We start from the raw sequence: 41,648 nt of genomic DNA, 5'->3' as shown, positions 1-41,648 counted from the left end.
CAGTGAAACGATGCATCGCCGATGGTAGTGTGGGGTTTCCCCATGTGAGAGTAGGTCATCGTCAAGATTAAATTCCGAAACCCCAATTGCGAAAGCAGTTGGGGTTTTGTTTTGGGCGCTCGAAAATTCCAGCGCTTTCAGCAACATTAAATAAGCTGCCGTTGAGGGAATTCGATACAAAGTGTTTCTGCATTTTTGCTATGGTGCAGCACATTTTCACAAGGATTGATCTTTATCCGCAGGATGCGGCGTCGACCTTTTCCAACGAGATGCTGTAGAAATGCCTGAACCAATACCTATCAAAGATCACGAAAAAGAAAACCGTTTGGTCAACAAACGTTCGTTTGCCTGCGCATTGCTGGTAATTGGGATCACGTGCGCCTTGGTGGGGCGTATGTATTTTTTGCAAGTCGTGCAGTACGACTATCACTCCACAATTTCGGAAAACAACCGGGTCCATGTACTGCCCATCACACCGACTCGCGGCTTGATCTATGACCGTAATGGTGTAGTCCTGGCCGACAACCGCCCGAGTTACAACTTGACCATCACCCGTGAGCGCACAGCCGACCTCAAGGGTGAACTGGACGAAATCGTCAATCTGCTGCATCTGCCAGCCGAAGACCGTGCGGTGTTTGATAAGGCGCTCAAGCAGGCCCGCCACCCGTTTGTTCCCGTCACGTTGTTCTACGAGTTGACCGAAGAGCAGATCGCCGTTTTGGCCGTCAACGAGTTCCGTCTACCTGGGGTGGACGTGGAACCACAATTCGTTCGCCACTACCCCCTGGGCGCGCACTTCGCCCATTCCATTGGCTACGTCGGTCGTATTAACGAAAAGGAATCCAAGACCCTTGATTCGGTGGAGTACCGCGGTACCCAATCTATCGGCAAAACCGGAATCGAGCGTTTTTACGAGTCTGAACTGCATGGCCATGTCGGTTATGAAGAGGTAGAGACCAACGCACAGGGCCGTGTGCTGCGCGTGCTCAAGCACACCGATCCGATCCCTGGCAAAAACATCGTCCTGAGCCTCGACGTCAAGCTACAGGAAGCTGCCGAAGAGGCCTTGGGTGACCGTCGTGGTTCGGTGGTCGCCCTGGACCCGCAGACCGGTGAAGTACTGGCTATGGTCAGTAAACCGAGTTTCGATCCGAACCTGTTTGTCACAGGCATTAGCTTCAAGGAGTACGCTGCGCTGCACGACTCCATTGACCGCCCGCTGTTCAACCGCGTGCTACGCGGGCTCTATGCGCCGGGCTCAACCATCAAGCCGGAAGTGGCCATCGCCGGTCTCGACAGTGGCGTTGTTACTCCACAAACCCGAGTGTTCGACCCGGGTTACTATCAGTTGCCAGACTTTGACCATAAATACCGCAACTGGAACCACAGTGGTGACGGCTGGGTGGACATGGACGCGGCCATCATGCGTTCCAACGACACTTACTTCTACGATCTGGCCCATAAACTCGGGATCGATCGCCTGCACGACTATCTGGCCGAGTTCGGCCTGGGTCAGAAAGTGTCCCTGGATATGTTCGAAGAGTCTGCCGGCTTAATGCCATCCCAGGCCTGGAAGCGTGCAACCCGACGCCAGCCGTGGTTCCCAGGCGAAACCGTGATCCTCGGCATTGGTCAAGGCTACATGCAAGTAACACCTCTGCAATTGGCCCAGGCCACTGCATTGATCGCCAACAAAGGCGTATGGAACCGACCGCACCTGGCCAAGACAATCAATGGTGTGCCACCGGTGGATGAGCACCCAATGCCCAACGTGATCCTCAAGGACCCGCGTGACTGGGAACAGGTCAACCATGGCATGCAATTGGTGATGCACGATCCCCGCGGTATCGCCCGAGCGGCAGCGCAAGGCGCGCAATACCGCATCGCCGGCAAGAGTGGTACCGCCCAGGTGGTGGCGATCAAGCAGGGTGAGCGCTACAACCGTAACAAGACGTTGGAGCGGCATCGCGATAACGCCTTGTTCGTCGGTTTCGCGCCGGCCGAACATCCGAAAATCGTGATTTCAGTCATGATCGAAAACGGTGAGGCCGGCGGCCGTGTAGCCGGGCCTGTGGTGCGACAGATCATGGATGCCTGGCTGCTCGACCAGGAAGGCCATCTCAAGCCGCAATATGCAGCGCCGACCAAGGCGCCCGGCGATCCAAGGGTTTGACTCAAACCTCCCACTCATCCCAGCGTGCTACGCCGTCATAGGCCAGCCACGGTACTTCATGGGCCGTCCAGATATGCGAGGTGGGCCTGACGCCCGGATCATCATCCAGCGTCGCCACCCGCACGATCACGTGAGGCTGATGCCCACGTTCAGCGATCAGATGTGAGCCGCAGCGCGAGCAGAAATGTCTGAATTTGCTCGGTGAAGATTCAAATGACGACAGCAGCTCTTCACCCTGCGTCCAGCGAAAATGCTCACGCATCACCCCGGCCGTGGCAACAAATGCTGCCGCGTGTGCCTTGCGGCAGCTTGCGCAGTGGCAGTGGCTGATGGGCATGTCCAGGCTGTCCACTTGGTAGCGCACGCCTTTGCACAAGCAACTTCCATTCAGTGGGTCAGTCATAACCTATGGCCAGGCAAGGAGGGGGTCATCATCATCGCGCACAACGCAAGGTTGCGCATTGATTGATGTCGCCTACTGTTCAATGAAGGAGGTGACTTATGCACGTATTAGATCGCATCGAACGTAAAGTCCTGCTCAATGCGTCACGTAAACAGGTCTGGGAGGCTCTCACGCAGGCCGAGCAATTTGGACACTGGTTCGGTATCGCGCTTAAGGGTAAAACTTTTGTGGCTGGGGAAACCATCGAAGCGCCGATTACCTATCCAGGTTATGAACATGTCGTATGGAAGGCCCGGATCGAACGTATCCTGCCTCAAACGCTGTTTTCCTTCTGGTGGCATCCTTTTGCAGTGGAAGAGGGCGTCGACTACGACAAAGAGGCGCCGACGCTGGTGGAGTTCACGATTGAAGATCGCGCTCCAGGCATTCTGTTGCGGGTCGTTGAGTCCGGTTTTGACAAGGTGCCCGAAGCGCGGCGTCAGAAAGCCTTCAAGATGAACTCCCGTGGCTGGGATGAGCAAATGGGCAATATCGAAAATTATCTGAGCAAGCCCCCAACAAGGTGATGGCGCACACCGGAGGGCAGTCTTCACTCCCCTAGGCAGACAGGCTGCTGACGGGCTCACAAAGCACGTTCAGCTCGATGCCTTTTCTTGATTTGCTGGCCTTCATGTACACAGCGGTCGGTGGTGGCGTTTGCACGGATGCCGAGTAGAATCACGCCCTGAAAGCGATTCCTGAGGTGCGGTACGGTGGATCTACAGCAGGGTTTTGTCCTGACCCGGCATTGGCGCGATACCCCGGCGGGTACGGAGGTCAGCTTCTGGCTAGCCACCGACCAAGGGCCAAGGTGCATTCGCCTACCCGTGCAGACCTCGGTGGTTTTCATCCCAGAGGCCCATCGCAAGCCACTCGATTGGCTGCTCAAGGGGGAGCGCGATCTCGAGTTGCGCCCCTTGCAGCTATGCGACTTTCATCACCGCCCGGTTCTGGGCCTCTATGCGCGCCAGCACCGCCAGTTGATGGATATCGAGAAGCGCCTGCGTGCTGCCGGGGTCGATGTCTACGAAGGTGACGTGCGCCCTCCGGAGCGCTACATGATGGAGCGTTTTATCACCGCTCCCGTCTGGTTCGGTGGCACCGCTGATGCAAGCGGCACCTTGCTCGACGCGCAAATGAAGCCTGCCCCCGACTACCGTCCTCCCTTGAAGCTGGTGTCCCTGGACATCGAGACCACCGCCCAGGGCGATCTCTACTCCATCGCTCTCGAAGGCTGTGGCGAACGCCAGGTGTACATGCTGGGCCCGCCGAACAAAACCGACGCCGTGGATTTCAAGCTCGACTATTGCGACACCCGCGCTCAACTGCTCGAACACCTCAACCAATGGCTGGCCACTTTCGACCCCGACGCGATCATCGGCTGGAACGTGGTGCAGTTCGACCTGCGCGTACTCCACGAACACGCCCAGCGCCTGAACGTGCCGCTGTTGCTCGGGCGTGGCGGTGAGGCCATGGCCTGGCGCGAACACGGCAGCCGCAATCACTACTTTGCGGCGGCGGCAGGAAGACTGATCATCGACGGTATCGAAGCGCTGCGTTCGGCCACTTGGAGTTTTGAATCCTTCAGCCTGGAAAACGTTGCGCAAACCCTGCTCGGCGAAGGCAAGGACATCTCCACGCCGTACCAGCGCATGGACGAAATCAACCGCATGTTTGCCGAGGACAAGCCTGCCCTCGCGCGCTACAACCTCAAGGACTGCGAACTGGTCACGCGGATTTTCGAGAAGACCGAGCTGCTCAAGTTCCTGCTGGAACGTGCCAGCGTCACCGGGTTGCCGGCCGACCGTAACGGCGGCTCCGTGGCCGCCTTCACCCACCTGTACATGCCGTTGATGCACCGCCAGGGTTTTGTAGCACCGAACCTGGGCGACAAACCGCCCCAAGCCAGCCCCGGCGGTTTTGTCATGGACTCGCGTCCAGGCCTCTATGAGTCGGTGCTGGTGCTGGACTACAAAAGCCTTTACCCGTCGATCATCCGCAGCTTCCTCATCGACCCGGTGGGCTTGATCGAAGGCCTCAAGCATCCCGACGACAGCGATTCGGTGGAAGGCTTTCGCGGAGCGCGCTTCTCCCGCACCCGGCATTGCCTGCCGTCCATCGTCACGCGGGTGTCCGAAGGCCGCGAAGAGGCCAAACGCGAGCGCAACGCGCCGTTATCCCAGGCGCTGAAGATCATCATGAACGCCTTCTACGGTGTGCTCGGCTCCAGCGGCTGCCGGTTCTTCGACACCCGGCTGGCGTCCTCGATTACCCTGCGTGGGCATCAGATCATGCGCCAGACCCGCGCACTGGTTGAGGCCCAAGGGTACGAGGTGATTTACGGCGACACCGACTCCACCTTCGTCTGGCTGGGCAGCGCGCACTCTGCGCAGGACGCCAATCGCATCGGCCTGGCGCTGGTGCAGCACGTCAACGACTGGTGGCGCGCGCACCTGAGCAACGAGTACGGCCTGCAAAGCGCCTTGGAACTGCAATACGAAACCCACTTCAGTCGCTTCCTGATGCCGACCATTCGTGGCGCCGAGGAGGGCAGCAAAAAGCGCTATGCCGGCCTGGTCGTGCGCGAAGATGGCAGCGAAGAAATGGTCTACAAAGGCCTGGAAACCGTGCGCAGCGACTGGTCGCCCCTGGCCCGGCAATTCCAGCAGGAACTCTACCAACGCATCTTCCATCGACAACCCCATCAAGACTACATACGCGATTACGTGCGGCGTACCTTGAGCGGCGAATTCGATGAGTTGTTGATCTACCGCAAACGCCTGCGCCGGCCCTTGCACGACTACGAACGCAACGTCCCGCCCCACGTACGCGCCGCGCGCCTGGCAGACGAGTACAACGACCGCCTGGGCCGCCCGCGCCAGTACCAGCGGGGTGGCTGGATCAGCTACGTGATCAGTGTCAACGGCCCGGAACCGCTGGAAGTGCGGCGGGCACCCATCGATTACGACCACTACGTCACGCGCCAATTGCAGCCCGTGGCTGACGCAATCCTGCCGTTCGTGAATGACGATTTCGGTACCCTGGTAGGCGGGCAGATGGGGCTATTCTAGGTAATCGACCACAGGCTCGATATTGCCCATCGCTCAGGAGGAAACGCCCATGTACACCCTTTATGGCACCGACGAATCCGGATCCTGCATGATCGAAATCGCCCTGCAGCGCTGCGCAGTGCCGTGGCATCGCGTGCAGGCCAGTTCCTGGCAGGACGGCGAGGGTAGCGACGCGCTTGCACGTATCAATCCACTCAAGCAGATCCCCACCCTGGTCACTCCAAATGGCCAGGTACTGACCGAAAGCGCCGCGATCCTGATCCACTTGGGCCTGGAGTATCCCAAGGCCGAATTGCTGGCTGGCGATCGTACGCAGATCCTGCGCGGCTTGCTGTATATCGCCGCCAACTGCTATTCGGCGATCGGCATCATCGATTACCCGCAACGCTGGTTGGGCAATGCCGATGAGGCGCAACAAGCGCAACTGGTCAGCGGCACACGGCGCTACCTGCACCAGGCTTGGGTCGTGTTTGCCGATCAGTTTGCCGGCCAGCTGTTTACCCCGGGCAACGCGCCGAATGCACTGGGCATCATGGCGGCGGCGGTGTCGCGTTGGGACGACGCGCGTGATGTGCTCGACAACCTGGCGCCGGGCTTTGCGCAGAGCCTGGAGCGGGTAGACGCTGACCCTGTCGTGGCCCCTGTTTTTGCCCGGCATTGGCCGCAGTGGAAGGTCTCGTAACCGGAAGAAACAATGACCAGGCCACTGTCCAAGCCCTTGCGTAGCGGGCTTCCTGACCTACGCTTCTCAAAGTGGTGTAGGAATCATCCTTGAATTTGGCTGTCGCAGACATGAAACTCAAGAACCCTGCATGGAATTCAAAGGAGGTGCGCATGCTCATCCGGTCGCTGACCCTGGCTACCTTGATGGCTTTTACGGGGCCTTTGTTGGCCGCTGATGATAATCCGCTCAAGCAGGAATTGGGCAAGACGCGCCCCCTGGTGGTCGTGGAGCTTGATGCTGGAAACCCGACACTGGCAACGCTGAAGAAACAACTGGAAGAGGCTGCCACCAAGCAGGCCTTCGAAGAGCGCAGCATGGTGTTCTACACCGTGAAGTTCGGCAGCATTGGTGCCGAAGGGGAGAAGTTCGCCAAGGATCCCAAAGACAGCAAAAAGCTCACGCCGCCTGAAACCAACGCATTGATCCGTGCCCTCAAGCTCGGCGTCGGCAGCGGCACCAAAGTGATTCTGGTCGGCAAGGACGGCGAGAAGAAACTCGAAAAAACCGTGCCGCCGGACAGCCTCGACCTGAAGGAGTTCTTCAGCGCCATCGACCAGATGCCGATGGCAGAAAAAGAGGCAGCTGCCGTGGCAGAACCTGAGCCTGCCGCACCTGCTGCGCCGGCCAAGGGGGCCAAACCTGGCAAACCCGTCAGCAAGTCGGCGCCTCAGCAACTTGATGATTGAACTACATGACCCATGTGGGAGCTGGCTTGTTGTGGCAAGCAAGCCCGCTTCCTCATTAGTCCTGTAGTGCTTTTACGGTTTAGGCGCTTTGCGCACCGGAAACGGAAAATAGAAAAACCGCAAGAACGCCACCCGCTTGATCACTTCCCCTATCAGCAACGGCACCAACAGTGCCACCACCAAACCTACACATGCCGCCATGAACGGATGCAGGCCCAGGCGCTCCATCAGGTCAAACGTCTTGTGCTGGATTTCGCCATGGAAGATCAACAGAATCAGGGTGGACTGGCCGATATAGGTCATCACTCGGGTGAGCAGCGCCGACACCATCAACACTCGCGCCAGCGCCCAGCAAATGTACACGCCGATCACTGCCAGCAGGCTGGTCCACAGCCAGTGGTCGTAGCGTCGCTGGGCCAAGTCCATGGTGTCGTGGCTGTAAATGAACACGGCGGCGAACAGCACCACCGAGATCAACAGGGTCAGCAACGAACCTTCATGCCGGCGCAGCCAATCGCGCAGCAGGTAGCCATAGATGAAGTAGGTGCTGCTGATCAGCGTGACGTCGAGGCTGAAGGGCAGGCCGGGCAACGTCCAGGTGTGGTCACCGACGCTCACCGGTATCTGCCAGAACCATTGCAGCGTCCAGATGCCTAGCAACAGTTGCACACCGATCAGCATGCAGGCGACCACCAGGGGCAGCTTCAAGCGCTGGATCAGCCGCAGCATCAGCCAGCTGAATAGAATCGCCACCCAGAAGTGCGGCAAGAACCACAGCGCTTGCCATGGGATAGTGTCCACCGAGGCATACAGCACGCCGCCTATATCCGGCAGCAGCGGTTGCCCCCGCAGTACGTCACGCACGATCACGTACAGCAGCATGGTGAAAAAAAACGGCTTGAGCAGGCCATCGGCCTTGCGCACCGCCATCTCCACGAACGGTTGCTCGGGCTTGAAGAACACCCCTGACAGGAAAAAGAACAACGGCAGCACGAACGACGCCAGGATCGGGTACATCAAGTCCAGCGAGGTGGCGACGAACCAACTGTGGCCATACACAATAATCAGGATACCAATGCCCTTGGCGATATCCATTTGAATCCAGCGATGTTTCATCTAAGTCTTCCCGAACGATCATTCACGCCTTGCGCCACGGCCTAAGCCACAGCCCCATACCCAGCAACACCAAAGCACCTGCCAGGGTACTCAACCCCAATTGCAGCCATACGTCTTGCAACCCGAACAACACCAGCGCCGCCAGCCCCAGCATCAACGTGCCGAGCAGCCAGTGCCGCGCCCAAGGCAGTGCCGTGAGCAGCCCTTGGCGCTGCATCAGCAGCAGCGCGGTGCAGATCACCCCAGCCAACGCCGCCAACGGAATACCGGCCAGGCCAAATGCAAACGGCAGTACGCAGAGCAACAGCACGTTGACCAAGCTGCCCAATAATTCACAGCGCAGCGGCTGGCGCGTATCGCCCGCGGCATACGCATAGCGCGCCAGCAGGGCGTTCCATGCGCCAAACACCAAGGGCACGGCAAACCATGCCAGCAGCAGTGGCAGAGGCGAATCAACCGATTGCTTGGGCAGCAGCAACGTCACCAGACTGGGCGCCGCCGCCACCAGGCCGATGCCGGCCGGCAGCGTCAGCACACTGGCGGTTTCCAGGCCGCGCTTGAGCAGGGCCAGGCGTTCATCGCCCTGACGGCGGCTCATCATGCCCAGCAGCACCTGGTTGAGGCTCATCAGCGCAATCAGCGGCAGGTTCATCAGCTTGCGGGCCAGGTTGACCCAGGTCACCGCACCTTCCCCCAGCAGCGACGCCACCAGGCGTTCTATCAAAGCCAAGCCCTGGCTGGCGCCGTTGCTCAGTAACAGCGGGCCTATACGCTGGCCCAACTCCCGCAGGGGGGCAACCGCCAGCTGCATGCGCCACGGCCGCCAGCCCTGACGCCAAATCGACGGCAACAACGCCAAAGGCATCAACAGGCTACCGGCGAGACAGGCCAAGGCGAGGCTATGGGGTTGACTGGCCGTGCCGGCCAACGCGAGATAGGCCACCGGCGGCAGGTTAAACAACAACGAGCCGAGCCCTGCCAGCACAAAACGCTCGCTGGCCTGCAAGGGAATACTGAACAGTGCATGCAGCATCAAGCCTGGCACGCACCAGGCCACGACCTGCAAATTGCTGGCGGCCAGGGCAGTGGCACTGGTCGCCAGCCCTGGGCCCAGTACCTGCACCAGCCAGGGGGCTGACAGCATCAGCAGCAGACTGACCAGCAGGGCAACCAACAGCAATGCCGGGAACAACACGGCCAGCCAATCGAGGCGCTCGCTGTCCTTGCGCTGCAAGTAGAGCGGCAACGCGGCGGCGCTCAACACGCCACCGGCCAGCGACATTCGCAGCGCCTCGGGCAAGAACAGCGCGATCAAGAACGCATCACTGCGCTCCCCCGCGCCCCAGGCCGCCACCAGTAACCATTCGCGTGCGAACCCCAGGCACAGGCCGAGCAGGGTCGCCAGGGTCAGCCATACGGCAGAACCGAGCATCAGGGGCGCGCGCCATCAAGCAGCGGCTTGCGAAAAACCACAGTCTTGACCTGTGGCAGGCGCGCTGGGAACAAGCGCCGTGCTTCCAGCACATTGATCCCAACCATCAGCCAGAACAGCGCGACCATCACGACGGCAAAACTGAAGTAGTGGTCAAATAACCCACTGACCAGCGCCGACAGAATTCCTGCCGTGCTGCCCAGCCACAGGGCATTGTCCTTGGTCAGGCGGATCGGGCCTTTTTCCGGCCTGGCTTCACGCCACCAACGCACCGTAACGGCTATAAAAAGCAGCATGCCGACGAGGCCGGTCTTGTAGATAAAGTTCAGCCACAGGTTGGAGATCCCCAGCAAGTGTGTGCCCGGTACCGGAGGGTCAACCTTGAAGCCAATGCCGAACGGATACGCCACCATGGCCTGGGGGAACATGCGGTATTCATCAAAACGAACTTCGGTGCTGGCGTTGCTCGACGAAAAGATCGTCGCCAAGCGTTCCTGCAGCGGTGGATAGGCCATTACCAAGGCCACGGTCAACGCCGCGCCGATCATCAACAAGCGTCCGGTGTAAGGCACGCGGCGGGTGGCCATCCACATCAATACCAGCGCCAGGCTGACCATCGCGCCACGGCTGCTGGCCAACAGCAACGCCGCCGCTCCCAGGCACGCCACGCCAAGGCCCAGCGCACGTTTGAAGCCTTGTTCGGTCATGCCGTAACAGAACGCCAGGGGCAGCAACAGCGCCATGATCCCGCCGATGGCGTTCGGGTGCATCCACGGTGAACCCATACGCGACGACATGGCTTCCAGGCCGAATTTCAACATGTCGAAGTTGCCGTAGTTGAGAAGGGCGAGAATCGGCGCAATCCCTGCCCCGGAGCGCGTGCGCACGAACACGGCGATCGACATCACCAGCATCGCCAGAGTGCCCAGCAGCAAGGCGATCACCAGGCTTTCGCGGCGTTTATAGTCCACCAGCAGCTTGGCGGCCAGGAACACCCCCGACAGGTTCAACAACCAGCGCAGCCAGTTGGCTACGCCGCTGCTTTCGGCGTGGATGCTCACCTGGCCAACGATAAACGGGAACACGCTGAACAGCATCAGCCACAGCAGCATCTGGTCGGTGGGCCGGCGTGCCAGGCGCGGTGCATCGGGCAGGCGTGACAGGAAGCTGTGCCACAGCACGGCGCCCCAGGTCAGCGCCAGGATGGCTTCGCTTACCGTGCTGCGGATGCCCAGGTTGAGGGTGGAGTAGGGCATGAAGGTCGCGACCAGGGCAAACAGCAACAAGCCCCAGAAGGGAAAGCGCAGGATGGTCACGGCTGCCGCAACACCCATCACAGCGAGAAAGGCCTTGGCCGGTGACAGCGCCAGGGCGGCTGCACCAAACAGCACGCCGAAGAGGATGGCGACGAGGCTTGCCAGGGAGAGTCTCATTTCAGTTCCTCGATCAGTTCGGCCAGGCGCCGACGATAGGCGTTTGGGTTGTAGCGTTCGGCCCATTGCTTGCGTTGTTCTGCAGAAGACTCGTCGCTGCGCTCGCCCAGGCTCAGCATCAGTTGCACCAACGCCGGGCCATCGGTCGGGGAAAACCGCGGCGCCGACGGCGGGGTGATTTCATCCAGCGAGGTACCGCTGGCCACGGCCACAGGTGTGCCGACGCTCAGCGCTTCAATCACCGGTAAACCAAACCCTTCCGCGTAGGAGGGCTGCCACACACGGGACGCCTGGCGGTACAACGCCTGCAGTTGGGCATCGGTGACACCACTGAGTGCGCGAATTCCCGGTAGCCCGCGCAGTGCTTCGGGCAAATGCTCAAGGCTGCCCACCAGCACCAATTCCGGTACAGCGGGTGATTGCTGCCGCGCCTGCTGCCAGGCCTTCACCAGAAAGGGTACGTTCTTGCGCAACTCGCGAGTGCCCACCAGTAGCCAGAAGGCTTCGGGTAAGTGGCGATCAGACAGGTCTGCTGCCGGCTCATTGAACCCATCCACCTGATTGGGCAGCACACGCACCTTGCCCGCCGCCTGGGGAAACAGGCGTACGGTTTCATTGGCACTGTATTGCGAGGGTGTCCACACGCGGTCGGCGCTGCGCACCGCATAGGCAATCGACAGCCGGTCGCTGGTCTTGTAGACCAGGGCCTTGAGGCGATTGGCGTGGTAGTTGTCCAACGTGATCTGGAACAGGTCGTGCAGCAGTACCACAGTGCGCAGCCTCTTGGGCTTGGGTGGTAATGGCAAGCCCATATTGAAGGTGCTGATGTACAGGTCAATCTGTTGTTCGCGCAGGGCCCGGGGTAAAAAGCCGGCTTCGAAACGCAGGCGATTCTGTGGCTGATGCATCGCCGTCTTCGCGCAACCCCAGGTCGGGCAGTGGGCCTGCAAGCGTGTCTGGTCGCCCAGCGGGGCCACGGTAAACCGTTCCAATTCGATACCCGGCAAGGCACGCAAGGCGCTTTCCAGGGCATACACCTGGCGGCTGATACCCGATTGCGGCGAGGTGCCGACGGTGCGGTAATCCAGGCCTACACGCATACAGGCTCCTTTTGAGTGAGCGGCGACAGGCTGGCGTACACCTGCTCCAATTGGCTGGCGGCCACGCTCCAGTCATGGGCGCGCCGCACATAGGCGCGCCCGGCTTCGCCCATGGGCGCTGCGGCCGCGGGGAATTGCAGCAGGCGTACTACAGCATTCGCCAGGTCCGCGGCGGTTTGCCCTGCGAGGTAGTCCAAGCCGTCGACCAGGTCCAGGCCCGACACGCCCTGCTCGGTGCTGGCCAGGGGCAGGCCGGCCGCCAGCGCTTCCAGCACTTTGAGCTTGGAGCCGCCGCCATGGCGCAACGGTGCCAGGAACACTGAACAACTCGATTGCAGGCTCAGCAGGTTCGGTACGAAGCCTTGCCACTCAATGCGGGGGTCCTGCCAGCGCTCGCGCCAGCCGTCGGGCATGCCGAAACCGCACACGCTCATGCGCGCATCCGGGCAGTGCTCCCAGACTTTGGGCAGGATTTCATCCAGGGCCCACTCGATCGCGTCCACATTGGGCGCGTACTCATAGTTCCCGAGAAACAGTACACGGCGTGTCGATGGATCTGGGTGTGCAGCGGCAAAGTGGTCGCAGTCCACGCCATTGACCACCACCGGCACCGGTTTGCCGGCGATGCCTTGCATCACCTGTGCATCGCTGTCGGTTACTGCTACCACCTGGGTAGCCTGGCGCATTACCCGGCGTTCCCAGCGCATATAGCGCCATTGATCGTAGCGAATGAACGGCAGCGCCCAGCTCGGCAGGCGGTCATAGGTGGCCGCGCCCAGGGCCGATTCCACGTTGTGTTCGGTGAGCACGAAGGGCTGGGACTTGCGCACCAGGGCGTCTTCATACGGCTGGAAGCTGTAGCTGTGTTCTATTTGCACCACATCCCAGTGCTCATTGAGCAGTTGGTTGAATCGGTCCTGCAACGCCCCCGACAGCCCATTCACGCTGGCCAGCAAGGGGTAGGGTGCAAAGAGTCCGGCCACCAGGGTCTTCACGCTGCGCAGTGGGCGGCGGGGCAAGATGATCAATTGCTCGAGAAAGGCTTCCAGTACCTGGCGATCGGTCAGCGATACCGGGTGTTTGTCATGCAGGAGCAAGGTGATCCGATGCCCCCGGGCCGCCAGGCTGCGCAGCAGGTGGAACTGACGCGTCTTGCCGCCGCTGGTGGCGGGCCAGGGTGAGTAGGGCAGGATCCATAAAATGCGCATGACGGGTTTCAATCCCATAACAGAATTTGCAGGTTCGGCTTGACCACAACGGTCAAGCCGTTGGTGCCGCTCACTGGGGTTTGCGTGCCGCGCAGCGGGTCATACAGGGTGGCGTTGGCGAGGTCCGGCAGGTGCGCATTACCGCCTTTTGCCGACCAGAAGAACCACAGCTTGCGACCATCGGCGCGGGTCCATCCGATGCTGAACAGGCCCTCGGGCAGTTGATCGGCGGCGGGTGGGTCGCCAGGCGTCAATTGCGGTCCGCTGACGTCGAGAAAATGCTTCAGTGCGGTATAGACCGGTTTTGGCTTGGCATCGAGGTCGAGCAAGCCGTAGGCACGGTCGCGCACGCTGGCGCGCTGGTCGAGGTCGCTCAAGGTGAACAGGAAGATCTTGTCGAAATCCATCGCGCTCATCAGGGCCAGGCGGCGGAGCACATAGTCGGCCTGGCCTTGCAGGGTAATGATGTCCTGGACTTCCTTGGGCCCCGTGTACGCTGACCAGCCCCATTCGGTGCTCCACAGGGTCTTGACGCCATTGCTGCGCAGTTTCTGGTTGAGCGCAGTTGTCTTGGCGACGAAGTCCAGGTTGGCGGGGTCGTTTCCTTCGGGCAACTGGGTGTAAGGGTGATAGGACATCACGGTGTTCAGGCTGGGCACGCCGAGGGCATCGAAGGCGTCGAGCATGGTCTGGCCGTTGGGCATCTCGCTGAAAAACGCCAGGCCAGCCGCCACCACTGGTTTATTCGGGTTGACCGCACGCAGGGCCGCGGCGCTGCTTTTCAGCAGGGCGGCGTAGCCGGCCGGGTCGGCCACGGGGCGCCAGAAGCCGAGCAGATTCGGTTCATTCCAAACCTGCCAGGCATCAACGCTGGGATAACGTTGGGCCAACAGCGCCATGCGGATCGCGAACACATTCGGGTCCTTGGGCGGGTACTGGTCCTGATACGGCGCACCCACGGGCGCTGTGGTGATGAAGGGCGCCGAACCCACCAGGTAGAAGACCGACTTGAGCTGGTTGTCCTGCAACTTGGCCACCAGTTCGTCCAGCGTGGCCACCTGGTACTGATCAGCCACCGGCTCCAACCGATCCCAATGCAGGTCCAGGCGTACCCACTGCAAGCCCAGGTCCTTGAGACGGTCGATCTGCATCTGGTAACGCTGGGGGCTGAACCACAGGAACTGCGCGTTCACTCCCAGGAAATCCTTCCACACCAGCACCTTGTTGCCCTTGAGCACATGGCTCTCGGCATCGGCCGGGCGCCCCCAGATAAAGACGGTAACGCCCATGACCGCCACCAGTGCAAGCGTGGCCAAGTACGTACGTTTACGCACCATAAGGGGCCCCCGCAATCGCTTGCTCAAAAAGCTGCTTGAACTGCCGTGCGGTCAGTGGCCACAGGCGTTGGCCGCCAATGTGCGCGGCGCGTTCGGCCCAGTCCCTGGCCAGCGTCGGGGTCTGCGCCAGGCGCAGTAATTGCGCGCTCAACGCGGCGACGTCGCCTTGGGGATAGATTGCGCCGTTCCCGCTGGCAACCTCTTCGGCAAATGCCCGTGCATCCGAAGTAATCGCCCCGCGCCCGCACGCGGCGGCCCAGGACAACGCGCCGCTGGTGCCGCGCTGGCGACCCAGCAGGCCGAGTTTTTTCGATTCGCGATACGGCAGCACCATCACGTGGTGCGCCTGTATCGTCTGCGCAATCTCGCTGGCCGGCAGGTTCAGCCGCCAGTCGATGGAGCCAGACAGGCCAAGGTCGGCTATCTGGCGGTTCAATTGTTCAAGGTAATTGCCGCCAGCCCCAAACGCCATTTCGGCGGCAGTGCCACCGGCCAGGGTCAGGCGCACACGGTCACGCAATTGGGGGGCTTGCTGGAAAACGGCGGCCAGGGCCTGTAACAGGTCTTCAATGCCTTTGCCCCGGTAGATAAAGCCGAAATACAGCAGGTGCAGCGTATCCAGGGGCGGCAGCGCCACCGCCGCAATCGCCAGGTTGGCATGGTTGATCACCGCCACTTTGCCTGCGGGCAATTGCATGCGTTGGCTGAGGCAATCGGCGCCCAGGCGGGTGAGGGTAATCAGTCTTGTGAGGCCGCGGGCCACCTGCCGCTCTTCACGCAGGGTCAGCGGGTCTGCCAGCACCACCGCCGCTTGCGGCAACGGGCTGGGCAAGCGCTCCAACAGATTGAGCGGGAAGGGCAGTTGCTCGCGCCGCCATACCATGCGCTCGGGGTCATGCACGGTGGCCGTCAGCGGCAGGTTGGGATAGGCCTTGCGCAACTCGCGCAACGCCAGGAACTCCCCCAGCCGGCCGCCGCCCAGCTCGGCGTGGACCAGGTCCACGCTCTGCCAGTCGAATGCACCGATGGCCTGTTTGATCGCGATGCTGGTGCCCTCGACGCCGCTCAACGGTGTCGCCACCGTCACGCCCAGCTGCTCCAGTGCCGTCTTGAAATGGTTCGCGTAGTCGGCGATCCCATTTTTTTCCGGCGGCAAAGGTGCGAGCAGGGCGATGCGCATCAGAACGCCCCCCGATATTTGGCGATGGTCTGCAGCACCTTGGCCGGCACTTCGAATTTACGCCGGTTGATGATGATGCCGTCCACTTTGCCGAATGCGGTATTGAGGATCGACAGCGCATGCTCCACCACCGGGACCGTGCTTTTCTGCGCCTCCACCACCAGGGCGATCAGGTCGGCGCGACGCAGATTGACGAAGGCATCGCGGTTGTCCAGCAGCGCCGAGGCATCCAGCAGTACCACTTCGCCCGGCGCCGCCGGGGCCGCACCGCCGACACGCACAGTAATGCCGTTTTCCTGAAGCAACTGGCGCAACTGTTCCACTACGAACGTCACCCCTTCACCATGGCGCGCGGAGGTCAACCCGAGGGTCAGGCCGCGTTCAGTGATACGGTCCAACTGCAGCAGACCGTAGAGCCGGTAGATGCTCGCGTTGAATGCGTTGGTGCCTTGTGCGGTACTGGTATCCAGTTCTGGCAGGGTGGTCCACAGCGGCAGGCCGAACTTGCGTTCCACCAAGCCACCGTCATGGATGCGCTGGTCGAGCAGGTAGCACAGGTAGATCACCAGCAAGCCGACCACGATGGAAAACGGGATCGCCAACAACAGCATCAACAGGGTTTTAGGGAAGATTCGGCCAGGGTTCAGGGTGGCCTCCTCGATCACCGCGATATTGCTGATCTGGCTGTTATCCAGCTCACGGTCGATGCGCGATTTTTCCAGGTTATCGACATACAGCGCATAGTTACGCTCGGTGGCACTCAGTTCACGGGACAGGCGCGCCAGCTCCGGTTCAATCTCCAGGGCTTCCTTGCGTTGCGCCTCGAGGTTCACCAGTTGTTTCTGCTGTTGCACCAGTTGTGTACGCAGTGCCGAGTTGTTGCTGGACTCATCGAGCAGCACGCGCTGCAAGTGGATCTCCAGGGTGTTCGGCGCACGGTTTTCCGAGCTTTGCACGGTGTTGCTTTCATTCGCGACCTGGGCCTGCATGGCGCGGATCGACGCATCCAGGGCTTTGACCGGCGGCGCATTGTCGGTGTAGGTGCGCATCATGTCGGCCTTTTCCAGCAACTTCTGGTTGAGCAGGCGACGCAAGTCCTGCTGCTGCGGGTTCAGCGCAATCTGGCGTACCGTGGTCACTTCCTTGGGTTGGGTCTTGAGCTGAGTGCGGGTGCTCTCCAGGGCGCTGTCGGACGAGGCAATCAAGCGCGTGGTATTGAAGGTTTCGCCACGCAGCACGTTGATGCGCTCGGACAAATCCTCCAGGCGATCGGTGATGCTTGCCGCGCCGATCTGGTTCAAGTGGGCAAGAATCTGCTCCTTGTAGCTCTTGATTTCGGTAGCGCTGTTGGCTACCTGGCCTTCATAGAAGGCATACAGGCTCTTGCGTCCCAGGGCCTGGGTGCGTTCGTTGATGTAGGTCTCGACCCAGCTTTTGACCACCGCCTGGGCGATTTCCGGGTCGCTCCACTTGAAGCTGATGTCCATGACGGTGGAACCGGCCGCGTGGCTGACGTCGAAGTTTTTCTCCAGGCTGGCGGCCAGGCGCTCCACGGGTGTGGTCTGTTCAATGATGCCCACGGTTTCCAGCACCACGCGCACACCGTCGAACACTGCGCCGATACCACTTTTGACGTAGTACTTGGTGCGCTTCCAGAGGCCTTCCGGTGGCGGCATTTTGTCGATGACTTCCAGGTAATGCTCGGCCACCGCCCGCACGATAGGGCGACCGGTCAGCAGGCGTTCCTCATCGACAATCGGGTCGCGTTGAGTGCTCGGCATGACCAGCGCCTGGCGGTTGCTGATCTCAATGGGCAGCGTCGAATCGCGCCCCGGCTTGACCAGCAAGCGTGCGGTGGATTCGTATTTGGCTGGTAGTAAAAAGGCCCCCAGCAGAATGATCACCAGCGCCGCGATGGCCGCCAGCTTGAACTCGTGCCGGAAGATGAAGAACAGGCGCAGAAGATCGCGAAAAGAACGGATCTCGATCATGGGATGTCGCTCCTTTAGTTACTGCCGCCGCTGGTTCGGGTGTAGTTGTAGCCAACCCCGATCGACTTGGTGAATGGGATCAACTGGTTCAAGTAGGTATCTACGCCCTGGATGCGCTCGCCCACGTTGGATTTGGGCACGAACACCACATCTCCCCGCTGCAGCGGCACTTGTTTACGCCCGTTAGGGCCGGTCTTGAGGTACTGGCTGAAGTCCAGGAAGTAAGCGCGGTAGGTGCCTTGGGTGTCTTCGCGCAACAGTGCGACCATGCTGGCGTTGCCCGCCGGGTTCACCCCGCCGGCGCCGACGATGGCTTGTTCCAGGGTGTTGGCCGAGGCGATCGGCACCGTGGTCGGGTTGTTTACCGCACCGCCGACGATGATCGAGTTGCCCGGTGCCTGGTTGATGTTCACCGTCACCCGTGGCTCGCGATACACCGGCGCAAGCTTGTTGCTCAGCTCGTTCGCCACCTCGGCTGGCGTGCGACGGGCTACCTGGATCGGGCCCAGGAACGGGTAGTTGATCTTGCCATCGGTTTGCACGGTGTACAGCGTCAGCTCATAGATGGTGCTGACGTTGAACGCCGACAGCGTTGGCATCTCACCGGCATCACGCACAATGCGCAACTGATCGCCGATGCGGATACGCTCTACCGCCGGCGGCAGCTGCGCAAGCTGGTCGAGGGCGCGCTTGCCGTCCTCGACCGTCTTGCCGTCGGGGGGGACGATACGTGCAGGGGTATTGCAGGCGGCCAGTGCCATCATGGCCAGGACGAGCATAGTTCTTTTCATCAAGGGGGACTTCCTGTAGGTCATGATGCTCACCTCCAATAACCGGGAAACATGCTGATGCGCCGCTTTAGGGCGAGGGGTAGGCGGCGTTCCAGATGGCCCAGCCGATAGCCGAGCAATTTGAACGCGCTGCGCACCAGTACTTCGGGTACGCGGTGCAATGCACCGGCTGCGCGCAACGCTGCGAGTTCAGCCTGTACATAGCGTTTACCTTCACCGCCGGCATCGCCAAAGGCTTGGCGAATCCACGGTTCGCGACCGTAGAACACGCCAATGTCGAAGTAGCGGTGAAACTCATCCATGAGTCGGTAATCGTGGGAGTGGTACACCCGCGCCGTGGCGGCGTAGCGCACCTTGAAGCCATCAAGCAGCATGCGCGCCGCGACGTAGGCATCCTCACTGCCGATCACATCGGCGGGGAAGCCACCCACGGCCTGCAGGGCGCTGCGCCGGTAGACTGAAAACGAGTCGGAGCTGAAGCAGGTTTTAATCCCCAACTGCGCAGCGTCGGCAAGGCTCTTGGTGCGGCTCTGGGCCGGGTAATTGAAGTGGCGTGACTGGGCTCCCAGCACGCCAGCACCTGGGTGCGGCAATTGCCGGCCGTAGGCCACGCCGTTGAGTGGGTCTTGTTGCAATTCTTCGAGCAGGTTGGCGAAGGTCTCGGGGTCAGCCGGAATCGCGTCCTGAGTCATCACGATCAGTGCGTCACCGCTCGTGTGTTCACTGGCCCAGCGCCGTGTGCCACCGTGGTTGAAGTCGCGTGCGTCGATAACCTCGACCCGCGCGCCAAATTCGCGAAAGCGCGCCACGGTGTCATCGCTGGACGCGCTGTCGACTACCAGCATCTCGTCCGGTTGCCGGGTCTGCATCTGCAGCGCGGGCAGCAGCCGCGTCAAATGACTGGACGCGTTGCGGGTCGGAATGATCAGCGAGGTGCGCATGTCATTTCTTCTCTGCGGGCGCGCGCCCATAGATGTCATCGAAGCGCACGATGTCGTCCTCGCCCAGGTATTCGCCGCTCTGCACTTCGATCATCACCAGGTCGATGATGCCGGGGTTGGTCAGGCGGTGCTTGTGCCCTGCCGGGATGTAGGTCGATTCGTTGGCGTTGATCAAAAATTCGCGCTCGCCATTGGTGATCTGCGCGGCACCGCTGACCACTACCCAGTGTTCGCTGCGGTGGTGATGCATTTGCAGCGACAGCGACGCCTGGGGCTTGACCACGATGCGCTTGATCTTGAACCGGCTGCTTTCCTCCAGCACGGTGTAGGTTCCCCACGGCCGTGTGACGGTGCGGTGCAGGCTGAACGCCGGATGGTTCTGGCGCTTGAGCTCGGCGGCGATGTAGCGCACGTCCTGGCTGCGATTGGCGTCGGCGATCAGCAGGGCATCGGGGGTATCGACGATGATCAGGTCTCGCACGCCAACCGCACCGAGTACGCGTTTGGGCGAGTCGATATAGCAGTTGTGCACGTCATGCAAGATGGCTTCGCCATTGACCTGGTTGCCCTGGGCATCGCTGGGCGTGAGCTGGCGCAGGGCTTCCCAGGAACCGATGTCGCTCCAGCCGATGTCGCACGGCACCACGGCCACTTGCGTGGACTTTTCCATCAACGCCACGTCGATGGAAAGGTCCGGCGCGGTGCCGAAGGCCTCGCTGCCCAGTTCACGCTGGCGCGAGGTGCTGTTTTGCAGGTGCTGGCTCTGCTCGAGGGCTGCACGAGCGGCCCCCAGTACGTCGGGAGCATGGGTCGCCAGCTCGTCCACCAGAGTACTGGCCTTGAAGCAGAACATGCCGGCATTCCACAAGTGCTTGCCGCCGTCGAGATAGGCTTGGGCCGTGGCCAGGTCGGGTTTTTCGACGAAACGCTTGACCCGGTTACCCAGGCTCAGGGCTTCACCTTTTTCGATGTAGCCGAAGCCTGTTTCCGGGTGATCGGGTTGAATGCCGAAGGTCACCAGGTAGCCGGCTTCGGCCAACTCGCGTGCCTGGGTCACGGCGTCGGCGAACGCGGTTTCATTCAGCACCAGATGGTCGGCTGGCATCACCAACAACTGGGCGTCGCCACCGAAATGCTCCTGCACGTGCAGTGCCGCCACCGCAATGGCCGCTGCGGTATTGCGACCGAACGGCTCCAGCAACAGGTCCAGAGGCAGCCTGGCCTGGTTGACTCCGCGGTAGTCATCCAGGGTGCGAAACAGCAAGTCGCGATTAGTGACGGTCAGCACACTTTCCACGCCGGGCAGGCGCGCGGCACGTTGAAAGGTTTTCTGCAGCAGACTCTGGCCGTCACGCATACGCATGAATGGCTTGGGCATGTTCTGCCGGGACACCGGCCACAGCCGCGTGCCTGACCCACCGGAAATAATGCAGGGGATTAATCCGTTGAGTGTATTCATCAATAGACTTCCTTGGTGGAAAGGACGGCTGGGACCGTCATGAAGACGATGTACAAATCGAACCACACGGACCATTTGGAGATGTACTCCAGGTCGTATTCGACGCGTTTCTGGATTTTGAACAGGGTGTCGGTTTCACCCCGGTAGCCGTTGATCTGCGCCCAACCGGTGATGCCGGGCTTGACCCGGTGGCGCGAGCTGTATTCGCTCACAGCCACTTCGAACGGAATACCGGCGGCTTTGGTGGCGGTGGCATGAGGGCGCGGGCCGACCATCGACATGTTGCCCTGCAGCACGTTGAACAACTGCGGCAGCTCATCGATGCTGGTCTTGCGGATGATGCGGCCAACCCGGGTAATGCGCGGGTCTTCACGAGTGGTCTGGCGTTCGGCGGTAAAGTCGCTCTGGTCGGTGTACATCGAGCGGAACTTGAACACGCGAATTTCGTTGTCGTTATAGCCGTAGCGGTTCTGGCGAAACAGCACCGGGCCCTTGGAGTCGAGCTTGATCGCAATGGCCGTGACCAGCATCACCGGTGACACCAGCACCAGGGTGATGCTCGCCAGGAGCAGGTCTTCGCAACGCTTGATAAACGGTGACCAACCGCGCAGCGGCAACTGCGAGGTATTGAACATCAGGATGCCGCCCACGTCTGTGATCCGGCTATGGCCGTAGCGCAGGGCAGCCATGTCGGGCACCAGCATCACGTTCACCGACATTTGCCGCAGGCGATTGACCAGGCCGTGAATACGTTGCTCGGCAGCCCAGGGCAGGCAGATCATCACTTGGTTGACCTGTTCGGCGCGGATCAGTTTTTCCAGGTCGCGGGTATTGCCCAACAGCGGCAGGCTGCTCAGTTCCTTGGGAATACGCTCGGTGCGGTCGTCAATAAAGCCGATAAGCCCGGAGCGAATGTCGCCGTTGCGTTGCAAGTGGTCGGCGACATGCACGGCGGTGTCAGTGAAACCCAGGATCACTGTGCGTTGCAGGTATTTGCCCTTGCGCATGAGTTTGCGGTACAGGCGTAGCATCACCAGGCGTTCGGCACAGAACATCGTCAAGCTGGCGATATACCACACCACCAGGTTGCGCGGGTTCAATTGCGGAAATACCTGCAGGATCTGGTACATGAACAACAGGATGCAGAATGCGGAGGACCAGGCCACGATATTGGTGCGCAGGCGCAAGCGATTACTGAACAGTTCCTCGGAATAAATGCCCAGGGCCTGGAACAGAATGATGGTCAATACCGCAAAAAACAGCAGCAAGCCCAGAAAGTGCGAACGCATTTCAGGGGCCATCGGGTCGAGGAAAAGCGCCAGGACCAGCGGTGGGAAAATGGCCGTCAGACCGTGGACCAGCTTGACGAAAACCACAAAAAACTCGACAAACCCTGCTCGGGTCAAAAACAAGCTGACAACTGACGACTTCTCTCGCATACAAACATCCCTCATTGCACACCAGGCGTTCTATTCGGTCGTCTGAACCAGACGGCAGCGGACTACGCTGGGTAAAACGCATCCCTTCCTTCGAATGGATCGCTCCAAATGAAAGAATTTTGCAAGGGCAGTGGCTACTACAGGAGGACTTCCTTTTCTCTTTCAGTCAATAATTTGACCTTGTTTCAGCGATGATATCATAGACACTTTAAATGTTCCTTCTTGTGTCATTTTGTTGACATTCCTTGTGCAAGAGGACCCGGTCTCGGGGTGTGATTTTGAGTGTAGGAACAAAAGTGTGAATTTTCCTGTTTGTCAGGAAACACTTTTTTGACGGGCCCCGGGGAGGCGTAGGAAAAGAGGGCGCAACGCACCAGGCGCCTGCCCTCCAGAGGATTGAGCGGGTTAAAAGGTGCCTTTCAGACTGACCGTGAAATTACGCGGTTCGCCATAAAAATTGCCCCATGAGGCTGTGCCCACGGTTTGGTAATAGTTTTTGTCGAAGAGGTTCTTGGCGTTAAGGGCGACGGTCCAGGTGTCATCTACGCGGTAGGCCAATCGTGCATCCCAAACCGTATAGCCGGCCTGTTCGAGCTTGAGGCCCTGCTGCATGCGATAGTTGCCGCTCTGGGCATTGACCCCCGTACCCACGCTCCATTTGGACAGCGCGCCATCCAGCTGGTAATCGCCCCACATGCGCAACATGTGGCGGGGTACATAGGTGTTGGACGCGCCTCCTTCGATAGCGGTATCAATGTTTTTAAGCGATTTGGTCTGAGTGTAGGTGTAGCCCCCCGAGACTTGCAGACGTTCGAGCAACTGGCCGCTGACTTCGGCTTCGACGCCCTGGGCGCGGACCTTGGCAGTGTCGGTATAGCAGTAGCCATCGGACGAAGTTGGGCAGAAACTCAGGAAGTCAGTCTCGGCGCCGTTTTTCTCTGTGGCCCGGAACAACGCTATGGAACTGTTGAGACGCCCGTCGAACCATTCGCCCTTGATACCCAGCTCGTAGTTGTCCCCCATCTTGGGCTTGAGTGCCGCGCCGTCGGCGGTGGCATAAGACCTCTGCGGCTGGAAGATATCGGCGTAGCTGGCGTACAGGGAAAGGTGTTCGTCGAGGTCGTAGATCAGAGCGGCAAACGGCGTGACTTCACCGGATTCCTTGGTGCGCGCATCTTGCACACTCCACTCGCCCCAACCCAGGGTGTTGGACTGCCGGCGGTTTTCGTACCAGCTCACACGGCTGCCCACGATCAACATCAAGGGCTCGGCCAGGCGCAGGCGCAAGGTGGCGTAAGTACCATACTGGGTAGCGGTTTCCTTGACCGTGCCACCGCGGTACATGTTTGGCCAGAAGGTGTCATTGGCCGGTTCGGGGAAGTGGTGGTCGGGCTGATAAATGCTCTGGCGCGTGGGCAGGTTCTGGATCGCGAATACGTCATCCTGGGTGCCTCGGCTGCCGTTGGCCCCAAGGATCAGTTCGTGTTCCAGCCCAAAGGCTTGGAACTTGCCATCGACGTAAGCGTCGAGGCCGAAGTCCTTATGCTCATAGTCCATCAATGCTGCGTAGGAGTTGGCGGTGGGGCTTGGGGCGCCATAGGCGATGGTACCTTCGCTGGCGGCGTACTTGGTGTCTTGCAGGTTGCGGCTGTGCACAGCGGCGACTTTGATTTGCCAGTCGTCATTGAAGTGATGGGTGAGGTCAGCGAAGAACGTCGTGCGTCGGCTTTGCCAGTCGTTCCAGGATTGGCCCAGGCAGGTGGAACGGCTTAACCTGGCGCTCTTGCCATCGCTATAGCGCGGCAAGCCACCCCAACAGGGGCTGGCGTCGACGTCTTCGTAGCTGGCTCCCACGCCCAGGGTTGTGTCGGGGCTCAGGTCGACGTCCAGTGCGGTATAGAAGGCCTGGTCCTGGCGCTTGGAAATGTCCATGTAGGAGCCGCGATCCTGTTGGCTGAACGCCGCGCGGCCGCGCACGGTGCCGCTGTCATTGAGCGGGCCACCGGTATCGACGTCGGCGCGGTAGTTGTCCCAGGTGCCGGCGGACAGCATCAGGCTTGAGGTCGGGGTGGCCTGTGGCCGCTTGCGCACGAAGTTCACCGCACCGCTGGCCGTGCCGGCCCCCTTGAGCATGCCGGCTGCGCCTTTAAGTACTTCCACGCGATCATAGATCGCCATGTTGGCGCTGAAACTGTCCGCCTGCACATAGTCCTTGCCCATGTCCAGCGGTACGCCGTCGTACTGGTACTGGCCGAGCATCTTGAATCCACGGGAATAGAAATACTTGCCGCCCATGGGCGACTCGTAGGTGGTGATCCCTGGTGTACGTTCCATCACATCGTCAATGGTGGTGACATTCTGATCGTCCATCAATTGGCGGGTCATCACACTCACTGACTGTGGCGTTTCCCGCAGGCTGTGTTGGCCTTTGCCGATGGTGACCGCGCCGGTAGTGTACGAACCGGTGCCTTCGGTCAGGGCCCCCAGGCGTTGGCCGGTCACCGTGGTCGCGCTCAGGTTCAGGGCACCGGTGTCGGCCATTTGTGGCAACAGCAGCCAGATATCCTTGCCTTGGCGCTGGGCTTGCAGGCCCTGGCCGCGCAGTAACTGGCCCAAGGCCTGTTCTCGATCGAAGTTGCCGCTCAGGCCTGTGCTGGTTTTACCGGCAACGCTGGTGGCATCGTAGGACAAGCTGATGCCGGCCTGACGGGCAAATTGATCCAGTGCCGAGGTAAGGGAGCCGGGGGCAATCGCCCATGCGCGAACCTGGGTATCAGCGCTAGCGGAGTCGGCCATCACGGCGAGCGGCAAGACGCCGCCGCCCAGGCAGGCGCCAAGGAGGGCGGCCTGCACCGCGTGTTTGAGAAGAGAACGTTTGGAGGGGAACGCTTGCATGACCGCGGGATGCTCCTGAAGGAAGTGGACAAACCGGCCTGTTGATCGGCCCTTCCTTACAGGTCGAATGGCAATGAGAATTCACCTCATTTATTTTTGGCCGGTCACACCCGAGCGGAGACGGTTACCCAGTAGCGGCTGCGGTAGGTCACATCGATCGCCAGCGATTGAGTGACCAACTTGAGCACCTGGTCGGTGTCCTCCAGTTGGTAAGTGCCCGAAACTCGCAACCCTGCCACGGCTTCGCTGCAACGCACCAACCCATTGCGATAGCGGCCCAGTTCGGCCAGGAAGTCGTCCAGGCGCATGTTGTGGGCGCTGATCACGCCGTCACTCCAGGCCCAGGGGTCCAGGCCGTTATTGGGGGAAGGGCGAATGCCGCTACGGTTGAACATCACCTGTTCGCCTGGCTTGATCACCTGGCGTGCGGCGCCGTCATGGCGATCGGCAAACACCGCTACCGCACCCTGTTGCACGGCCAGCAGGGTACCTTGGGGTTCTTCGCGCACCAGCAAGCGCGTGCCGACGGCGCGCAGGTAACCGTCGCGGGTATGCACCCACAGCGGGCGGTGGTCGGCGCCGGTATTGATCAATATTTCGCCCTGGCGCAGGTTCACCAGCCGTTGTTCGGCGCTGGAGGTAATGTCGACGGCACTGGCGCTGTTGAGCTGGACTTTGCTGCCATCCTCCAATGTTACCCAGCGCCGCTCGCCAGTGGCGGTGCGGTAGTCCGCCATCAAGGCGGGCAGGGGCGTGTAGTCGCGGCCCAGCCAGGCTAAACCTGCGGCGCCGGCAAACAGCCCGAGCAGTTTCAGGCTTTCACGACGGCTGATGTGCTGGCGTGCGCCGTCGAGTGCATGGCGACTGACATGCGCCGGCAAGTGGTTGAAATCGTCATTCAGGGTGGCGACCCGTTGCCAGGCCTGCTGATGCGCCTCGCTGGTGTGCAGCCACTGGTCAAAGGCCGCGGTGCTGGCGTCGTCGGCGGTGTTGTAGCGCAGCTTGATCATCCATTGGATGGCCTGGTCGACCAGGTGCGAGTCAGGAGTCGGCATAGCGCAACCGGTAACAGGCGTGCAGCGCCTTGGACAGGTCGCGTTCCACCGTGGCCTTGGACACGCCCAGGCGCAAGGCGATCTGCGGGCAGGTCAGGCCGTCCAATTGGGCCCACAGGAACGCCTCGCGCACCCTCGGCTTGAGCTGGTCGAGCAAACGGTCAATACGCTCCAGGCTGTCGAGGATCAGCCGCTTTGTTTCTTCGCTCGGCACCTCTACTTGCGGGAAGTGCGCCAGGCTTTCCAGGTAGGCGCGTTCCAGTTCGCGGCGCCGGTATTGGTCGATCATCAAGCTGCGCGCGATGCTGCTCAGATACGCGCGCGGCTGCTGCAAAGTCTGTTGCTGACGCGCGTTGAGCAGGCGCACGAAGGTGTCCTGCGCGAGGTCAGCGGCGCGCTCATGGCAGCCCGTGCGCCGGCTCAACCAGCCTCGCAGCCATGAATGGTGGGCTTGGTATAGCTGGCCGATGGCAGCAGGGTCCAGTGGGTGATCGCTCGACATGGTCATCCTGGCGCAGCAGGCTTAATTGATAATGTTTCGCATTCTAGACGTTGGTCGTGGCATTCAGCAATCACTCGGTTCGCTGCGTGAGCAATGTATCCAGCACAATTTTTTGTAGGGCCTGCAAGCGCCGATTAATCTGTTTTTTTCCAGCGGACGGTTCAACCATGATCAGCCTTGTCACACTCGGTGTTTTTTCCGGCGCTGTGTTGCTGTTGTTGCTGTCACCGGGGCCGAACATGGCATTTGTCATCAGTCAGGGCGTCACCCATGGCTGGCGCGGCGGCGTTGCTTCGGCCCTGGGCATTGGCGTGGCCGACCTGTTGCTGACAGCGTTGACCGCCATGGGGGTGACGGCGTTGGTCGCCAGCTGGCCGCCAGCGTTCGACCTCATCCGCTGTGCGGGCGTGATCTACCTGCTGTGGCTGGCCTTCAAAACCTTGCAGAAACGCCCCGGCCTGGACACCGCTCACGTCGGCCGCGTGGCGTTGGGCCGAGTGTTTCTGCAGGCCATGCTCAACAGTTTGCTCAACCCCAAGGCGTTGTTGTTTTTCATGGTGTTCCTGCCGCAGTTTGTGCGGCCCGAGGCGGGGCCTATCGCCTTGCAATTGATGGTGCTGGGCGGTGTGTTGACGTTGATCGCCAGTGTGTTTCATGTGCTGTTGGGCGTGTTTGGCGGGGCGCTCAGTCGTTTCTTCGCCAAACGCACCAAAAGCGCCTGGCTGCAGAAGTGGGGCTTGGCGGCGGTGCTGATGGCGTTGGCCGTGCGTTTGGCGGTGATGTCGCGTCCTGCCTGAATGACAGGCGGGAAGCCAAGCAAGTTTCTTTGTGGCGGGTGCCCGACAGCCGATGCTCATCTACCTGACACCCCATAATCCAATTGTGGGCGGGCTTGCTCGCGAGTCGGCCCGACAGCCGACACTTATCTACCTGACACCCCACAATCCAATTGTGGGAGCGGGCTTGCTCGCGAAGGCGGCCTGACAGTCGACACAGCTATACCGTGTACATATCCATTCCTGCGGTAACGGCCACCTAGGGTTCCGCTCTGACAACGGCTCACTTTTGAAAAAAAAGCGCAAAGGCAAGCAAAACGCTCTTGCCCCACCACTCGGCACCTCGCCTGCGTTCGGCCAGCGTGGTTTAACGGGGCGCCCAAGATCAAGAGCGACTCGCTTCGCATCGTGGTTACTGTCGGCTACAACTGGAGAGCCGTTGAGCACCGAAATAATCAAAAGGAGTTTCGTACAGCGGTCTAGGACTTACCTCACGTTCAAGCGTTGAAACCGGTTCATTCCCACGGACCTTCCCAGTCGCTGCAAATTCAGCGACCGGACGTGAGAAATCCAAATTCAACCCAACCGCGCAGCCGCCCGCGCAACAATCTCCCCACGCACTTTGCGTGACTCCACCGTGCGCTTGTTGGCTTCCTCCAGCACATGCCGGGGCGCCGTCTCCGGGCGGCCTGAGTCAAACGGTGGGGCCGGCGCGTATTCGATCTGCAGTTGCACCAGTTGCGCCGCCGCTTCGCTGTACAACTCCGCGGCCAGAGTCAGGGCAAAATCGATGCCGGCGGTGATCCCGCCGCCGGTAAACAGGTTGCCATCACGCACCACACGTTCCTGTACGGGGATGGCACCGAGCGGGGCGAGCAGGTGGTGGTACGCCCAATGGGTGGTGGCCTTGCGACCGCGCAGCAACCCTGCCGCGCCCAGTACCAGTGAGCCGGTGCACACCGAGGTCATGTAGCGCACTGTCTGGGCCTGGGCCTTGAGGAAGTCCAGGGTTTGCGGGTCTTCCATCAATGGGCCCACACCGGCGCCGCCGGGTACGCAAAGCACATCCAGGTTCGGGCAGTCGGCGTAGGTCATGGTCGGCGTGAACACCAGGCCAGTGCTGGAGGTGATCGGCGCGAGGTCTTTCCACACCAGATGCAGCTTCACGTCTGGCAGCGAACCGAGGACATCATAGGGGCCGGTAAGGTCCAGTTGCTGGATGCCGGGGAACAACAGAAAGCCGATCTGCAAGGTCATGATTCAAGCTCCGAAAAGGAATGGACGTGCTCACTGTAGAAGCCTAGGCTTTGGCGAATACGCCATTGAGCCCACCAATCTCGCCAATCATGCCTAAAATTATTCATGTACTCGCGTTTGAGAATGCCCAGGTGCTCGATGTCACCGGGCCTCTACAGGTGTTCGCATCGGCTAACGATTTGGCGCGCCAGCGTAGTTTGCCATTGCCCTACGCGGTCAACGTCATCGCCGCTCAGGCTGAGCCGGTGATGACGTCCTCCGGCCTCGCGCTGCTGGCTGAGCCGCTGCCCGCCATTGACCAGCCCTGCGACACCCTGGTGATCGCCGGTGGCTGGGGCGTGTACGGCGCTGCCGAGGACCCGGCGCTGGTGCAATGGGTGCGTGATAAATCCCTGCACACCCGGCGCATGGCTTCAGTGTGCACCGGAGCGTTTCTGCTGGCCGCCAGTGGTCTGCTTGATGGTTGCCGCGTGGCCACGCACTGGACGCGCTGTGAAGAACTGGCGCGCAAGTTCCCTGCGCTCACGGTGGAGGCCAATCCTATTTTCATCCAGCAGGGCGCGGTGTGGACGTCTGCTGGCGTGACCGCCGGGATCGACCTGTGCCTGGCCCTGGTAGAGGATGACCTGGGGCGTGCGATTGCCCTGGAGGTGGCGCGCCACTTGGTGGTGTTCCTCAAGCGCCCTGGCGGTCAGTCGCAATTCAGCGTGACGTTATCCCTGCAAAAGAGCGACAGCCGTTTTACCGAGCTGCATGCCTGGATCGCCGAAAACCTGACGTTGGATCTGAGCATCGCCACCCTGGCGGCCCAGGCTGGCATGAGCGAGCGCAGCTTTGTACGCCACTATCGCACCGAGACTGGCCAAACCCCGGCGCGGGCCGTGGAACTGATTCGCGTCGAAAACGCACGCCGGCAACTGGCAGATAGCACAACCTCCATCAAGCGTATCGCCATGCAATGTGGTTTTGGCTGTGAAGAGACTTTGCGCCGCAGCTTTCTAAGGGCTTTGTCGGTGACGCCCCAGGCTTATCGAGAGCGTTTTTCACCGCTCCAGTAGTTCCAGCAAAGCTTGAAGCGTGACCTGGGGCGCTTCCTGGAAAACGTTATGACCCACGCCGGGCAACACCTGGCGGCGATAAAAACCGCTGAAGTGCTCCACGTCATCATCCTCCAGCGACGGCGGGCCCACGCCATCGTCGGCCCCGCACAGCGAAATGCTCGGTACTGATATCGGCGGTTGCGGCACCAGCGCCTGCTCGATGTATTCCAGCGCGGGATCACCCGGCGCATACATGAAGCGATGGCGATAGGAGTGAATCACCACCTCGACAAAATCCGGGTTATCAAACGACGGCGCGGTCAGGCTGTAGCGGCTTGGCCCTTCGGCCCAGGACGGTGACCACAGCGTCCAGAGCAATTGGCAGAGTTCACGCCGATTGGCCGTCAACCCGTCGACCCCGCGCTGGGTGTGAAAGTAATACTGATACCAGAGCCGGTGCTCTGTCTCAGGTGGCCTGGGCTTGAGCGACTGGCTGATGGCCTGGATGTTGTAGCCATCGCCGGTCACCAGGCCGCGCACCCGCTGCGGCCATAACGCCGCGACAATACAGGCGGCGCGCCCACCCCAGTCAAAGCCGGCGAGTGTGGCTTGCGGGATCGACAATGCATCCATGAAGTCGAGCAAGTCCTTGGCCAGCGCTGCCTGTTGGCCAGAGCGCATCACTTGCGTGTTGATAAATCGCGTCGGGCCATAACCGCGTAAATACGGGACCAACACCCGATAACCACGTTCAGCCAGCACCGGTGCGATGTCGTCATAGCCCCGGGGGTCGTAAGGGAAACCATGCAACAGGATCACCGGTTCGCCATCGACGGGGCCGTGGGTTTCGTACGCCACATCAAGCAGGGTTGTGCGCACATACAGCAGTGGGGCGGGGGACGTCAGGGTTGCCATACGGTTTTCTCCCCGCTGAGTTTGCGGTCCAGGAACGTTGCCGCGCTGATCAATGCCAAGTGGCTCAAGGCCTGGGGCGTGTTGCCCAGGTGCCGGGCCTGGCTGTCGAACTCTTCGGCGTACAACCCCAGCGGGTTGGCGTAACGCAGCAACTGTTCGAATTCCAGATGGGCCTTTTCAACTTGCCCGGCGCGCGCCAGGCATTCGACGTACCAGAACGAACAGGCGGCAAACGCGCCTTCGACGCCTTGCAGCCCATCGATCTGGCTATCGTCATTGCGGTAGCGGTAGACCATGCCGTCGCGCACCAGGCTTTTCTGGATCGCTTCCAGTGTCGTGAGCCAGCGCGGGTCCGTGGCGGCAACAAAGCGCACCAGCGGCATCAGCAGCATCGAACCGTCGAGGGCGGTGCTGCCGATATGCTGCACAAAATGCCCGCGCTCTTCGTTCCAGAAGTTAGTCCAGATGTCGGCGTAGATCGCCTGGCGCGTCTGGTCCCAGCGTGCGAACGGGGCCGGCAGCGAACGTTTGGAGGCCAGGCGAATGGCACGGTCCAGGGCCACCCAGCACATCAGGCGTGAGTGCAGGAAATGGTGCTGCTCACCGCGCATTTCCCAGATGCCCACGTCTTTGTGGTTCCAGATCTCACACACTTGGTCGACCACTTCCACCGTGTGTTTCCAACCTTGGTGGGAGATGGCTTCGCCGTACTTGTTCACCAGGTAAACCGCGTCCATCAGTTCGCCGTAGATATCCAGCTGGACCTGGTCGAACGCTTCGTTGCCCACCCGCACCGGTTGGGCGCCGCCGTGGCCGCTCAAGTGGTCGAGGGTGGTTTCCGGCAGTTCCTGGCGACCGTCGATGCCGTACAGGATGTTGATCTTGGTCGGCTGGCCGCAGCAGTCGCTGACCCGGCCCCTGAGCCAGCGCATATAGGCGTTTGCTTCCTCGACGAAACCCAGGCGCATGAACGCATAGACGGTGAACGAGGCATCGCGGATCCAGGTATAGCGGTAGTCCCAGTTGCGTTCGCCGCCGGGCGTTTCCGGCAGCCCGAAAGTGGCCGCGGCGATGATGGCGCCGTGTTTGCGCGAGGTCAGGAGTTTCAGCGCCAGGGCCGAGCGGTTGACCATCTCGCGCCAGCGCCCGCGATAGTTGGACTGGCTGATCCAACCGCGCCAGAACTTCAAGGTGCGCTCCAGGTAGAGGTCGGTACAGTCGTTGGTGACGCGCGCATCCTCCTGGCCACCGAGGACAAATTCGGCGCCTTCATCCTGGGCGAGGGTAAAGGTGGCGATGGCGGTGTTGCCTTGGAGGGTCAGCGGCTGACTGCCAATCAGGCGCAGGCCGGGCTGGCCGCTGGCGGTGAACACCACGCTGGCAGCCTCGGCCTTCGCCTCGGTGGGGGCCCGGGCATAGTCGTGGCGCACGGCGCAGCTCAGGTGGATAGTCGCCTTGCCACTGACCACCCGTACCCGCCTGATCAGCAAGGGCAGTTCATCGACGTTTTCGCTGACCGTCAGCAGGTCGGTGATCTCCACCACCGCTTCATCGCTCAGCCAGCGAGTCTGCAGCACATTGGTGTCGGGCAGGTAGATCTGCTCGCGGCGGGCGTTGGGCAGGTCCGGGGTAAGCTGGAACGTGCCGGCCTCGGGCGTGTCGAGCAGTGCGCAAAACACCGAAGGGCTGTCGAATTCCGGCCAGCAGAAGAAGTCGATGCTGCCGCGGTCGTTCACCAGTGCCGCGCTGCGCATGTCGCCGATGATCCCGTGGGCATCGATGGCGCTTTGAGGTTCGTTCTTGAAATCAACCATTGCCACGGAACTCCGGGTAGAGGCTCATACCGCCATCGATGAACAAGGTGCTGCCAACCACATAATCAGAGGCATCGCTGGCCAGCCACACCACCGCATTGGCCACGTCTTCGACGTCACCGACACGACCATAAGGAATCAATTTGAGCAGCTCTTTTTCTGCAGCGCCTTCAGTGGCTGCGCGGTTGATCGCCGTGCGAATCGCCCCAGGCGCAATGCCATTGATACGGATGCGCTGTTCGCTGACTTCCTGGGCGAGGGTGCGCATCAGCATCTCCACGCCGCCCTTGGACGCGGCGTAATTCACATGCCCGGCCCAGGGGATGACTTGATGCACCGAACTCATATGGATGATTTTGCCGGCGGCCCGTGACACACCATCGCGAACGCCCTGGCGATTGAAGATACGCACCGCCGCCCGCGCGCACAGGAACTGCCCGGTGAGGTTGACGCCAATCACCGTGTTCCAATCCTCAAGGGTCATGTCGACCAGATTGGCATCTTTTTGCAGGCCGGAGTTAGCCACCAGAATATCCAGATGGCCGAAGGCGTCGAGGGTTTGCGCGAACAGGCGTTCGACATCGGCCTCCTTGGACACATCGCCGCCAATCGCAAGCGCTCGGCCGCCGTTGGCATTGATCTGCGCGGCGAGAGCCTCAGCCGGTGCCGCCTGGGAGTTGTAGTTAAGCACCACCGCCGCGCCTGCTGCGGCCAGGGCTTTGGCCGCGCCCGCGCCAATGCCGGAACTGGCCCCGGTGACCAGGGCCACTTGTTGCTGCAAGGAAATCTGCATCGCCCACCCACCGTTTTATGAGAGTCCTTCTTGCTGACTGGCGGCGGCGAGCGGAAGTTCACCCCCTGGCGCTTACGCCCAACTCGGGCAAAGCGCGACTTTATCGTATGATGCTGAAAACAAAGGGCAATACAGGAAGCGATGGAATGCATGCGTGGGCCGATACCCGATGGATGAAACTATTACTCAGCGGCGTAGTGGCCGCTTTATCACTGGCTCAGACAGCCTTGTGCGTCGCGGAAAACAGCAATGGTAAAACGCTGTATCTACAGCGCTGTGCTGTGTGCCACGGGCCCGATATCAAAGGCACGGGGCCATTGGCAAAAAAAAGTAATCCGCCAACCCCCGACCTGACAACTGCCACCTTCAAGAAACGACTCCATGATTATCCGGGCGTTATCGTCTCCTCGGTCATCCTTCGCCCCAATGGCAACCTGATCCCCAAGACGCTGCAAGACAATGGCGTAAAGATCGCGCCACATGCCTGGAGCGTTAAAGACTTTCGCGATTTGCATCAATACATGAGTGAGGTCATTTCAAACAAATAGTGGGTCGGCGATGAGCAGCAATTGCCCCACTTAATAGGAAGCATTACTATTCACGCCCCGCCTCCCCAGTGCTCACGCGATGACTCCTCAGCCGCCCCGCAGAACAGGCTTTTTCGAGCACTACGAAGAGTTGATCGGCACCTGGACACGCCGCCTGAGAAACCGTCAGCAAGCCGAAGACCTGGCGCACGACACCTTCGTGCGGGTGCTTGAGTCCGCTGCCTGCGGGGTGGCGCAGCCACGCGCCTACCTGCATCAAACCGCGCGCAATATTGCGGTGGATGCCTACCGCCGCGAAGACCGCCGCGAGGCGTTGACGCTGCAGGCGGCTGATCACAGCACGCCTCACAGTAGCGACCCGGAGCATTACATGCACGCGATCCAGTTGGCCGACGCCATCGAGCGGGCGCTGGCCGAGTTGCCGCTCAACTGTCGCAGGATTTTCATCTGGCAAAAGATCGAAGGGCTCACCCAGCAGGAAATCGCCACACGCCTGGGGCTGTCTAAAAACATGGTGGAAAAGTATATGATCCGCACCCTGCGGCATCTGCGTGATCGTCTGGATGCGAGCGCGCCATGATCGGCTTTGAAACAGGATCTTCCACGATGGATAACCGTGTCCGTGATGAGGCCGCGCAGTGGTTTATACGCCTGCAAGACGGCCCATTGAGCGCCCAGGAACGCCAACGTTTCGATGCCTGGCGCAGGTCGCAGCCCGCGCATCAGTACGAAATCGATGTGCTGCAAGGGCTATGGAGTGCGACGGATTTGCTGCCCAAGGCCCGCTTGCAGGCGCTGGGCGATGCGCCGACCGAGCGCCTTGGACGGCGTGCGCTGATGCGTTATGCCGTGGCCGCCAGTGTGGTCGCCATTGCAGTGGGGCTGGGTGCGTACCGCGGTCTGGGGCAGCCAAAGCCCTACAATGCCGAATTCAGCACGCGGTTAGGCGAGCATCGTCAGGTGACCTTGCCTGACGGTTCCGTGATGGACCTCAACAGCCGCAGCGTGGTCGCGGTTCATTACGAAAAGGGCCGTCGGGGCGTAGAGCTCAAGCAGGGCGAGGCGATGTTCAGCGTGCAGCATGACGCCGGGCGCCCGTTTGTGGTCGCAGCCGGCGCAGGGCAGGTGACTGTCACCGGCACGCGCTTCGATGTACGTCGGGAGGCGGACCAGACCCGCGTGGCGGTCGAAGCCGGCACGGTCAAGGTGCAGGGCCGGGCATCCGATCACATCGTCACGCTCACCGCCGGGCGTGGCACCCATGTCGATCCCCAAGGCCAAGTGGCGGCGGCCTACGCGGTGAACCCTGAAGAACTGACCGCGTGGCGCAACGGTAAACTGGTGTTCAACAACGCCACCTTGGTCGACGTGGCGCGGGAAGTGTCGCGCTACCGCGAGCAACCGCTGCGTGTCAGTACGGCAGCGGTGGGCAATCTGCGCTTGACCAGTGTCTTCAACTCCAGCGATACCGATGCCTTGCTCAAGGCCTTGCCCCACATTCTGCCGGTCGCCTTGCGCACTTTGCCGGACGGTAGCCAGGAAATTATTTCGCGCTGACATTCAGGTTTTTTTCGAGTTCTTCGTCTTCTCCTGCAACTGCAACTGGTTTGCATTAACGGACGCGCATGCTTGCGATCACAGGACTAGGTTCGACGTGAAAAAACTTGCCCCCCACAACAATAAAATTTCCCGCTGGGCGCCCTTGGCCCTGGCCGTTGCCATCAGTACCGCACAGGCTGCCGAGGGGATCCACATTCGTGCGCAATCCCTCGGCGCAGCCTTGAGCCAATTGGGCCAGCAGACCTCGCTGCAAGTGTTCTTCAGCCCCGATATGGTTGCTGGCAAGCAAGCTCCTGCGGTCGATGGCAATCTCTCGCCCGAACAAGCCCTGCGGCAATTACTGCAAGGCAGTGGCCTGGATTACCAGATTGACGCCGGCTCCGTGACCTTGCGTCCGGTGAGCCGCGGCACCGGTGAAGCGGGCTCACCGCTGGAACTGGGGGTCACCGATATCAAGGTGGTGGGCGACTGGCTTGCCGACGCCGATGCCGAAGTGGTGCAGAACCATCCCGGCGCACGCACCGTCATTCGACGCGAAGCCATGGTTGAGCAGGGCGCGATGAACATCGGTGACGTCCTGCGCCGCGTGCCTGGCGTGCAAGTGCAGGAATCCAACGGCACCGGTGGCAGTGATATTTCCCTCAACGTCGGCGTACGCGGCCTGACCTCGCGCCTGTCACCGCGCTCCACCGTGCTGATTGACGGCGTACCGGCTGCGTTCGCTCCCTATGGCCAGCCACAGCTGTCGATGGCGCCGATTTCTGCCGGTAACCTGGAAAGTATCGACGTTGTCCGCGGTGCGGGTTCGGTGCGTTATGGGCCACAGAACGTCGGCGGCGTGATCAACTTCGTGACCCGTACGATCCCGCAAGACTTCTCCGGTGAAGTCGGCACCACCCTGCAAACGTCTGCCCACGGTGGCTGGAAGCATGTAGAGAATGCCTTTATCGGCGGCACTGCCGACAACGGTATCGGCGCCGCGCTGCTGTACTCCGGGGTCAACGGTAACGGTTACCGCAACAGCAACAACGGCAACGACATCGATGATGTGATCTTCAAAACCCACTGGGCGCCGACCGATCAAGACGATTTCTCGCTGAACTTCCACTATTACGATGCCAGCGCCGATATGCCCGGCGGCCTGACCCAGAAGCAGTTCGATGCCAACCCGTACCAATCGGTGCGTGACTGGGACAACTTCAGCGGGCGCCGCAAGGACGTGTCGTTCAAGTACATCCGCCAGATCGACGACCGCACCCAGGCCGAAGTGCTGACTTACTATTCCGACAGTTTCCGTGGCAGCAACATTGCCAACCGCGATCTCAAGACCCTCAGCTCCTACCCGCGCACCTACTACACCTTCGGCATCGAGCCGCGTGTGTCCCATGTGTTTGACCTGGGGCCCAGTACCCAGGAAGTCAGTGTGGGGTATCGCTACCTCAAAGAAGGCATGCACGAGGAGGCCACCAGCCTGAACCTGGTCAACAACGTACCGACGCCGGGCGGGCAGAGCGACGGTCACGTGTATCAGGACCGCACGGGGGGCACTGAAGCCAACGCCTTCTATATCGATAACAAAATCGATATTGGCAAATGGACCATCACCCCGGGCATTCGCTTTGAAGATATCCGTACCGAATGGCATGACCGCCCGGTCGTTGCCCTGAACGGCAAGCTTACCGAGGAAAAACGCCGCGAGGTCCACAACAACGAACCGCTGCCGGCGCTGAGCGTGATGTACCACGTGTCTGACGCCTGGAAACTGTTCGCCAACTACGAAACCTCCTTCGGCAGCCTGCAGTATTTCCAACTCGGCCAGGGCGGTACCGGCGACCAGACGGCCAACGGCCTGAACCCGGAAAAGGCCAAGACCTACGAGGTCGGTACGCGCTACAACGACAGCGTCTGGGGCGGCGAAGTGACGCTGTTCTACATCGACTTCTCGGATGAACTGCAATACGTCAGCAATGACGTGGGCTGGACCAACCTCGGCGCCACCAAGCACAGCGGCATCGAAGCATCCGCCCATTACGACCTGTCCAACCTCGACCCGCGCCTCGACGGCCTGACCGCCAACGCGGGATTCACCTACACCAAGGCCACCTCCGAAGGTGATGTGCCGTTCAAGGGCCATGACCTGCCACTGTATTCCCGCCAAGTGGCGACCCTGGGCCTGCGTTACGACGTCAACCACTGGACCCACAACCTGGACGTCTATGCCCAGTCCGGCCAGCGTGCGCCCGGCACCGGCACCACCTATATCACCCAAGGCACTGCTGATGGCCAATACGGTGATATCCCCGGGTATGTCTCGGTCAACCTGCGCAGCGGCTACGACTTTGGTGCGCAACTGTCGAACCTGAAACTGGGCGTGGGCGTGAAGAATGTCTTCGACCAGCAGCATTACACACGCTCTAGCGACAACAATGCAGGGTTGTACCTGGGTGAGCCTCGCACGTTCTTCCTACAGGCAAGCGTAGGGTTTTGAGCTTTAACCGATGAAGAAAAATCGCGATCACAACGGTCGCGATTTTTTTTGGCCTGGGCCAGGGGCATCGCCCATTCATCGCGAGAAGATCGCCGCTGTCCAAGCTGTTTCCTACACCTTGATCACATATTGTTGCTGGATCAGGAACTGATTCCGACGCAAAACCACACATGGGAAAGCTGGTGGGCTTCGACATTGCGTTGGAGCGACAAGCTGAAAATCGCCCACTGTCATGGAGAAACTTATGTCGGTATCGATGTTGGATACACCCGTCTCTGCTTCAGCAACGTCTGACCTTCCACCGGCCAAGGTCGACATTAAAGTCGCTAACGAGGCTGCGGCTGCGCGTTCTTTCAATGGCCAGAATGCTGCCCATGTTAATTTCCAATCCAGGGAGAACAAGGATGGGCCGGTATTTGGTAGTCCTCAGGCGCCGACCACCGCGGCTGACGCGCATGGGCGTCACCACAGCCCGCAGGGGGCGCAGAGTTTGCTGAGCCAATTCAAGCAGTGGGTCGGTCATTGCTTCAGCGGACATCGGCCGCCCACGCATCCTGGTTGTGAACATCGGCCGCCAAGGCCGAACCCAGGTTGCAGCAACCCGCCCCCCAGACCGAATCCGATTGAGAGCAATCCTCCACCACGACCGGACCCCACCGCAGGTCGACCGTATCCGCCCGCCCCCGGCAGGCCGGATCCGCAGTACGCGTTGAAGAACCGCGAAGAGTTGGCCCAACAACTGCTCGACAACTTCAATGCCTTCAGAGACCCGAAGAAGCCTGGCTACGTCAGCGTTGACAGCATTCTTGCGATGGCGAAAAGAGGGTGGTCGCCTAACCCCGCCATGAACGAGAACATCCGCCTGGCCAATGAGCTGCTACGACGTCCGGAACTGATGGCAGCGATGGATAGGCACAGTTCCACCGGCGCCCTGGATGGTCTTATCGACCGGCAAAAACTGAATATGGTGATCAAAGGAGAGAACTACTTCAAGTACAAGACTGACAAGGAACTGGCCGGTGAGCTGCTTGATCATTTCGACGAGTTGAAGAAAAGGAGCGGGGGCTCAAGCCTGAAAATCAGCGAACTGAAAGAGTGGGCGCGCAAGCCGCTCACTGGCGATGCAGCCAAGGACCATCTGATTCAGTTATCCCAGGAAATACTCACGCGCAGTGACGTGCTCGAAAAAATGGATAACCACCTCAGTAAAGACGGCGATGGGAAGATCAGCCGTAGAGGGCTGTACTCGTTGTCCCGCTGACCACTCTTGCGGCGCCACCTTTTTGAGGTGGCGCCAGTTTTATATGTTTCAAGGAACGAATTATTCCCGGTTGCCACATAGGTGGTACCTGCGGTAGTGATTTGGCATGCCGTTTTTCAGCTTTCGAATGAGGGAAACATATGACTTCAACCTCGTTTAATTCCCCCAAACCTGGCCCTCTCGAGCTTTTGCGCAACACCCAGCAAGCGAGTCTGGCAATGCCAGAGGAGTGCGCAGCGTCGCAAAGTCTTCCCTTTGAGTCGACCGAATATGAGGCCGAGGCGCGGCGCATGAAGGCGTATGCCGGCGAGCGCAAATTCCAGGCGCCCGTTTCGGATGATTTTTACCGGGGCCTGCTGGCGGAGTTGCAGACGCCGGGGGCCGGTGGCGATTCATTGAAAGACACCGGCTTGATCAACAGCCTGGCAGGCTGGTGGCGTAGGCGAAAGCTGGATGAGGGTGGTTGACCACGGTTTTACATATTGTCATTGGTATTAGCCTTTTACTCGGAACTGTCGAGCCCATCCAACCACACATGAGGTACCTGCCTGAGGAGAGTCTATTCGTTGATTTTGTCCATCACGGCACAGACCACCCAGCGGATATGCATCTGAAAAGAGTTGGAGAAAACCCATGACAATTAAGGGTGCAGTACCTTCCGCCCGGCCGCTTCCTCCCGACAGGCTGGCCGCACAATCAACCACTCCACCACCGGTCTGCCAATCTGAAACCTGGTATGAAGCCCCATCCGCGCCCTCGGCTGGAGGCTCGCACAAACCCTTTCTCTTGCGTGGGACCTTATCCGCTCTGCGCTATCGAGACTTGCAGAACTCCCCTGTTGAGCGGGCCAGTGGTTCCCTGCCAAGTGCAACTACAAAGGATAGCCAGTTGGCAAAGGCCTTGGAAAAATCCTTCGGCGCGGTGCACCCGTTTCTGAATGACGGGCGCTTGACTTGGACGTCCTTGAAGCGGATCGCTGCTCAACCGACGGGTGAAAACGAGGTGTTGGACAACGCGATCCAGGTCGTCAGAGAAATTCTCAAACGCCCTCGGCTAAGCGACGCTATCTTCAGCCGTGATGGCGATATCACACGTGACAGCCTCAGTGCGGCTGCCCAGACCTTGCAGGGCAACAGCTCTCCAAGTGTTTTCAGCCAGGATCCGTTTCATGCCCAAAGCAATGCACGGGTGGTGGAGGCGCTGCAAAGCCAGTTTGCGCATCTGCGAGACGAGACCATGGATCGAACCTATCTCTTTGAAACGCATCAGTACGTTGAAATAGCCAAGCTTCGGTCGGTTATGCAAGACCCGTATGAGGTAGATCCACACGGCGCGCCTGTGCTGGATACGTCTACAGGCATGCCCAGGTCCCAATACAGCGAGCTCAGTGTCTACACAGCGAAGAATATTCTTGACCGTCCGGGTTTGCTGTCGTCATTACAGCGAGCCAATGGCACACGACTGTTTGGCCCGCCTCACAAGGACGGTTGGCTCAGCAACAAAAGCCTCGAACGTTGGCGGGAGCAGGACGATGCTCGCAAAGCGCGTTGAAGCTTGGACTCATACCTTGAGGATTTTTCCACTGATGGCTACTGCCGCCAGCAATACCGCGATCAGGATGAACGCAGTACTCAAGCTGCTGCCATGGGCGATAAAGCCAATCATGGCGGGGCCGGCGAGAATCCCGGCGTAGCCCAATGTGGTGATGGCAGGCACTGCGATATGCTCTGGCATCACCGTTTGCTTACCCACGGCGGTATACAGTACCGGTACGATATTCGAACACCCTGCACCCACCAGCGCGTAGCCGAGCAGCGCCGTTTCCCACGCTGGCAATAGGGTCGCGAGGAGCAAGCCGGCACAGGCCAGCGCGCCACCGATCACGATTACGCGAGTGGGCCCCAGGCGTCGAACAATGGCATCGCCGGTCAGGCGTCCAGCAGTCATGGTCAAGGCAAATGCCGCGTACCCCAGGCCGGCGTAAGCCTCATCCAGGCCGCGCTCGGCGCTGAGGAACACAGCACTCCAATCCAGCACGGCACCTTCAGCCAGGAATACGATGAAACACAGGCAACCGATAAACAACACCACGCCATGGGGCACTGCAAATGCCGGTCCCGAGCTTTTGCTGCCATAAGGCAACAAATGCGGTGCGGCTTTCAACAGCGCCGCCACCGTGATAACGACGACCACCAGAGTCGCCTGCAATGGCGACAGGCCC

The 41,648-nt window shown here is 60.5% G+C and carries 35 protein-coding genes; 14 read left to right on the top strand and 21 right to left on the bottom strand.

The genetic code is table 11. From position 1 onward, the window contains the following. The first annotated feature begins 280 nt into the window (after positions 1-280). Positions 281-2,173: a penicillin-binding protein 2 gene (gene mrdA / locus GIV26_RS24400; RefSeq protein ID WP_236282534.1), complete on the top strand. Its 1,893-nt coding sequence runs from the start codon at positions 281-283 to the stop codon at positions 2,171-2,173. A gap of 1 nt (position 2,174) precedes the next feature. Here the strand turns inward: mrdA and GIV26_RS24395 are convergent, their stop codons facing one another. Beyond that, positions 2,175-2,576 (bottom strand): GFA family protein, encoded by a 402-nt coding sequence (locus GIV26_RS24395; RefSeq protein ID WP_236282532.1) that lies wholly within the window; start codon positions 2,574-2,576, stop codon positions 2,175-2,177. A 98-nt stretch (positions 2,577-2,674) separates the two neighbouring features. On the opposite strand from GIV26_RS24395, the gene GIV26_RS24390 reads away from it, so the two are divergent. The 4 genes from GIV26_RS24390 (at position 2,675) to GIV26_RS24375 (ending at position 7,096) form a co-directional block, all read left to right on the top strand. Next, positions 2,675-3,142: an SRPBCC family protein gene (locus tag GIV26_RS24390; RefSeq protein WP_072448678.1), complete on the top strand. Its 468-nt coding sequence runs from the start codon at positions 2,675-2,677 to the stop codon at positions 3,140-3,142. Positions 3,143-3,328: 186 nt separating this feature from the next. Then, positions 3,329-5,686, top strand: coding sequence for a DNA polymerase II (locus tag GIV26_RS24385; protein ID WP_236282530.1), 2,358 nt, complete (start codon positions 3,329-3,331; stop codon positions 5,684-5,686). Between the two features lie 49 nt (positions 5,687-5,735). Then, a complete protein-coding gene (locus tag GIV26_RS24380; protein WP_236282528.1) occupies positions 5,736-6,368 on the top strand; it encodes a glutathione S-transferase family protein in 633 nt (210 codons plus the stop codon). Positions 6,369-6,520: 152 nt separating this feature from the next. Then, positions 6,521-7,096, top strand: coding sequence for a DUF4174 domain-containing protein (locus GIV26_RS24375; protein ID WP_034125844.1), 576 nt, complete (start codon positions 6,521-6,523; stop codon positions 7,094-7,096). A 72-nt stretch (positions 7,097-7,168) separates the two neighbouring features. On the opposite strand, the gene GIV26_RS24370 is transcribed toward GIV26_RS24375, so the two are convergent. From GIV26_RS24370 to GIV26_RS24300, 15 genes are all read right to left on the bottom strand, one after another. After that, positions 7,169-8,212 carry an acyltransferase family protein gene (locus tag GIV26_RS24370; protein WP_034125843.1) on the bottom strand — a complete coding sequence of 348 codons (1,044 nt, stop codon included), beginning with the start codon at positions 8,210-8,212 and terminating at the stop codon, positions 7,169-7,171. Positions 8,213-8,234: 22 nt separating this feature from the next. Further along, positions 8,235-9,644, bottom strand: coding sequence for a lipid II flippase MurJ (locus GIV26_RS24365; RefSeq protein ID WP_236282526.1), 1,410 nt, complete (start codon positions 9,642-9,644; stop codon positions 8,235-8,237). Further along, positions 9,644-11,077, bottom strand: coding sequence for an O-antigen ligase family protein (locus GIV26_RS24360; RefSeq protein ID WP_034125841.1), 1,434 nt, complete (start codon positions 11,075-11,077; stop codon positions 9,644-9,646). Before GIV26_RS24360 ends, GIV26_RS24365 begins: the two co-directional genes overlap by 1 nt. Continuing rightward, entirely contained in the window at positions 11,074-12,177 is a 1,104-nt protein-coding gene (locus GIV26_RS24355; RefSeq protein WP_236282525.1) for a glycosyltransferase family 4 protein, read from the bottom strand. The genes GIV26_RS24360 and GIV26_RS24355 overlap by 4 nt, the downstream gene beginning before the upstream one ends. Beyond that, positions 12,168-13,385 (bottom strand): glycosyltransferase family 4 protein, encoded by a 1,218-nt coding sequence (locus tag GIV26_RS24350; RefSeq protein ID WP_054922237.1) that lies wholly within the window; start codon positions 13,383-13,385, stop codon positions 12,168-12,170. Before GIV26_RS24350 ends, GIV26_RS24355 begins: the two co-directional genes overlap by 10 nt. An 8-nt stretch (positions 13,386-13,393) precedes the next feature. Beyond that, positions 13,394-14,722, bottom strand: coding sequence for a cellulase family glycosylhydrolase (locus GIV26_RS24345; protein ID WP_236282523.1), 1,329 nt, complete (start codon positions 14,720-14,722; stop codon positions 13,394-13,396). Next, entirely contained in the window at positions 14,712-15,902 is a 1,191-nt protein-coding gene (locus GIV26_RS24340; RefSeq protein WP_054898214.1) for a glycosyltransferase, read from the bottom strand. The genes GIV26_RS24345 and GIV26_RS24340 overlap by 11 nt, the downstream gene beginning before the upstream one ends. Next, positions 15,902-17,893, bottom strand: coding sequence for a GumC family protein (locus GIV26_RS24335; protein WP_034125836.1), 1,992 nt, complete (start codon positions 17,891-17,893; stop codon positions 15,902-15,904). The genes GIV26_RS24340 and GIV26_RS24335 overlap by 1 nt, the downstream gene beginning before the upstream one ends. A 14-nt stretch (positions 17,894-17,907) precedes the next feature. Beyond that, a complete protein-coding gene (locus GIV26_RS24330) occupies positions 17,908-18,684 on the bottom strand; it encodes a polysaccharide biosynthesis/export family protein (protein ID WP_034125835.1) in 777 nt (258 codons plus the stop codon). A 29-nt stretch (positions 18,685-18,713) separates the two neighbouring features. Continuing rightward, complete coding sequence (locus tag GIV26_RS24325; protein WP_127882048.1) at positions 18,714-19,625, bottom strand: glycosyltransferase family 2 protein; 912 nt, start codon at positions 19,623-19,625, stop codon at positions 18,714-18,716. 1 nt (position 19,626) lies between these two features. Beyond that, positions 19,627-21,084: a mannose-1-phosphate guanylyltransferase/mannose-6-phosphate isomerase gene (locus GIV26_RS24320; protein ID WP_106118133.1), complete on the bottom strand. Its 1,458-nt coding sequence runs from the start codon at positions 21,082-21,084 to the stop codon at positions 19,627-19,629. Beyond that, positions 21,084-22,523: an undecaprenyl-phosphate glucose phosphotransferase gene (locus GIV26_RS24315; RefSeq protein ID WP_054898218.1), complete on the bottom strand. Its 1,440-nt coding sequence runs from the start codon at positions 22,521-22,523 to the stop codon at positions 21,084-21,086. The genes GIV26_RS24320 and GIV26_RS24315 overlap by 1 nt, the downstream gene beginning before the upstream one ends. Before the next feature lie 405 nt (positions 22,524-22,928). Continuing rightward, on the bottom strand, positions 22,929-25,418 hold the full coding sequence (locus tag GIV26_RS24310; RefSeq protein WP_236282521.1) for a TonB-dependent siderophore receptor: 2,490 nt from the start codon (positions 25,416-25,418) through the stop codon (positions 22,929-22,931). A gap of 104 nt (positions 25,419-25,522) precedes the next feature. Continuing rightward, positions 25,523-26,473, bottom strand: a complete 951-nt coding sequence (locus GIV26_RS24305) for a FecR domain-containing protein (protein WP_054922239.1) — start codon at positions 26,471-26,473, stop codon at positions 25,523-25,525. Beyond that, positions 26,460-26,975 (bottom strand): sigma-70 family RNA polymerase sigma factor, encoded by a 516-nt coding sequence (locus GIV26_RS24300; RefSeq protein ID WP_236282519.1) that lies wholly within the window; start codon positions 26,973-26,975, stop codon positions 26,460-26,462. Before GIV26_RS24300 ends, GIV26_RS24305 begins: the two co-directional genes overlap by 14 nt. A 167-nt stretch (positions 26,976-27,142) precedes the next feature. On the opposite strand from GIV26_RS24300, the gene GIV26_RS24295 reads away from it, so the two are divergent. Then, a complete protein-coding gene (locus GIV26_RS24295) occupies positions 27,143-27,772 on the top strand; it encodes a LysE family translocator (RefSeq protein ID WP_236282517.1) in 630 nt (209 codons plus the stop codon). Between the two features lie 555 nt (positions 27,773-28,327). Here the strand turns inward: GIV26_RS24295 and inhA are convergent. Further along, positions 28,328-29,008 carry an isonitrile hydratase gene (inhA, locus tag GIV26_RS24290; RefSeq protein ID WP_034125827.1) on the bottom strand — a complete coding sequence of 227 codons (681 nt, stop codon included), beginning with the start codon at positions 29,006-29,008 and terminating at the stop codon, positions 28,328-28,330. A gap of 89 nt (positions 29,009-29,097) precedes the next feature. On the opposite strand from inhA, the gene GIV26_RS24285 reads away from it, so the two are divergent. Next, positions 29,098-30,066, top strand: a complete 969-nt coding sequence (locus tag GIV26_RS24285; RefSeq protein ID WP_236282515.1) for a GlxA family transcriptional regulator — start codon at positions 29,098-29,100, stop codon at positions 30,064-30,066. Here the strand turns inward: GIV26_RS24285 and GIV26_RS24280 are convergent. Genes GIV26_RS24280 through GIV26_RS24270 form a run of 3 tightly spaced genes read right to left on the bottom strand, consistent with a single transcriptional unit; the run spans position 30,052 to position 33,570 of the window. Beyond that, on the bottom strand, positions 30,052-30,963 hold the full coding sequence (locus GIV26_RS24280; protein ID WP_236282513.1) for an alpha/beta fold hydrolase: 912 nt from the start codon (positions 30,961-30,963) through the stop codon (positions 30,052-30,054). The genes GIV26_RS24285 and GIV26_RS24280 overlap by 15 nt on opposite strands. Next, a complete protein-coding gene (locus GIV26_RS24275) occupies positions 30,951-32,777 on the bottom strand; it encodes a glycoside hydrolase family 15 protein (RefSeq protein ID WP_054898225.1) in 1,827 nt (608 codons plus the stop codon). Before GIV26_RS24275 ends, GIV26_RS24280 begins: the two co-directional genes overlap by 13 nt. Then, a complete protein-coding gene (locus GIV26_RS24270; RefSeq protein WP_236282511.1) occupies positions 32,770-33,570 on the bottom strand; it encodes a glucose 1-dehydrogenase in 801 nt (266 codons plus the stop codon). The genes GIV26_RS24275 and GIV26_RS24270 overlap by 8 nt, the downstream gene beginning before the upstream one ends. A 146-nt stretch (positions 33,571-33,716) precedes the next feature. Here GIV26_RS24270 and GIV26_RS24265 point away from each other — a divergent pair, with 146 nt between their 5' ends. The 7 genes from GIV26_RS24265 (at position 33,717) to GIV26_RS24235 (ending at position 40,978) form a co-directional block, all read left to right on the top strand. Next, positions 33,717-34,118: a cytochrome c gene (locus GIV26_RS24265; RefSeq protein ID WP_080757661.1), complete on the top strand. Its 402-nt coding sequence runs from the start codon at positions 33,717-33,719 to the stop codon at positions 34,116-34,118. A 79-nt stretch (positions 34,119-34,197) separates the two neighbouring features. Continuing rightward, complete coding sequence (locus tag GIV26_RS24260; RefSeq protein WP_034125822.1) at positions 34,198-34,698, top strand: sigma-70 family RNA polymerase sigma factor; 501 nt, start codon at positions 34,198-34,200, stop codon at positions 34,696-34,698. A 26-nt stretch (positions 34,699-34,724) separates the two neighbouring features. Continuing rightward, positions 34,725-35,675, top strand: coding sequence for a FecR family protein (locus GIV26_RS24255; RefSeq protein ID WP_236282509.1), 951 nt, complete (start codon positions 34,725-34,727; stop codon positions 35,673-35,675). 97 nt (positions 35,676-35,772) lie between these two features. Further along, positions 35,773-38,166 carry a TonB-dependent siderophore receptor gene (locus GIV26_RS24250; protein WP_236282507.1) on the top strand — a complete coding sequence of 798 codons (2,394 nt, stop codon included), beginning with the start codon at positions 35,773-35,775 and terminating at the stop codon, positions 38,164-38,166. Positions 38,167-38,410: 244 nt separating this feature from the next. Next, positions 38,411-39,427, top strand: coding sequence for a type III secretion effector protein (locus GIV26_RS24245; RefSeq protein ID WP_173647474.1), 1,017 nt, complete (start codon positions 38,411-38,413; stop codon positions 39,425-39,427). A 290-nt stretch (positions 39,428-39,717) separates the two neighbouring features. Continuing rightward, positions 39,718-39,894, top strand: coding sequence for a type III secretion effector protein (locus GIV26_RS24240; RefSeq protein WP_236282505.1), 177 nt, complete (start codon positions 39,718-39,720; stop codon positions 39,892-39,894). A 421-nt stretch (positions 39,895-40,315) separates the two neighbouring features. Further along, positions 40,316-40,978, top strand: coding sequence for a type III secretion effector protein (locus GIV26_RS24235; RefSeq protein ID WP_229999851.1), 663 nt, complete (start codon positions 40,316-40,318; stop codon positions 40,976-40,978). Between the two features lie 9 nt (positions 40,979-40,987). On the opposite strand, the gene GIV26_RS24230 is transcribed toward GIV26_RS24235, so the two are convergent. After that, a partial coding sequence (locus GIV26_RS24230) for an MFS transporter (RefSeq protein ID WP_329610249.1) occupies positions 40,988-41,648 on the bottom strand: 661 nt, incomplete at its 5' end.

The sequence above is a fragment of the Pseudomonas sp. PA-1-3F genome (assembly GCF_021609665.1).
GTDB lineage: Bacteria > Pseudomonadota > Gammaproteobacteria > Pseudomonadales > Pseudomonadaceae > Aquipseudomonas > Aquipseudomonas paracarnis.
Note: the sequence above shows the minus strand (reverse complement) of the source record. Positions and strands in the feature narration are given on the sequence as shown.

Bases quoted from the DNA above. Each gene is read 5' to 3' on its own strand.
- mrdA (WP_236282534.1), top strand. From the start codon at position 281: ATGCCTGAACCAATACCTATCAAAGATCACGAAAAAGAAAACCGTTTG.
- GIV26_RS24395 (WP_236282532.1), bottom strand. From the start codon at position 2,576: ATGACTGACCCACTGAATGGAAGTTGCTTGTGCAAAGGCGTGCGCTAC.
- GIV26_RS24390 (WP_072448678.1), top strand. From the start codon at position 2,675: ATGCACGTATTAGATCGCATCGAACGTAAAGTCCTGCTCAATGCGTCA.
- GIV26_RS24380 (WP_236282528.1), top strand. From the start codon at position 5,736: ATGTACACCCTTTATGGCACCGACGAATCCGGATCCTGCATGATCGAA.
- GIV26_RS24375 (WP_034125844.1), top strand. From the start codon at position 6,521: ATGCTCATCCGGTCGCTGACCCTGGCTACCTTGATGGCTTTTACGGGG.
- GIV26_RS24370 (WP_034125843.1), bottom strand. From the start codon at position 8,212: ATGAAACATCGCTGGATTCAAATGGATATCGCCAAGGGCATTGGTATC.
- GIV26_RS24365 (WP_236282526.1), bottom strand. From the start codon at position 9,644: ATGCTCGGTTCTGCCGTATGGCTGACCCTGGCGACCCTGCTCGGCCTG.
- GIV26_RS24360 (WP_034125841.1), bottom strand. From the start codon at position 11,077: ATGAGACTCTCCCTGGCAAGCCTCGTCGCCATCCTCTTCGGCGTGCTG.
- GIV26_RS24355 (WP_236282525.1), bottom strand. From the start codon at position 12,177: ATGCGTGTAGGCCTGGATTACCGCACCGTCGGCACCTCGCCGCAATCG.
- GIV26_RS24350 (WP_054922237.1), bottom strand. From the start codon at position 13,385: ATGCGCATTTTATGGATCCTGCCCTACTCACCCTGGCCCGCCACCAGC.
- GIV26_RS24345 (WP_236282523.1), bottom strand. From the start codon at position 14,722: ATGGTGCGTAAACGTACGTACTTGGCCACGCTTGCACTGGTGGCGGTC.
- GIV26_RS24340 (WP_054898214.1), bottom strand. From the start codon at position 15,902: ATGCGCATCGCCCTGCTCGCACCTTTGCCGCCGGAAAAAAATGGGATC.
- GIV26_RS24335 (WP_034125836.1), bottom strand. From the start codon at position 17,893: ATGATCGAGATCCGTTCTTTTCGCGATCTTCTGCGCCTGTTCTTCATC.
- GIV26_RS24330 (WP_034125835.1), bottom strand. From the start codon at position 18,684: ATGAAAAGAACTATGCTCGTCCTGGCCATGATGGCACTGGCCGCCTGC.
- GIV26_RS24325 (WP_127882048.1), bottom strand. From the start codon at position 19,625: ATGCGCACCTCGCTGATCATTCCGACCCGCAACGCGTCCAGTCATTTG.
- GIV26_RS24320 (WP_106118133.1), bottom strand. From the start codon at position 21,084: ATGAATACACTCAACGGATTAATCCCCTGCATTATTTCCGGTGGGTCA.
- GIV26_RS24315 (WP_054898218.1), bottom strand. From the start codon at position 22,523: ATGCGAGAGAAGTCGTCAGTTGTCAGCTTGTTTTTGACCCGAGCAGGG.
- GIV26_RS24310 (WP_236282521.1), bottom strand. From the start codon at position 25,418: ATGCAAGCGTTCCCCTCCAAACGTTCTCTTCTCAAACACGCGGTGCAG.
- GIV26_RS24305 (WP_054922239.1), bottom strand. From the start codon at position 26,473: ATGCCGACTCCTGACTCGCACCTGGTCGACCAGGCCATCCAATGGATG.
- GIV26_RS24300 (WP_236282519.1), bottom strand. From the start codon at position 26,975: ATGTCGAGCGATCACCCACTGGACCCTGCTGCCATCGGCCAGCTATAC.
- GIV26_RS24295 (WP_236282517.1), top strand. From the start codon at position 27,143: ATGATCAGCCTTGTCACACTCGGTGTTTTTTCCGGCGCTGTGTTGCTG.
- inhA (WP_034125827.1), bottom strand. From the start codon at position 29,008: ATGACCTTGCAGATCGGCTTTCTGTTGTTCCCCGGCATCCAGCAACTG.
- GIV26_RS24285 (WP_236282515.1), top strand. From the start codon at position 29,098: ATGCCTAAAATTATTCATGTACTCGCGTTTGAGAATGCCCAGGTGCTC.
- GIV26_RS24280 (WP_236282513.1), bottom strand. From the start codon at position 30,963: ATGGCAACCCTGACGTCCCCCGCCCCACTGCTGTATGTGCGCACAACC.
- GIV26_RS24275 (WP_054898225.1), bottom strand. From the start codon at position 32,777: ATGGTTGATTTCAAGAACGAACCTCAAAGCGCCATCGATGCCCACGGG.
- GIV26_RS24270 (WP_236282511.1), bottom strand. From the start codon at position 33,570: ATGCAGATTTCCTTGCAGCAACAAGTGGCCCTGGTCACCGGGGCCAGT.
- GIV26_RS24265 (WP_080757661.1), top strand. From the start codon at position 33,717: ATGCATGCGTGGGCCGATACCCGATGGATGAAACTATTACTCAGCGGC.
- GIV26_RS24260 (WP_034125822.1), top strand. From the start codon at position 34,198: ATGACTCCTCAGCCGCCCCGCAGAACAGGCTTTTTCGAGCACTACGAA.
- GIV26_RS24255 (WP_236282509.1), top strand. From the start codon at position 34,725: ATGGATAACCGTGTCCGTGATGAGGCCGCGCAGTGGTTTATACGCCTG.
- GIV26_RS24245 (WP_173647474.1), top strand. From the start codon at position 38,411: ATGTCGGTATCGATGTTGGATACACCCGTCTCTGCTTCAGCAACGTCT.
- GIV26_RS24240 (WP_236282505.1), top strand. From the start codon at position 39,718: ATGAAGGCGTATGCCGGCGAGCGCAAATTCCAGGCGCCCGTTTCGGAT.